Source organism: Vibrio cincinnatiensis DSM 19608 (assembly GCF_900167345.1).
Classification (GTDB): domain Bacteria; phylum Pseudomonadota; class Gammaproteobacteria; order Enterobacterales; family Vibrionaceae; genus Vibrio; species Vibrio cincinnatiensis.
The window spans coordinates 1-55,799 of the sequence record NZ_FUXB01000019.1 but is presented as its reverse complement, the minus strand read 5'-3'; the positions used below and the strand labels follow the sequence as shown (position 1 = coordinate 55,799).

The 55,799-nt window shown below is 42.5% G+C and carries 47 protein-coding genes; 33 read left to right on the top strand and 14 right to left on the bottom strand.

Annotated features, from left to right (window positions below; translation table 11 throughout):
- On the bottom strand, positions 1–1,369 hold a 1,369-nt coding region (locus B5D54_RS15205; protein ID WP_078927410.1), incomplete at its 3' end, for a methyl-accepting chemotaxis protein.
- Positions 1,370–2,119: 750 nt separating this feature from the next.
- On the opposite strand from B5D54_RS15205, the gene napG reads away from it, so the two are divergent.
- On the top strand, positions 2,120–2,890 hold the full coding sequence (gene napG / locus B5D54_RS15200) for a ferredoxin-type protein NapG (RefSeq protein WP_078927409.1): 771 nt from the start codon (positions 2,120–2,122) through the stop codon (positions 2,888–2,890).
- Position 2,891: 1 nt separating this feature from the next.
- On the top strand, positions 2,892–3,740 hold the full coding sequence (gene napH / locus B5D54_RS15195) for a quinol dehydrogenase ferredoxin subunit NapH (RefSeq protein WP_078927408.1): 849 nt from the start codon (positions 2,892–2,894) through the stop codon (positions 3,738–3,740).
- 292 nt (positions 3,741–4,032) lie between these two features.
- Here napH and B5D54_RS15190 read toward each other — a convergent pair whose 3' ends face one another.
- The 6 genes from B5D54_RS15190 to napF form a co-directional block, all read right to left on the bottom strand.
- Positions 4,033–4,167: a TIGR02808 family protein gene (locus B5D54_RS15190; RefSeq protein ID WP_078927407.1), complete on the bottom strand. Its 135-nt coding sequence runs from the start codon at positions 4,165–4,167 to the stop codon at positions 4,033–4,035.
- Positions 4,168–4,182: 15 nt separating this feature from the next.
- A complete protein-coding gene (locus B5D54_RS15185; protein WP_078927406.1) occupies positions 4,183–4,761 on the bottom strand; it encodes a NapC/NirT family cytochrome c in 579 nt (192 codons plus the stop codon).
- Between the two features lie 32 nt (positions 4,762–4,793).
- Positions 4,794–5,249, bottom strand: a complete 456-nt coding sequence (locus B5D54_RS15180; protein ID WP_078927405.1) for a nitrate reductase cytochrome c-type subunit — start codon at positions 5,247–5,249, stop codon at positions 4,794–4,796.
- 76 nt (positions 5,250–5,325) lie between these two features.
- Entirely contained in the window at positions 5,326–7,815 is a 2,490-nt protein-coding gene (gene napA / locus B5D54_RS15175; protein WP_078927404.1) for a periplasmic nitrate reductase subunit alpha, read from the bottom strand.
- On the bottom strand, positions 7,812–8,117 hold the full coding sequence (locus B5D54_RS15170) for a chaperone NapD (RefSeq protein WP_078927403.1): 306 nt from the start codon (positions 8,115–8,117) through the stop codon (positions 7,812–7,814). Before B5D54_RS15170 ends, napA begins: the two co-directional genes overlap by 4 nt.
- A gap of 15 nt (positions 8,118–8,132) precedes the next feature.
- Entirely contained in the window at positions 8,133–8,615 is a 483-nt protein-coding gene (gene napF / locus B5D54_RS15165; RefSeq protein WP_078927402.1) for a ferredoxin-type protein NapF, read from the bottom strand.
- A gap of 296 nt (positions 8,616–8,911) precedes the next feature.
- Between napF and narQ the strand changes: the two genes are divergently transcribed.
- Both narQ and B5D54_RS15155 read left to right on the top strand, forming a co-directional pair.
- The gene (narQ, locus tag B5D54_RS15160; RefSeq protein ID WP_078927401.1) at positions 8,912–10,621 is read left to right on the top strand and encodes a nitrate/nitrite two-component system sensor histidine kinase NarQ; all 1,710 of its coding nucleotides are present in this window, start codon (positions 8,912–8,914) and stop codon (positions 10,619–10,621) included.
- Positions 10,622–11,257 (top strand): response regulator, encoded by a 636-nt coding sequence (locus tag B5D54_RS15155; protein WP_078927400.1) that lies wholly within the window; start codon positions 10,622–10,624, stop codon positions 11,255–11,257.
- A 103-nt stretch (positions 11,258–11,360) separates the two neighbouring features.
- Here B5D54_RS15155 and dcuC read toward each other — a convergent pair whose 3' ends face one another.
- Complete coding sequence (gene dcuC / locus B5D54_RS15150) at positions 11,361–12,728, bottom strand: anaerobic C4-dicarboxylate transporter DcuC (protein WP_078927399.1); 1,368 nt, start codon at positions 12,726–12,728, stop codon at positions 11,361–11,363.
- A 273-nt stretch (positions 12,729–13,001) separates the two neighbouring features.
- Positions 13,002–14,123 carry an acyl-CoA desaturase gene (locus B5D54_RS15145; protein WP_078927398.1) on the bottom strand — a complete coding sequence of 374 codons (1,122 nt, stop codon included), beginning with the start codon at positions 14,121–14,123 and terminating at the stop codon, positions 13,002–13,004.
- A gap of 162 nt (positions 14,124–14,285) precedes the next feature.
- On the opposite strand from B5D54_RS15145, the gene B5D54_RS15140 reads away from it, so the two are divergent.
- Together B5D54_RS15140 and B5D54_RS15135 are read left to right on the top strand one after the other, a co-directional pair.
- Positions 14,286–14,816 (top strand): GNAT family N-acetyltransferase, encoded by a 531-nt coding sequence (locus B5D54_RS15140; protein ID WP_078927397.1) that lies wholly within the window; start codon positions 14,286–14,288, stop codon positions 14,814–14,816.
- 80 nt (positions 14,817–14,896) lie between these two features.
- On the top strand, positions 14,897–15,493 hold the full coding sequence (locus tag B5D54_RS15135; protein WP_078927396.1) for a beta-phosphoglucomutase family hydrolase: 597 nt from the start codon (positions 14,897–14,899) through the stop codon (positions 15,491–15,493).
- A gap of 97 nt (positions 15,494–15,590) precedes the next feature.
- Here B5D54_RS15135 and bamJ read toward each other — a convergent pair whose 3' ends face one another.
- Positions 15,591–16,064 (bottom strand): BamJ family beta-barrel-assembly machinery protein, encoded by a 474-nt coding sequence (gene bamJ, locus B5D54_RS15130; protein WP_078927395.1) that lies wholly within the window; start codon positions 16,062–16,064, stop codon positions 15,591–15,593.
- 15 nt (positions 16,065–16,079) lie between these two features.
- Positions 16,080–16,712 (bottom strand): thiol:disulfide interchange protein DsbA/DsbL, encoded by a 633-nt coding sequence (locus tag B5D54_RS15125; RefSeq protein ID WP_078927394.1) that lies wholly within the window; start codon positions 16,710–16,712, stop codon positions 16,080–16,082.
- A 138-nt stretch (positions 16,713–16,850) separates the two neighbouring features.
- On the opposite strand from B5D54_RS15125, the gene B5D54_RS15120 reads away from it, so the two are divergent.
- The 5 genes from B5D54_RS15120 to B5D54_RS15100 all read left to right on the top strand — a co-directional run bounded on the left by B5D54_RS15120 (position 16,851) and on the right by B5D54_RS15100 (position 21,006).
- Positions 16,851–17,516 (top strand): OmpA family protein, encoded by a 666-nt coding sequence (locus B5D54_RS15120; RefSeq protein ID WP_238117123.1) that lies wholly within the window; start codon positions 16,851–16,853, stop codon positions 17,514–17,516.
- Positions 17,517–17,698: 182 nt separating this feature from the next.
- Entirely contained in the window at positions 17,699–19,261 is a 1,563-nt protein-coding gene (locus tag B5D54_RS15115) for a methyl-accepting chemotaxis protein (RefSeq protein ID WP_078927392.1), read from the top strand.
- A 146-nt stretch (positions 19,262–19,407) separates the two neighbouring features.
- On the top strand, positions 19,408–20,061 hold the full coding sequence (nfsB, locus tag B5D54_RS15110; RefSeq protein WP_078927391.1) for an oxygen-insensitive NAD(P)H nitroreductase: 654 nt from the start codon (positions 19,408–19,410) through the stop codon (positions 20,059–20,061).
- A 2-nt stretch (positions 20,062–20,063) separates the two neighbouring features.
- On the top strand, positions 20,064–20,360 hold the full coding sequence (locus tag B5D54_RS15105; protein WP_078927411.1) for a putative quinol monooxygenase: 297 nt from the start codon (positions 20,064–20,066) through the stop codon (positions 20,358–20,360).
- A 109-nt stretch (positions 20,361–20,469) separates the two neighbouring features.
- Positions 20,470–21,006, top strand: coding sequence for a LysR family transcriptional regulator (locus tag B5D54_RS15100; protein ID WP_078927390.1), 537 nt, complete (start codon positions 20,470–20,472; stop codon positions 21,004–21,006).
- Positions 21,007–21,091: 85 nt separating this feature from the next.
- Here the strand turns inward: B5D54_RS15100 and tkt are convergent, their stop codons facing one another.
- Positions 21,092–23,086: a transketolase gene (gene tkt, locus B5D54_RS15095; RefSeq protein ID WP_078927389.1), complete on the bottom strand. Its 1,995-nt coding sequence runs from the start codon at positions 23,084–23,086 to the stop codon at positions 21,092–21,094.
- Positions 23,087–23,335: 249 nt separating this feature from the next.
- Complete coding sequence (gene tal / locus B5D54_RS15090; protein ID WP_078927388.1) at positions 23,336–24,286, bottom strand: transaldolase; 951 nt, start codon at positions 24,284–24,286, stop codon at positions 23,336–23,338.
- Positions 24,287–24,737: 451 nt separating this feature from the next.
- Here tal and B5D54_RS15085 point away from each other — a divergent pair, with 451 nt between their 5' ends.
- Entirely contained in the window at positions 24,738–25,727 is a 990-nt protein-coding gene (locus tag B5D54_RS15085; protein WP_078927387.1) for a sugar-binding transcriptional regulator, read from the top strand.
- 60 nt (positions 25,728–25,787) lie between these two features.
- Here the strand turns inward: B5D54_RS15085 and B5D54_RS15080 are convergent, their stop codons facing one another.
- The gene (locus tag B5D54_RS15080) at positions 25,788–27,968 is read right to left on the bottom strand and encodes a serine/threonine-protein kinase (RefSeq protein ID WP_078927386.1); all 2,181 of its coding nucleotides are present in this window, start codon (positions 27,966–27,968) and stop codon (positions 25,788–25,790) included.
- Between the two features lie 327 nt (positions 27,969–28,295).
- Here B5D54_RS15080 and tagH point away from each other — a divergent pair, with 327 nt between their 5' ends.
- The 21 genes from tagH to B5D54_RS14975 form a co-directional block, all read left to right on the top strand.
- Positions 28,296–29,552 (top strand): type VI secretion system-associated FHA domain protein TagH, encoded by a 1,257-nt coding sequence (tagH, locus tag B5D54_RS15075; RefSeq protein ID WP_078927385.1) that lies wholly within the window; start codon positions 28,296–28,298, stop codon positions 29,550–29,552.
- Positions 29,553–29,555: 3 nt separating this feature from the next.
- Complete coding sequence (gene tssJ / locus B5D54_RS15070; protein ID WP_078927384.1) at positions 29,556–30,011, top strand: type VI secretion system lipoprotein TssJ; 456 nt, start codon at positions 29,556–29,558, stop codon at positions 30,009–30,011.
- 28 nt (positions 30,012–30,039) lie between these two features.
- The gene (gene tssK, locus B5D54_RS15065) at positions 30,040–31,365 is read left to right on the top strand and encodes a type VI secretion system baseplate subunit TssK (protein ID WP_078927383.1); all 1,326 of its coding nucleotides are present in this window, start codon (positions 30,040–30,042) and stop codon (positions 31,363–31,365) included.
- Positions 31,366–31,375: 10 nt separating this feature from the next.
- Positions 31,376–32,692: a type VI secretion system protein TssL, long form gene (tssL, locus tag B5D54_RS15060; RefSeq protein WP_078927382.1), complete on the top strand. Its 1,317-nt coding sequence runs from the start codon at positions 31,376–31,378 to the stop codon at positions 32,690–32,692.
- Positions 32,693–36,208 (top strand): type VI secretion system membrane subunit TssM, encoded by a 3,516-nt coding sequence (gene tssM / locus B5D54_RS15055; RefSeq protein WP_078927381.1) that lies wholly within the window; start codon positions 32,693–32,695, stop codon positions 36,206–36,208.
- Positions 36,190–36,885 (top strand): type VI secretion system-associated protein TagF, encoded by a 696-nt coding sequence (gene tagF, locus B5D54_RS15050; protein WP_078927380.1) that lies wholly within the window; start codon positions 36,190–36,192, stop codon positions 36,883–36,885. Before tssM ends, tagF begins: the two co-directional genes overlap by 19 nt.
- A 13-nt stretch (positions 36,886–36,898) precedes the next feature.
- Positions 36,899–37,696, top strand: coding sequence for a PP2C family protein-serine/threonine phosphatase (locus B5D54_RS15045; protein ID WP_078927379.1), 798 nt, complete (start codon positions 36,899–36,901; stop codon positions 37,694–37,696).
- The gene (tssA, locus tag B5D54_RS15040; protein WP_078927378.1) at positions 37,686–38,816 is read left to right on the top strand and encodes a type VI secretion system protein TssA; all 1,131 of its coding nucleotides are present in this window, start codon (positions 37,686–37,688) and stop codon (positions 38,814–38,816) included. Before B5D54_RS15045 ends, tssA begins: the two co-directional genes overlap by 11 nt.
- Before the next feature lie 16 nt (positions 38,817–38,832).
- Positions 38,833–39,348, top strand: a complete 516-nt coding sequence (gene tssB, locus B5D54_RS15035; protein WP_078927377.1) for a type VI secretion system contractile sheath small subunit — start codon at positions 38,833–38,835, stop codon at positions 39,346–39,348.
- 10 nt (positions 39,349–39,358) lie between these two features.
- Entirely contained in the window at positions 39,359–40,852 is a 1,494-nt protein-coding gene (gene tssC, locus B5D54_RS15030; protein WP_078927376.1) for a type VI secretion system contractile sheath large subunit, read from the top strand.
- Between the two features lie 45 nt (positions 40,853–40,897).
- On the top strand, positions 40,898–42,391 hold the full coding sequence (gene tssC / locus B5D54_RS15025; protein WP_078927375.1) for a type VI secretion system contractile sheath large subunit: 1,494 nt from the start codon (positions 40,898–40,900) through the stop codon (positions 42,389–42,391).
- Between the two features lie 9 nt (positions 42,392–42,400).
- Complete coding sequence (locus B5D54_RS15020) at positions 42,401–43,204, top strand: type VI secretion system accessory protein TagJ (RefSeq protein WP_078927374.1); 804 nt, start codon at positions 42,401–42,403, stop codon at positions 43,202–43,204.
- Positions 43,201–43,674, top strand: coding sequence for a type VI secretion system baseplate subunit TssE (tssE, locus tag B5D54_RS15015; RefSeq protein WP_078927373.1), 474 nt, complete (start codon positions 43,201–43,203; stop codon positions 43,672–43,674). The genes B5D54_RS15020 and tssE overlap by 4 nt, the downstream gene beginning before the upstream one ends.
- The gene (gene tssF / locus B5D54_RS15010) at positions 43,671–45,494 is read left to right on the top strand and encodes a type VI secretion system baseplate subunit TssF (RefSeq protein WP_078927372.1); all 1,824 of its coding nucleotides are present in this window, start codon (positions 43,671–43,673) and stop codon (positions 45,492–45,494) included. The genes tssE and tssF overlap by 4 nt, the downstream gene beginning before the upstream one ends.
- Complete coding sequence (gene tssG, locus B5D54_RS15005) at positions 45,491–46,453, top strand: type VI secretion system baseplate subunit TssG (protein ID WP_078927371.1); 963 nt, start codon at positions 45,491–45,493, stop codon at positions 46,451–46,453. The genes tssF and tssG overlap by 4 nt, the downstream gene beginning before the upstream one ends.
- 11 nt (positions 46,454–46,464) lie before the next feature.
- Positions 46,465–49,032 (top strand): type VI secretion system ATPase TssH, encoded by a 2,568-nt coding sequence (gene tssH / locus B5D54_RS15000; protein ID WP_078927370.1) that lies wholly within the window; start codon positions 46,465–46,467, stop codon positions 49,030–49,032.
- A gap of 207 nt (positions 49,033–49,239) precedes the next feature.
- The gene (locus B5D54_RS14995) at positions 49,240–49,719 is read left to right on the top strand and encodes an Hcp family type VI secretion system effector (RefSeq protein WP_078927369.1); all 480 of its coding nucleotides are present in this window, start codon (positions 49,240–49,242) and stop codon (positions 49,717–49,719) included.
- A gap of 54 nt (positions 49,720–49,773) precedes the next feature.
- Positions 49,774–51,609 (top strand): type VI secretion system tip protein TssI/VgrG, encoded by a 1,836-nt coding sequence (gene tssI, locus B5D54_RS14990; RefSeq protein ID WP_078927368.1) that lies wholly within the window; start codon positions 49,774–49,776, stop codon positions 51,607–51,609.
- Positions 51,610–51,619: 10 nt separating this feature from the next.
- Positions 51,620–51,910, top strand: coding sequence for a PAAR domain-containing protein (locus B5D54_RS14985; protein ID WP_078927367.1), 291 nt, complete (start codon positions 51,620–51,622; stop codon positions 51,908–51,910).
- Positions 51,911–52,807 carry a hypothetical protein gene (locus tag B5D54_RS14980; RefSeq protein WP_078927366.1) on the top strand — a complete coding sequence of 299 codons (897 nt, stop codon included), beginning with the start codon at positions 51,911–51,913 and terminating at the stop codon, positions 52,805–52,807. It abuts the gene before it with no gap.
- 17 nt (positions 52,808–52,824) lie between these two features.
- The coding region (locus B5D54_RS14975) for a DUF6531 domain-containing protein (RefSeq protein ID WP_078927365.1) at positions 52,825–55,799 on the top strand (2,975 nt) is incomplete at its 3' end.

Genomic DNA, 55,799 nt, shown 5'->3' with positions numbered 1-55,799 from the left:
ATTGGCCCATCAATTCACTGCTTTGTGCGGTGGCTTCACGAGCTTTAACCGCACAGGTTTGGAGATTTTGAATAATAGTGACAATGTCTCCGGTAGATTGCTGAGTTTTTCCGGCTAAAGCACGGACTTCATCCGCGACGACGGCAAAGCCGCGCCCTTGTTCACCCGCACGGGCCGCTTCAATGGCTGCATTGAGTGCCAGCAGATTGGTTTGGTCGGCAATATTGCTGATCACATCCACCACCATATTGATCTGCTGCGCTTGTTGTTCCAGCTCTAAGACGCGTTGTTCTGCTTTTTCAATTTCTTGCGTGACTTGAATAATGGAATTAGCGACAGCCGCCATTTGTTCTGAGCCTGAGGTGGCTTGTTCATTACTGTCACGAGCTGAGTCAGACGCGACTTCTGTGTTACGAGCGACTTCAGCAACGGTCGACTTCATTTCAGCCATCGCGGTGGCGATTTGCATCACTTCTTCTTGCTGCTCTTGCATGCCTTGTGACGTTTGCTCAGAGACTGCGCTGACTTCATCCACCGCATGAGCCAGTTGAGTGGCTCCAGCAACAATTTCTTCCACCGTGGTCGCTAGGTTACCTTGCATGGTACTACATGCATCGGCAAGGTTGCCGAGTTCATCTTCGCCAATCTCTTGTCGGTTTAGGTTATAGGTGAGATTACCTTTGGCAATCGCTTTAGCTTGTGCCACAACCAACTGCAACGGACGGCAAATTAGGCTAGAGAGTAACCAAGTCATTACTGCCATAAAAATCAGGATAGTAATGATACAAGTTAGGGTAAATTGGGCAATACTATGGATTAATTCAGTAAGGGTCGTACGGTTCTCATCAGCATAGGAGACATTCAATTGAAGTAATTCATCCACTGCGGCTTCGCTTTTCTCGTAAGTCGCCAAGGTTTTTTGCATTTCACTGATGGCTTTATCAAAGTTGTCATTTAACACATCGCTATTAAATGACTCAAGGTCACGTAAATAGGTTTGCCAGTTGTTCTTTATGGCAAAAAATTTTGCCCGATCGGTCTCGTCCCAAAGTGTGCGTTCATAGCTGGCTAACTGTTCTTGTATCTCTTGTTCGATCTCATTCATCCACTGTATATCAGCTTTAATCGCTGCATCATCGGTTTCTGAAATAATACCGAATTGAGCTCGTCGAATGGAGGCCATATTATATTTAATATCATTAACCATCATTAGCGAAGGCAAAGTACTGTCCGTTAATTCTAAAACTTCATCTTCAATGATATTAAGAGAACGATATACATAAATGCCAAAAGCAATATTGACTAAAGCAATAATACTAAAGGCAAGCGCAATTTTATTGCGGATTGCTAAATTTTTTAAAAACGACATAAAGTGAGTGACCTTGTGGTAACAACTAATTGGTCACATCCATATGATGAAAAACTATCCTGATAAACAGCCGTGCGTAAGAATATTCCGACTGCAATATGAAGCGAAGTCTAGCATGAAGCTTGATTTTAAGCGAAGAAAATATGACATGGTTCACAATTAATTGTCCGTTTTTTCTTACGTTTTAAGTGGGGTCCGGACAAGAGCCTGTTAATCGTTCAAGTGTATCAGGTTTTATTTATCGAGTTTTTCTTCGGTGAGGGAGTCGTCTGGCCTAAATATCATTGTTATTGTGGAATTTTGGTGATTGTCTTGTATTTGGAATAATAAAAATAATAGTAACTTATTAATTTCTGTTATGGTTTTTGCTTTTAACATTATCGTTCTAATGTCTTTGATAATACTTCTGAATAAATTCGATTTATATTCATAAACGCTGTCGATATAGAATCGATAAAAAAGATGTTATGGCTAAGAAGTGGGATAGTGACGCTTTAATCTTGATCTAACACAATAACCCTTTGGATTACCTCTTTAGAGGGATAGGAATCACCCCGTATATTTATACAGTTGTCCTATTCTTTCTATATCCATTGAAAATGTATTGTCTTTCTATTCCGGCAAGCGTGACAACGTGGTGTGTATTCCTGTTATAGCCGTTGATGCCGCTAAAGGCTATCGAGTGATATGTGAGGCCTTATAGAGTAGGAAGCTTCAATCTGTGTTGTATCGGCATATAAGGTCAGTGTCATGAGTATTCATCCTTCAAAGAAACTATCAGAGAGCCGCCGTCGGTTTTTACGAGACTCACTTCGAACAGCCGTTGGCGTTGGTGCATTTGCGACGGTACTGGGTGTTCAGTCGTTACAAAGTCAAGCAAGAGAAGGCAGCGGTGTACCGCTTAGACCACCCGGCGCTCTCCCTAAGGGGGATTTTGAAAAAGCGTGTACTCGTTGTGGCCTTTGCGTCAAGGCTTGTCCTTATGACACGCTCAAACTGGCGACGCTACTTTCTCCGCTAGAATCCGGAACACCTTACTTTCACGCTCGTGATATTCCCTGTGAGATGTGTGAAGACATTCCCTGTGTCGTCGCATGCCCAAGTGGTGCATTAGACCCTAATCTGACGAATATTGATGATGCAAAAATGGGGATAGCCGTACTTATCGATCAGCAAACCTGCTTAAATTGGCAGGGACTTCGCTGTGATGTTTGTTATCGGGTTTGCCCGTTAATCGATGAAGCGATCACGCTTGAATATGTTCGAAACGAGCGTACGGGGGTACACGCCAAGCTGATTCCTACCGTTAACCCAGATCAATGTACGGGGTGTGGAAAATGTGAGGAAGCGTGTGTGACGGAGGTGGCTGCGATAAAAGTGGTCCCCAGAGATTTAGCCAAAGGAAAAATGGGCGATCACTATCAATTAGGGTGGGAAGAGATTACCAAACCACTTCAGAACCGTGTTCCTGATACCAGTGATATTCCTGCGGGCGCGTTAGAAAGCTTAGGAGGAAATTAAGATGGCGAAAAATTTGGCAAAACATGCGGGTAAAGAGGCCGTTGAAAAATTGGGTTGGTGGCCTGCGCATCGTTTTCTTATTCTCCGGAGGCTCTGTCAGATCAGTATTATCGTGCTGTTTTTACTCGCTCCGACTATTAACATATTGCAGGGTAACTTATCATCCAGTGTGTTGCTTGATACGGTTCCTTTAACTGATCCGCTGATCTTCCTACAGATACTTTTTAGCGGGCATATTCCTGAGTTAAGTGCCATTTTCGGGGTGCTCATTGTGGTGGCTTTTTATGCACTGGTTAGCCCTCGCGCTTTTTGTGCTTGGGTTTGTCCAATGAATATGGTGACGGATATTGCGGCTTGGTTGAAACGGAAATTTGAAATCAAAGCCAGTTATCGTTGGAATAATCAATTACGATACTGGTTAGTCGCCGCCTTATTATTAGGCAGTGCGTTATCAGGCAGTTTAGTGTGGCCATGGATTGATCCTGTTGCAACCTTACACCGGGGCTTAATTTTCGGTATAGGAATGGGGTGGATCCTTGTACTACTGGTTTTCCTGATGGATCTATTACTGGTCGATCATGCTTGGTGTGGCCACCTTTGCCCACTTGGTGCAACCTATGGAGTCATTGGACAAAAAAGCATACTGCGAATTAAGGTGGTGAACCGAGAGGCCTGCACTAAATGTATGGATTGCTACCATGTGTGTCCTGAGCCGGATGTGTTAAGACAGCCTTTAAAAGAAGGGGAGCTCAAAGTGATGGATAAGAACTGTATTAGCTGTGGGCGCTGTATTGATGTTTGTCCAGAAAACGTCCTTGCCTTTACCAATCGACTGACAGATAAACCTTAATCATTATCTCATTCCCTCATATTCCATTCCTGGTCGTGTTGATCGAACATTATCGGGAATGGTGTTATCGACTCTCTCCGTTGCATGGAGATTTAGACACTGAAGATGATCTTAGTGCACTAAGCTGTTCGATATGAGTTCTGCATGAGCCATTAGGCGTTTTGGTGGTTGATTGCTAATGGCGATGAGGTGTGGCGTGCCATAGTGTTCAATAAGGGAAGAGGAAGTGTATCATGGCTATGGATGTACTTTGAGCCCCTAGTAAGAGCACTTATTAGGGGCTCTGTTTCGTTTACAAATTTTTATCCTTGGTGATGGACAGTAACCAAAGAGAAACGATGGCGACACCGATAAATCCACTCAAAATGATCACTGGCATGGCACTGTAACCAAGAAAATACCAAATAAATGACTCTAAACGACTCATTGCTTAACTCCTCTGTTATTGCCAGCCTTCGACACCATGCATGTCAGGTAAATTATGCGCAATGCCTCGATGGCAATCGATACAGGTTTTTTCACCAGAAGCCAAGGCAGTAGAGTGCTGCCTAGCACTGATGGTACTTTGTACCGAGAAATCCATATATTCAAACTGGTGACAGTTACGGCATTCCAAGGAATCATTATTCTTCATTCGAACCCATTCACGTTCAGCTAAGTGAGCACGTCGTGCTTGAAATTTTTCTGGTGTATCAATGGTCTTTAAGACCACATGCGCAAAAAGTTCTTTGGATGCTTGTACTTTTCGAACAATCTTATCCGTCCACTCGTGAGGAACATGGCAATCAGAGCAGATGGCTCGAACCCCTGAACGGTTGGAGTAATGGATGGTTTCTTGTATTTCAGCCACGATAGGAGCGTGGCATCCAGAACAAAACTCTTCGGTATTGGTGACTTCCATTCCGGTGTTAAATGCACCCCAAAACAGTAAGCCACCGATAAATCCCATAAACAGAACCACGCCCACCGCTGCTTTACTTGGAGCGGTAAGTCGTCGCCAAAATGCTTTCAGTAATTTCATACATTGCCTCTTTGTCTAATCTGCCGCTTGGGTTAATTGAGTGCATCAACGCTTTTAAAGCGGTTTTCAACTAATGGTTTTGCATCGGTTTGTGGAACATGACACTGTAGGCAGAAATAGCGGCGCGGTGATACGTCCGCCAATACGGCATCTTCCCGATCGACAAAGTGAGTGACACTGATTTTGGTCGCGCCCATTACTTTCGCATTTTTCCAACTATGGCAGCTAAGGCATTTATTGGCGTTCAATGAGACTTCATAGTTACGTATATCATGAGGAATCAAAGGGGGTTGATAGACAAAATCGGTATTTAACATTTGTTCACGAGGTTGCCGTTTCATCTCTTCCGCCGGAAGGGTTTCTGCAATGCCTGTCATACCACGTAATGATTCAAGGTTGCTTAGCTCGAGTGGTGTGTCTAGCTCAGCTTTGGCAAGACCAGTTAGGATGGCCCCAAGAACCAGTAAGCCAACGAGTATTTTTTTCATATTTATTTCTCCGCCTTATGGCTAAATTCTGTATAAAGGCTGCTCAAAGAGCAGCCAAGTCAGTCAAGCTAATTGGCTAGGCCACTTTGGTGATTTTTACCGGACATTTTTTATAGTCGGTTTGTTTCGAAAGTGGGTCTGTTGCATCCAAAATCAGTTTGTTAATCAGAATTCGCGCATCAAAGAAGGGAACAAAAACTAATCCACGAGGGGGTTTGTTTCGACCTCGAGTCTCGACACGAACACGGACTTCTCCTCGTTTATTGGAAATCAAAACTTCATCTCCTCGACGCAACCCGCGGGCCACCGCATCTTCATGGTGCATGAAACAAACGGCATCCGGAACGGCTTTATACAATTCAGGAACGCGACGAGTCATGGTGCCAGTATGCCAATGTTCGAGCACTCGGCCGGTGCAAAGCCATAAGTCATATTCTTCATCGGGCACCTCAGGTGGTGCTTCATAAGGTGCAGAGATGATCCAAGCTTTACTGTCTGGTTTGCCATAGAAATCCCAACCACTACCTGCTTTAGCGTAAGGATCCGACCCTTCTTTAAAGCGCCATAAGGTTTCTTTTCCATCCACTACTGGCCAGCGTAGGCCGCGGACTTGGTGGTAAACATCATAAGGGGCGAGATCGTGTCCATGACCACGACCAAAGGTGGCATATTCTTCAAACAATCCTTTTTGCACATAGAAACCAAAGTGTTGAGCATCATCATTCAGCTCTTTTGCTTGCTCAACGGGGAATTGGTCGACTTGTCCGTTACGGTACAACACATCAAACAGTGTTTTCCCGCGGTATTGTGGTGTTTTTGCTAGCAGTTCTTCTGGCCACACGTCTTCCACTTTAAAGCGTTTAGAGAACTCCATCACCTGCCATAAGTCAGATTTAGCTTCGCCAACGGTTTTTACTTGTTGATACCAAGCTTGAGTTCGACGCTCCGCATTACCATAGGCCCCTTCTTTTTCTACCCACATGGCGGTGGGTAAAATGAGGTCAGCAGCTTGAGCCGTGACAGTTGGGTAAGGGTCTGACACAACAATAAAGTTTTCTGGGTTACGATATCCCGGAAGACGTTCATTATTAATGTTTGGTCCCGCCTGCATATTGTTATTGCACTGTACCCAGTAGCAATTTAGGATCCCATCATTGAGCATGCGATCTTGTTGTACAGCATGGAACCCTGGTTTATCAGGGATTGTGCCTTCAGGCAGTTTCCACACTTTTTCGGCTAATGCACGATGTTTGGGATCGGTGACCACCATATCGGCGGGTAAACGGTGGGCAAAGGTTCCAACTTCTCTCGCTGTACCACAGGCAGAAGGTTGGCCTGTCAATGAGAATGGACTGTTGCCCGGTGTGGCAATTTTACCTGTCAGTAAGTGGAGGTTGTAGATTAAACTCTGCATCCACACGCCACGGGTGTGTTGGTTGACCCCCATCGTCCATAAGGACATGACTTTAGTGTTGGGGTCAGCATACTGCTTCGCTAATGTAATGAGCTTATCGACAGAAACGCCTGACATTTCAGATGCTTTTTCTGCCGTGTATGGGGCCACCGATTGTTTATACTGTTCAAAATTGATATTGCTGATATCACCAGAATTAGCATGCTTGGCTTTTTTCTGTAATGGGTGTTCATCACGAAGGCCATAACCAATATCTGTGATGGCTTGTTTGAAATGGGTATGCTTATTCACAAAGTCCCAGTTCACTGCATTATTCTGAATGATGTAGTTCGCAATAAAGTTAGCGATGGCCAAATCGGATTGGGGGTGGAATATGTATCCATGATCTGCCAGTTCGAGTGATCGATGGTAGTAAGTTGATAGAACGTTTACTCTGACATGGGGGTGGCTGAGACGTCGATCAGTTAGGCGAGTCCAAAGCACCGGATGCATCTCAGCCATATTTGAGCCCCATAGAACAAAAGCATCCGCATGTTCGAGATCATCATAACAGCCCATAGGTTCATCAATACCAAAGGTGCGCATAAAGCCAACCACCGCTGATGCCATACAGTGGCGTGCGTTCGGATCGATATTATTGGAACGAAAGCCCGCTTTCATCATTTTTACAGCCGCATAGCCTTCCATGATGGTCCATTGCCCAGAGCCAAACATCCCAATGCTAGAAGGCCCTTTGGTTTTCAGTGCGGTTTTCCATTTCTCGGCCATAACGTCGAACGCCATATCCCAAGAGACAGGGGTAAAATCCCCATCTTTACTGTATTTCCCATCTTTCATGCGCAGCAAAGGATGAGTTAAACGGTCACGGCCATACATGATTTTAGAGAGGAAGTAGCCTTTAATACAATTGAGGCCTTTGTTTACTGGGCCATCAGGATCGCCTTGAGTGGCGACGATTCGGCCATTTTGTGTCCCCACTAAGACTGAACAGCCCGTTCCACAAAAACGACAAGGTGCTTTGTCCCATGTTATTTTATTTTGATCTGAACTGGCGATCAGGTTAGCCGCAGAAGCCGGTAAGGTGATTCCGGCCACGGCGGCGGCTGATGCGGCTGCGTTTGCTTTCACAAACGCTCGTCTTGTCATTTTCATACATCACCCTCAAGTTGTGAATGCGGATTTCCAGTGTTGATATTGGTTTCTGGTAAAAGGGTATCAATTTGGTGATACACCAAAACCACACTCAATACGTGTGGTAAGTTGTTGATGGCATCGATCGTTTCTGTCACAAAACCTTGGCTTTCGGTTTCGAGTACGACGATTATTTTTCCTTCCGGACTGTCGCCATAAATTTCTGCTTGCTCAAAATCATTGATTTGCGCTTTAACCGTATCCAAATGCTCAGGTAGGGTGTGAACGATTAAGCTTGAAATATGTACTTCATTGAGTGACATGATGTCCTCTTATCGTTATGGATGAAGATTCACGCTGATGGCTGATGTTGGACAAAGAGAAACGCAAGCGCCACATCCGGTGCAGTCATCAAGGTGGAGTATAGGTTGGGCAACGTTACCCAACTGGAGTTGAAACTGTATGGCCATCGATTCACACACCTCTCCACAGCTTCGACACTCCACATTTTGTTTTGCAAGGCAGTGCTCACTGATTGCGACTTTGGCCTGCCATGTTGGCTCTGACTGTGGAAGAAAAATAGGCTCTGGACAAACGGTGGCACATTGATAACAAAATGTGCATTCACCTTGCTGGAAATCAATTTGGGGATAGCCACCATCACCATGGATGATAATTTTTTGTTCACATGCTTTTTGGCATAAACCACAACGAGTACATAAATCAGTAAACGCCTCGGGTTTGGCAACCCAAGGGAGGCGAAGCGTTGAAAGCGTCGCTGATTTACGTGAGAATAAACGTCGTTTTGAAAGGTCTATCACAAAAGCTCACTGCCCTGTTATGTGGTGTTATTACTCACTGGTATCAGTGAGACTTAATCCATTCTTATCCATACATAAATTGTAGTTTTTGCCTCCACTGTATAAATACCTCCAAGGGGGTAATTGCTGGTCAATATTGTTTTTGATCAATAAATTCCAGCGAGAGTGATCACATATTGTTAGTATTGATAAATAAGGCTCTATTTAATTGTCGTGATTCGTTTGCAAAAGAGCACACGAGAAGATGGCGACAGAGTAAACGTTGCCATTAGCTTAAGGTTGCTGGAGAGGTTGTATTGGGTAAGCGGGTAAAAAAATCAGTCACACGTATTATTGCTCAATCGATGTTGTTGATTTTGCTGTTATCCATTGTGACGACAGGATTTGCGATTTTGACATTAGCTTCATCGTTAAACGATGCTGAAGCGGTAAACGTCGCCGGTTCTATGCGAATGCAGAGTTATCGTTTGGCTCATGATATTCACAGCCATTCTGTTGATTACCGCACCCATATTGATGATTTTGAGCATTCATTGTATTCCGATTCCATGAGAGCACTACAGAATTGGTCGGTTCCTCCTGAAATTTCTCAAGATTATTCTCACTTAGTTTCTCGTTGGGAGACGTTAAAAGCGATTTTAAAAAGTGAAAATAACCGGATGTATCTAGAGGAAGTAGAAACGTTTGTTGGGGAAATTGATCAATTTGTCTTTAAGCTACAGAAATTTTCTGAGCAAAAACTGATTAAATTAGCGTGGGTTGGCGGTATCGGTTTAGGGGGTGTTCTGCTTATTTCTTTATTTGTTATTCAGTATATTCAAAAAGAGGTGGTACGCCCTCTGAAAGCGCTGGTTCGAGCGAGTGAACAAGTCCAGCATCGCTCATTTGATATTCAGTTAGAAGCATCTAGCCCTAATGAAATGGGAATACTGATGCGTACCTTTAATGATATGGCGGGGGAGTTAGGAAAACTCTATCGTGGGTTAGAACAAGCGGTGAATGAAAAAACCCATAAGTTACAACACGCCAATCAGTCATTGCAGGTGCTTTATCATTCATTGCAAGAGCTAACGGCGTCACGTATCTCCTTAGATAATTTTCAGGCGATTTTACAAAATATGATCAGCATTGAAGGTGTTAATGCTGTGCAATTGGTGATAGAGGAAGAGGCAGGGAAAGGCGTTGTTTTATGTGAAGGCGTTTTTGTTGGGGAAAATACCCATCAACATCCTTTGATTCTAGATGGCCAGCATCTTGGCGATCTGTATTGGCAAGGCGGTTATCCTTTACCCGATTCGACCTTAATGGATAATTTTGTGCATATTTTATCGCGGGCGGTATATTACAATTGGGCACAAAAACAAGCCGAGCAATTATTGCTGATGGAAGAACGCACGACTATCGCTCGAGAGTTACACGATTCTTTAGCACAATCTCTCTCTTATTTAAAAATACAGGTTTCTCTACTGAAACGAGTGATTAACCCGTTAGATCTTGGAACGAAAACACAGCAAGCTACCACGATCATAAATGATATCGATCAAGGATTATCAGGGGCCTATACTCAATTGCGTGAGCTATTAACGACGTTTCGGTTAACGATAAAAGAAGGGACTTTTGGTCAAGCATTACAGGAAATGATTCGTCAATTAGATGATCAAACGGAAACACAGATTGTACTAAATAACCAACTTTCTTCTCTTGAGATAGATGCTCACCAGCAAGTGCACCTGATGCAACTGATTAGAGAAGCGGTAATCAACGCCATCAAACATGCTAAAGCGAGTGAAATCTATGTGAATTGTGATGAAGACGAAGAACATGTTGTGGTTACCGTCGAAGACAATGGCTGTGGATTTGATGTGCCAAAAATGAAACAAAACCATTATGGTATGAGTATTATGCAAGAACGGGCAGCACGTTTAAATGGGCAGCTTTTTATTGAAGCCGTTCTTGGTTCGGGTTGCAAGATTACTCTGAAATACCCTAGTGCAAAGGATAGATAAGTGACTAAATGTAGAATTTTGCTGGTAGATGATCATCCTCTGATGCGTCGGGGAATCCATCAACTGCTCAGTTTAGAAGACGAATTTGATGTACTCGCAGAAGCCAGTAATGGCTCAGATGCGATTGCTCTCGCTCATGAGATCGAGCCCGATATGATTTTGTTGGATCTCAATATGAAAGGGATGTCTGGGTTAGACACATTAAAAGCGCTACGGGCCGATGGGTGTAGTGCTTTTGTCGTGATCTTGACGGTGTCTGATCATGCTGGAGACATTGAAGCTTTGATTAAAGCGGGAGCCGATGGTTACCTTCTGAAAGATACTGAGCCGGATGAACTTATCCAATTGTTGAAAAAAGCGATGCAAGGGGATAAAGCTTACAGTTCTGTGGTTGCTGAGCATTTACGACAACGTATCAATAAACCCGATGCATTTGCCCTGCTAACGGATAGAGAAACGCAGATCTTAGCGGAAGTAGCGAAAGGTTTTCGGAATAAGCAGATTGCTGATCGGTTGTTCATTTCTGAGTCAACGGTCAAAGTTCATATGAAAAGTTTATTAAAAAAGTTACAGGTGCCTTCACGAACAGCCGCGACCGTACTTTATTTAGAGCGTTATGGTGAAGTTAAATCTTAACTTGGTGATATTAACGGGTTGAGATATATAAATTCGTTAGTTAGGCATATAAAGAGGGCGCTAATTCTGCGCCCTCTTTATTATGCTGAGTGGTAACGTCAGCTTAACTTGCCATTGGAACCAGGATCATGGTGCCGATGATGACGGTAATTAATCCAGAAATCACAGGGACGGAGGTTCGCTTTACAACTTCAAACGGGCTGATATGAGCCATACCTGCGGTTGCCACCACAACGCCAGAGACAGGGGAAACGGTACGCCCTAAATTAGAGGCTTGTAGCATGGGAATAATCAAGAATGCGGGGTTGACTCCCATTTTGGCTGCAAGTGAAGGGGCCAATTCGACAAAAGCATAAAATGGCGCGTTCCCTGATCCTGTTGCAATGGCAGCTGCCATCGTTAGGATTGTCAGAATCATCATCAGAGCTAAGCCTCCCGCTCCCGCCGTTTCTGCTAACCCTAGTAAATTATCAATTGCACCAATAGACATCAAACCTTGAGCAAAGACTCCAGCGGCAACTAAAAGCATTACTACGCCTTTAAATGCTTCTGCCATACCATCGTAACAAGACTCCAAATCTTCCAAGGTTTTTTTACCATCAAAACGTTTGGTGATGAAATCGACGAGTGCACCTGCAAAAATAGAGACCACGACGATGGTATAAATATCAAGGGATAAGCCCGGGATGGTTTCTCCGTTAAACAGAAACACCCCGATAATTGGAAGAAAGGGCAATATGGCGTAATACGCGGGCGCATTGACTTCAATGGCTGAAACATCGATACGTTCCATTGGGGTATTGTCGCGTTTGTCGAGGTATTTATTCCAGAAAAAAGTGGCAGCAGCCATCACAATAATCGCACAAATAGAAACGGGTAATACGGTTTCAACGGCAAAGACGTGCAAAGCAAGGCCAGATTTCTCTGCGGCAATCACCACATCGCCAGAGGTTGGCGATAAAATAATAGCCGCGGGGGAAGCACACACGGCAACAGCAGCTGGGCGAGAAATTCCCATGGCTGTCATCATCGGGAACAAGGTTGCCATCAAGAGAACACCAAGCCCTGTTGCAGAACTTACCGCCAACGACATTAGGCAGGCAACAATGTACGCTGCAACTAACAGAACATAAGGGGAACGGATGACAGAAAGGGGTTTAGAAAACTGTTTGACCACGACATTATTAGCACCAATGTGTGTCATATAAGCCGCAAAACCACACAGCAGCATGATCTGCATGCCTAAGCCACCGCCGCGGTTTTGCAACGTAAATTTCACATATTCCATGGAGTCTGTGACAAGGTTACCGGTTGCGGTAATCGATGAAGGAAGCACGTCATAACCCAGTATTCCTGTCATTAACAATAGCGCAATCCCTGCCGTTAAGAGCACCCCGGCGGGTTTGTATCCCTTGACGATAAAATAACCGACAGCAATGGTGACAATTGCGCCGATAAAAAGCTCTAGCATAGTATTCTCCAGTCAAATATGTTGAATTGTTACACTCTAATACAATTTATAACTGAGAATTTACTCAAAACAAGATAGAGAGACGAGGCAAAGTTGCGATTTGCATGATCTAAAACAAACAAAAAAATAGGAAGTTAAGAATATGGATATTTAAGTAACTCGTGGTGGTAAATATTGTGTTAAATGTATTTTCTGGGTTTATCGATTGGTTGCTGGGCAGTAATTATATAAAAATAAAAGTGACACTGTGGTCACTTTTATTTATAAGAGGAGTTAAGCATACTGCTTTGTGATCAGCGTCCAACGATGTTTTGTTTCTTGAAAACGTCGTTTGACTTGTAGATAACGAATTTTCAATAAGGAACGTTCATAGCTTTTAATGGCCGAGTTAGCCTTACTTTCTAATAACTGTTTTTTGATGTCATAGTACTCATGCAACTCTTCGATAAAAGCATCAAACTCATGCTGAACGTGGGCGAACATGTTTTGTAGCTGGGGCTTTTGGCTCAGGTGAGCTTGAGCCAGTTGTAAGCGCATTTCTGCCCGAGCTTTTTCAATTTTAAGCGGTGGGGCAATACGTAATTTTTTGGCCAATCCCAACCAAGCGCAGAGTTTGATGATCCATTTTGATGGGTCATATTGCCACCAGTAAATCCCATTTCGATAGTCATTTTCAAAGATATGATGATAATTGTGGTAACCTTCACCAAACGTGAAAAAGGCCAAAATACCGTTATCACGCGCCGTATTCTTATTGGTATAAGGTTGTTTACCCCATATGTGAGCCAATGAATTGATAAAAAATGTGGTGTGGTGATTAAGTACTAAGCGGACGGCTCCAACAATAAGCAACATCCCCAGTATATCTTGATACCACCAGCCTAAAAATAGCGGCACTCCGATATTCATCACGATGGCGAGTGGGACATAATAATGGTGTTGCCACATCACAATCTTATCTTTTTGTAAATCTCGGCAGTTGCTGTAATCGGAATAACGGTCCTGATTATAGTTTCTCAGCATCCAACCCATGTGAGAGTACCAAAAACCTCGTTTGGCACTGTAGGGATCTTTCTCATTCTGATCGACAAATTTATGGTGGACTCGATGATCTGAGGCCCAATGTAATGCGCTGTTTTGCAGAGCGAAGGCCCCACCTAAGGCGCAAAGCAATCGTAGTAACCAGTGTGCTTCAAAGGTTTTATGCGACCAAAGCCGATGGTAACCAATGGTGATGGATAGATTACAAAATGAAAAACAGACAACTAACCAAAAGAGGTGTTCCCAACCATAACCCAATTGCCAGCCATACCAAGGTGCGACAAAAGCCGCCAGTATAAAGCTTAGCGAGAAAATCATTACATTCAGCCAGATCAACGGCGGTTTCTTGACCATAAAATTATCCTTTAGCTTACAGTTGTGCGCTAGAATATCAGCGTACACATGTAAGTCAAATAGGTTTAATTAAAATGTGATCAGTCTGTTTTGCTTTTACTGTATAAATGAATAGTATGAAGTGGAGCTGGAATAACAACTGGAAGTGATAAGGGCTATAAAATGGAAATAAAAGTAGCGGAATATAGTGATTTTGAACGTATTGCACATTTGCATGCGCAAAGTTGGCAGCAGCATTATCAAGGTATTCTTGAACAAGATTATCTGGATCATGATGTCTTACAAGACCGTTTACTGATCTGGCAGGTTCGACTCACTAACCCTCCTTATAATCAACATATTTTGCTGTTGGAGGATCAAGGCGTCTTGCTTGGGTTCATTTGTGCGTTTGGAAATCATGACGTAGAAAAAGGAACCATGATCGATGCCTTACATATTAACCCCGATTTTCAAGGCCAAGGGTTGGGAAAAAAGCTGATTAAAGCCATGATCGAGTGGATGGAACATTACTTTCCAAATCATGGGGTTTATTTAGAAGTCGCTGAGAAAAATCAATCGGCTCTGGATTTTTCTGATCATATGGGAGGAAAAAAAGCCTGTGAAAAAATATGGCAATCCCCAGAAGGCAATCGACTACCGGAAAAAGTGTTTACTTGGTCATCGCCGAAAGCGATGTTGCATGCTATAAGCTGATGGAGCAGTGGTGTGTCTAGACGCTTGATGATAAGAAAGGGGATACTCCCATCAACGCTTCTCACAGATTGGAGAAATGAATGTCACTCAATTTAAGCCGCTATAAAGGGCTCATTTTCGATATGGATGGTACCTTAATTGATACTATGCCTGCGCACATTAAAGCGTGGCAAGCCGCAGCGGAAACTTTTCGCTTTCCTTTTGATGCTCAGTGGTTACATAGCTTAGGGGGAATGCCAAGCTATAAGATTGTTAAAGAAATTAATGAACGTTTTCACTTATCATTAGATCCTCAAGAAGTGGCTGACTACAAAATGCAGGCTTTTGCTAATTTTGGTTCGAATAGTGCTTTGATTTCTGAAACTTATGCCATTTTTAACTCAAGCATCGGTGAGAAGAAAATCGCGGTGGGAACAGGAAGCCAGCGGAAAAGTGCGACTAAGTTACTGGCGAAGGTGGGAGTGCTGGATAAATTAGATGCCCTAGTCACCGCAACGGATGTGGCTAACCACAAGCCCCACCCAGAAACCTTCTTGAGAGCGTGTGAACTGCTTAACTTATCACCTCAAGAATGTATTGTTTTTGAAGATACAGCGTTGGGAATGCAAGCAGCACATGCTGGCGGTATGGACTGTGTGATGGTGACCAAACAGGGATTAGAGTTTCATGCGGCTTAGTGAATTTTGGGCTCAAAACTGATTCATCATCACGCAGTGAATCACGCGATGTAATGAGCCGTGGAATCGGCTCATTACATGTAACTAGGGTGGTTGACTATTGAATTTCTAGTAATTCAACATCAAAAATTAATGTTGCAGCGGGCGGTATCGGGCCTGTCCCATTTTTACCATAGGCTAAGTGGCTGGGGATAAAAAAGCGCATTTTTTCACCTTCCACCATAAGTTGGACACCTTCCTGCCAACCTTTAATCACTTGATTTAGGCTAAAAGTGATCGGTTGATCACGCTCAATAGAACTGTCAAAAATGGATCCGTCAAGGAGCTTACCCTCATAGTGTACAGTAACGTGACTGTTTGCCGTTGGGTGCTTTTCCCCTGTCCCCACTTGTAACACTTGATATTGCAAACCGCTTTCTGTGGTTGTCACCTCATTTTTCTGACCATTTTTCAGTAAGAAAGCTTGACCGAGAGTGAGGTTTTGCTCGGCTATTTTGCCATTATTCCACGATCGATAGAGGAAAAAGCCAGCCAATAATAGAGCAACAAGAAGGAAGATAACTTTATTCATAGTCAATTGCCTTGATTAAGATTGTTTGAGCAAGTAAGCAATAGTATCAGCAATACTATTCGCATCTTTATGCCCGCCAGTTAGAACCTGATATTTCCCTTTCACGATAAAAGTGGGAACGGCATTGATTTGTGATTTTTGTGAAATCTCGCTGGCAAGGGTGATCATTTCCATCAATTGTGCTTGTTGGAGTTCGTCAAAGTCATAGGGGCTTACTAATTGGCGTTGATGAAATATTTTGTCTATGGCGGTTTTTCTTGCTTCAGGAGTCATTCCTTCAGGGGCTTGTATGGTAGCAAACAGGGCTTCCATCATCGCTGAATCTGGTACGGCTTCTAACTGCATGACTGCGCTGTAGTAAAGCATAGCGCTGATTTGAGCCCCTTGATTAAACGTGACATGAAGTTTGCCAAAGTGCTCACCTGTTATTTTTTCCAGCTCAGGAATCAGTGGCTCCATCGTTCGGCAATGCCCACAGGTGAGAGAAAAAACCTCGGTAACGGGAGCGAGTCGGTAAGTCGTGAGATTAACCGGTAGTGCTTTGTAATGAACGCCCTCTGTAGGTTGAGTATTGGTATTATCACTGCAACCAACGGTAATAATGAGACCTAATATAAGGCTAAATAAACGAAAAGCTGATATTTTCATAATACATCCATAGCATTGAAAAAGATGAGGCCAGTCTAACCAGTAATCTCTATCAGGCAAACAGGATAGAAGCAATTTGTTAGCAAGACAGCATAAAGTTTTAGTACATCGGCCGATAACAAAAGAGAGATGAGAAGAGTGAGTACCGAGTTGATGAAAGCTTTCGCACTATTATTATGCCTATTAGTATCGGGATGTGGCTCTTTAGCTGCCGATAGAATGTTTAGCAATAATTTGTTGGATACGGCGCCAAGAAATGATTCTGAAGTGCTTTATCCCGATTGGCGAACGCCAAGCCAACCAACCCGATCAGAGGTAGTACCCAATGCGGTGGCGGAAACGAGAAAGCCATCAAGACCATCGAATCAGGTGCAGGAACCCGCATCATTACTGGCTTTTTTGGCTGATCATCGAATTGATTATGAATTACAGCCGGGTGAGCATTCGATTGTAAAACTAAAACGGAGCCTTCAATTCCAAACCGGAGCGGCTCAGTTGTCATCTGAGTCTATTCGTTGGGTTGGGGAGTTAGGGCGTTTTCTTGCCCAAAAGCCCACCATTGACGTCATTGTTGAAGGGCATACCGATAATACGGGATCTGAACGGTTGAATGATGGCTTATCTCTGCGCCGAGCTGAAGCCGTTAAACAGGTATTGATAGGACAGAAAGTCCCTAATCAGGCTATCTATACGCGAGGTTATGGTTCGCATTTGTCAAAGTGTCAGAACAATACCGCTCAAGGAAGAGCCTGTAATCGACGGGCTGAGTTGCTATTAATTATTCCTGAGTACTTGACGCAATGAGTTGAAGATTTATAGATTTAACATATGTAAATTTAAACAAAATAGCATAGCTATATGATTAAATTGTGAATATTGATGGTTCTCACGCTTACGTAGGCTAAATCGTACATTGTTTTGAAACATTTTCATATTTTGTGTATACAGTCTCCTACAAAACTTATAACAAGTAACGAGAATGTGTCATGTCTGCCCAACCTGTTTCTTCAGCGAAAGAAGTCCCACTTACTGAACAAGATCAACTGGTCTCGACCACAGACTTAAAAGGTGTTATCACTTATTGTAATGATACCTTTTGTCGTATTGCTGGTTTTAAAGAACATGAATTATTAGGGCAAAACCACAACATAGTGCGGCATCAAGATATGCCGAAAGCCGCTTTTGCTGACATGTGGAAACATCTTAAGCAAGGTCATGCATGGCGAGGTATTGTTAAAAATAAAACAAAAGATAATGGTTATTATTGGGTTGATGCTTATGTTACCCCTATCTATGAACATGGGAGAATCGCGGGTTATCAGTCGGTTCGTGTGAAACCTGAGAAGGCATGGATTGACATAGCTTCACAAGCTTATCGCGCTTTGCGAAAGGCTGAAACTTCAAGAAAGCCATTGTCATTTCATGTCGCAACGCCAGTTCGTTATCTTGCGTTATTGGGAGCGTTAGCCGCTCCGGTATTGTCCTATGGAATGGCGTTGGAAGGTTATAGCCAACTGATTGCAACGCTGCTACCTGCTGGTGTATTAGCCTTACTCTTTAGGCAAGAACTTCTACATACCCCCAAGCAACTTAATCAATTGACTACCCAGTATGACAGTATCAGCCGCTTGATTTACTCGGGTAATAGCCAGTTCTCTATTGCTGATTATCATTTAAAAATGGCTTCTGCCCGAATACGTACGGTATTGGGACGAATGATGGATTCAGCTAAGCCGTTACAAGCTATCTCCGAAACGCTTAACTTGACCAGTGTCGAAGTGGTACAAGCACTCAAGCAACAAGACAGTGATATTCACCATGTTATGCAGGTGACAGAAAGCGTTGAAACTGCTGCTGATGCCGTATCTAGTAATGCCGAACGTTCTTATTCACTTATTGATCAAGCTCAATCTCACTGTTTGCAAAGTAAAGAAAGCATTGAGCAGACCAATCACAGCTTATTGTTATTAAGTGAGCAGGCTGAGCGAGCCACAAAAACGACTTATACGCTCAGCGAACAGGCGCAGCGTATTAGTCAACTGATGGAAGAGATTGGCGGTATTGCTGACCAGACGAATTTGCTCGCCTTGAATGCGGCCATTGAAGCGGCGAGAGCTGGTGAGCAAGGGCGTGGATTTGCGGTTGTGGCGGATGAAGTAAGGGCACTTTCAGCAAGAACACAGAAAGCAACGGAGCACATCCGCTCAAGCACCGACACTATGCTACAGACCATTCAGTCATGGCAAAATGAAATTATTCAAAGTCAGCAGCAAACGGATAAATGTGGTGAAGTCGCTGAGAAGAGTGCTCAGTGTCTGCGATCAGTTGAAGCATTATTAGAAGAAATGCATGAAACCGTGAAAGATATGGCAAATTCAGCGCAAAGCCAAAGGGATATGACTCATGAGTTACATGAACATATCCACTCTATTGCCTCCGCAGCGACTCAAAATCTGGTAGCGACCCATAAAGTGGAAGAACACAGCCTTGAGATGAATGCTCGGGTGGAAGATTTACGCCAATTAGCCATCCGTTTTGAAGAAAAATAGTGTTTGGTTATATCAGGCACTGATCGCGTTAAATAAGGACTTTCAAATTTTTTTTGAAAGTCCTTATAGTTTTTCCCTATTTTTTCTGTTGCATCAAGCCGTTATTGTTTCCCGTAATTAAATATACATGAGTAGGATAAAGAGTGATGAACATTGCCCATTTTGCACAGCAACGCTATTCCACCAAGGCTTTCGATTCCAATCGCCGCATCAGTGCAGAAAACGTTCAGCAAATTAAAGATTTGATTCGTTTGAGCCCTTCTAGCGTCAATTCTCAGCCTTGGCACTTTATCTTAGCCAGTACGGATGAAGGAAAACAACGAATAGCCAAAGCGACTCAAGGTCGTTTCTCATTTAATGAGCGCAAAGTGTTGGATGCTTCGCATGTTTTGGTGCTTTGTACTAAAACCAGCATTGATGACGACTATTTACTCAATCTATTAGCGAAGGAAGACAAAGATGGTCGCTTTGCAACAGAAGATGATAAACAAGGGATGCATAACGGCCGCTCTTATTTCGTGAATATACACCGTGCTGATCTTAACGATGCTCAAGAGTGGATGGCAAAGCAAGTTTATCTCAATGCGGGTACGGTGTTATTAGGTACTGCGGCAATGGGAATTGATGCCGTGCCTATCGAGGGGTTTGATGCAACGGTGATGGATGCAGAATTTGGCTTAAATGACCAAGGGTTAACGAGTGTATTGATCATTCCTATGGGCTACCACAGCGAGGAAGACTTCAATGCAAAATTGCCGAAATCTCGTTGGGATGAAGCAGACGTTATTACGGAGTGTTGATGATGGCAACCGTTCACCTTTTGGCTGAAATTAAAGCACTTGAAGGAAAAGAAGCACAGGTTGAGCAAGCTTTACGCGCTTTACTTGAGCCTTCTCGTCATGATGAAGGGTGCTGTCAGTATGAATTGTATAAAGATGAGTCTGTGGCGGGGCTGTTTATTATGCAAGAAATCTGGTGCTCTGCTGCGGCACTTGAAAAACATACGCAAAGTGAGCACTTTCAGCATTTTGTGGCACAAAGTGAGAAAAATGGCTGGCTTGAATACTTGAATCCTCGCCAAGTCACCTTTTTGGGGTAGCGGGCTCGTTTAATTTAGTGCGGCTTTCATCGTTGATGGAGGCCGCGCTTTTCAATGTTGACTAAATATGATGTGATACAGAGGATTTTTACCATCCGTGTCTTCGCCTATGAAAGCATTAAACGATCTCAATATCTTTGTCGAAACGGCTCATCAAAGTAGCTTTTCGCAAGCGGCTCACAGCTTAGATGTGACGCCTGCTGCTGTGAGTGCGGCGATTAAACGTTTGGAAGCTCAGCTAGTAAAACCTAGCGACTTACTTAGCCATTCCTGTTTGTGTTTTATGCTGTCAGATACTTACCATAATCGTTGGACTTTTTGGAAAGCTGGAGAGTCGGAAACCGTGGTCGTAAAAAGTCAGCGCAGTGCTAATGATGGAGACGTTGTCCGGCGCTGGGCCATTAGTGGGTATGGTATTGCTTATAAATCATTATTAGATATTAGCGCTGATATTATTGATGAGCGTTTAGTGCCCTTGTTACCGGAATGGCAGTCGGAGCCGTGTCCAGTTTATTTAGTGTGTGCAGATAAACGACTGTTAAATCACCCAACGCGAGCATTGCACCAATTTCTAAAACAAAAATGTGAGCAACGAATGTTGCAGCTGTGCGATATTATGTCGCAACGCTATAGCCAAACAGTGTAAGAAAACAGCATGGCTCTAGAATAAGAAAATGCCAGTCCTATTATGACTGGCATTTTTATGGTTAGGGTTTCATTATTTAGTGTAACTACGCCAGTAGTTCTTGGGCAGTTTTAACTACGTTATCGGTGGTAAACCCAAATAATTTAAACAGCTCATCCGCAGGTGCTGACTCACCAAAGCTTGTCATACCGATGATTTTGCCGCCAAAACCGACGTATTTGTACCAGAAATCGGCAATACCTGCTTCAATCGCAATACGTTTGGTCACATCAGCAGGTAATACGGTTTCACGGTAAGCGGCTTCTTGTTTATCAAACGTGTCAGTCGATGGCATCGAAACGACTCGTACTTGTTTACCTTCCGCCGCCAGTTTTTCTGCCGCGTCTACCGCAAGGCTAACTTCAGAGCCCGTTGCAATCAAGATAAGTTCGGGTTTCCCTGCGCAATCTTTTAAGACATAACCACCTTTCGCAATGTCTGCAACTTGCTCGGCCGTACGAGGCTGCTGAGCTAAATTCTGACGAGAGAAGATCAAAGCCGATGGGGCGTCTTTACGCTCAATCGCCAGTTTCCAAGCCATCGCTGATTCAACTTGGTCACAAGGGCGCCATGTGCTCATATTCGGTGTTAAGCGCAGTGATGCAACTTGTTCAACAGGTTGGTGAGTGGGGCCGTCTTCACCTAAACCAATGGAATCATGGGTGTAAACTTGGATATTTTGAATTTTCATCAATGCGGCCATGCGCATGGCATTACGAGCGTATTCCATAAACATCAGGAAGGTTGCACCGTAAGGAATAAAGCCACCGTGTAGGGCGATGCCGTTCATGATCGCCGTCATTCCAAACTCACGGACCCCATAATGAATATAGTTACCAGAGAAGTCGTCAGCCGTCAGTGATTGAGAACCGGACCACATGGTGAGGTTAGATGGAGCCAAGTCTGCTGAGCCGCCCATAAACTCAGGGAGTAGCTGACCAAAGGCTTCTAACGCGTTTTGTGATGCCTTACGTGACGCAATATTGGCAGGGTTAGCTTGTAGATCCGCAATGATTTGACTCGCTTTCTCTTCCCACTGCGCGGGTAATTCACCGTTTATGCGGCGTTTAAATTCAGCCGCCAGCTCGGGGTACGCTGCTTCATAAGCTGCAAATTTCTGATTCCACGCTGTTTCCTTAGTTGCGCCAGCTTCCTTCGCTGACCATTCTGAGTAGATCTCTTGCGGAATTTCGAACGCACCGTATTTCCAACCTAAAAATTCTTTTGCTGCTTTAATTTCATCATGGCCAAGAGGTGCGCCATGACAGTCATGTGAACCAGATTTATTGGGAGAACCAAAACCAATAATGGTTTTAGTACAAATGAGTGTTGGGCGAGCCGTTTCCGCTTTTGCTTCAATAATCGCCGCATTAATCGCTTCAGCATCATGGCCATCAACCGCTGGAATGACATGCCAACCGTAAGCTTCAAAACGTTTAGGCGTGTCGTCAGAGAACCAGCCTTCTACATGACCATCAATAGAGATACCGTTGTCATCCCAGAAGGCAATGACTTTACCCAGCCCTAATGTACCAGCCAGTGAACAGGCTTCATGAGAAATGCCTTCCATCAAACAGCCATCACCCATAAAGACATAAGTGAAGTGATCAACGATGTCATGATCGGGTTGATTAAACTGAGCGGCGAGAGCTTTTTCCGCGATAGCCATACCGACGGCATTGGTAATCCCTTGGCCTAATGGACCTGTGGTGGTTTCAATACCTGGAGCATAACCATATTCAGGGTGTCCGGGTGTTTTAGAATGCAGTTGACGAAAGTTTTTCAGATCATCAATAGAAAGATCATAACCACTTAGATGAAGTAAAGAGTAAAGCAACATGGAGCCGTGACCATTAGAAAGCACGAAGCGATCTCGGTCAGCCCACTTAGGATTGTGTGGATTATGGTTTAAGTGGCTGCGCCAAAGCACTTCTGCGATATCAGCCATTCCCATGGGGGCACCTGGGTGTCCCGAATTCGCTTGCTGTACACCATCCATGCTCAAAGCACGAATTGCATTAGCCAGTTGTTTACGATCCATAGTCTTTTCCGGAGTTATTTGAAAACAGAGTTATTTAAATAGAGTGATACCCTTACCACTTAACGAGAAAATTATGAGTAACGTTCGTTCATCACTACTGTGATGGGCAAGTCATTGGCCTGCTACCGCAAATAGTCTGGGTATCGATGGTGCATAAAGCACCATCAGAGAATAGGGCTTAAGAACCTAGGCCTAGCTAGGAAAAAACGCTTAGCGCTCCTTTCTAGCTAGCCGTTGGGTGCCTTTGAATTACAGCTTCGCCGCAATCATGGCTTCTAGTTTGCCTTGGTCAATGGCAAAGTTACGGATACCTTCTGCTAACTTCTCAACGGCCATGGCATCTTGATTATGTTCCCAAAGGAATTCTGCGTGCGTCATAGGGGCTGGACGAACTTTGCTGCCTTTGGAATCCACTAATTTCTCTATTACCTCTCCTTCCGCCGCTTCCAGCTCAGCCAGCAGTGCTGGTGCAATCGTCAAACGGTCACAACCAGCAAGCTCTAGAATTTCACCGATGTTACGGAAGCTGGCTCCCATAACCACTGTGTTATAGCCGTGCTCTTTGTAGTAGTTGTAGATGGTGGTAACAGAAATAACCCCCGGATCTTCTTGCGGAGCGAAATCACGGCCTTCTTTGGCTTTGTACCAGTCCATAATTCGGCCAACGAAAGGTGAAATAAGGAAGACGCCTGCTTCTGCACAGGCACGTGCTTGTGCGAAAGAGAAAAGGAGGGTGAGGTTACAGTTAATGCCTTCTTTTTCTAGAATTTCAGCAGCACGAATGCCTTCCCAAGTTGAGGCGAGCTTGATTAGGATACGGTCGTTGCTGATCCCAGCATCGTTGTACATTTTGATAAGCTGACGCGCCTTCGCCACACTGCCTTCGGTATCATAAGAGAGTCGAGCATCGACCTCGGTTGAAATTCGGCCCGGAATCGTTTTCAGAATTTCTTTACCAATGTTAACGGCAAGCATGTCACAAGTGTCTTGCACTTGTTGCGCTTTATCGGAACTTTGTGCTTTGGCGTATTCGATAGCCGCCTCAATCAATGGGGCATATTCAGCAATTTGTGCCGCTTTAAGAATCAGAGATGGGTTCGTGGTGGCATCTTCAGGTTGATATTTTTTTATCGCATCAATTTCGCCGGTATCGGCGACAACAGTAGTGAGTTTACGAAGTTGCTCTAATTTGTTGCTCATTTCGATCATCCTATTTCTTGTGGCTAAACCAGCATTGAAGCTGGATACTGGCAAGCGGATTAGCAAAGCCTTCGCTAGATAACGAGTTTACTCTTGCTAATACGAACGTTAATTTTCAGCGACCAAACAATTGCGTTGAACATTTGCTCGCTCGTTGAGTAAATGATGTATTCATATTTATCTTATCTGTACAGAAAGTCAATCATCATAACGATGGAATGACACATTCAACCCACTAATTTTCATTGGTGAAGATCTAGGTAAGAAAAGAAACGTTTGCGTAAGTTGCCTTTGGGTAAATGCCTCTTTGAATGTTCAAAAAACGGAAATGAGAAAATGTCATTTGGCTGAGCAAATGTTGATTGTCGTCTGCGTTTTACATATGCTAGGTCAATGAGCATATGTTCACATTAATTTATGCTAGTCACTTAATCGAAAATGAGAGTAGTGTATGAGCAGTTCAAGCACAGATTTTTCAATGGAAAATACCGACCTACTGACTGAAATATCAGTGGCTTATTATCAAGATGGTGCAACTCAAGAGGAAATTTCCAAAAAATTTGCGCTTTCTCGCGCTAAGGTTGGACGCTTGCTTAAACAGGCAAGAGATGAAGGAATCGTTGAGATCACTGTTAAGTATCACCCTGTTTTTAGTGCCAAAATTGAGCAACGTTTGATTGACCGGTTCGGTATCAAACGGGCGTTGGTTGCTTTAGATCAACCCAATGAAGAGCAACAAAGGCAGCAAGTGGCTGGATTGGTGTCGAATTACCTATCTAGTACCTTAAAAAACGGTATGGTGGTGAGTATTGGTCAGGGGCGAAATGTCTCAGCAGTTGCTCACCATACTGGGGTTATCACACCAAGAGATTGTAAATTTGTTTGTAGTATTGGTGGTATTCACCCCCGAGGCGGAATGTTCAATGCCGACCATATTTGTCGACAAATGGCGAAAAAATATGGAGGGACCTCTGAAACGCTCTATGCACCAGCCTATGCAGAGAATCGAGGCCAGAAGCTGGCTTTTATGCAAAATGCGACCGTCAAACAGACGTTGGACTTAGCACGTAAAGCGGATATTGCTTTGGTTGGGATTGGGGATATGAGCGAGAATAGCTATATGGTGGATCTTGGCTGGTTTACGCCTGATGAAGTAGTACAGTCCCGGCTTCAGCAAGGGGTCGTGGGGGATTTTGCAGGTTATGATTTTTTCAATATCCATGGTCAAATCGCCAATACAGTCATGAGCGATCGCGTCATTGGATTAGGTATTGATGAGTTTCGCCCGATTTCTGAAGTAATTGCGATTGCAGCGGAAAATAGTAAGCCACTTGCCCTGCTTGGTGCACTTCGCACTGGCGCAATTGATGTAATTGCAACCAGTGTGAGTAATGCATTAACGGTATTAAACTTAGATGAGCAGATGCGTAATATACAGTAAAAGGACAAAGTCATCAGGTAGTGCCGTTCACGTTAAGCGAACGGCATTAGAGACGCTCATTTAACTCCTATCAATTTGACGAAGTAATGCATTCGCTTTTTGGATTGCTCTTCGTGCATTAACGGCTTCACGATTTTTAAGCAAAATATCTGAAAGTTTTAGATATTTATCCGATGCTTGAAAACGTAAATCTGAAATATCGCTGAAATCCGAGGGTAATTCCGTGGCCAGTTTATCGATATCAATGACGAGCTTGTCTAGTGCATTTAGGGTCGATGCATTTCTAATTCGGCGGTACAAACTTTCAAGTTCGTTTTTGTATAACACTCGGGCCGCCGCATATGGATAGTCTAATACGTTGCCATTTTCTTGCTCCGTAAGATAGGCACTCATTTCTTCTATAGCATCCCTCATTTGATTACTAATCGATAAGTCCTCTTTATGCTTCTCGGATGAAGTAAAGAAAGTATTGCCAATATTAATTAAGGTATTCAAAGAGAGTGCATCTCGCTGGGCAAGGGCTTGTTTAAGATTTTTTCCAAAGACTTCACTGGCTAAAGAGGATGGCTCGAAAGGGTAGTCAGTATGAATCGCGCTCAGATTTTCGTATAGCTCAGTCACCGATTTTTCACCTTCAAGAGAGGTGTAATGTGCTTTTTCTAATGCAGAATTGATCTGCCTTTCTATCGTTAACAATGTTGAGCGCTTACTGGACCGAATATCGATGTTTAATATCTCAAGCCGATGAGAGTCTGGGTAATAGGTTGCCGCATTTTTGAGAACAGACTCAACTTTATTGTAGTCTGGATATTCCATTTCATTAGCATTGAGTATTTCATCTATTTGGGTTTCAAAATAGCTCAAGAGTGCAACTTGGTGATAACGCAGTAGCCCATCTCGGACGATAGGCTGAAGGTTTTCGGTATGAGTGAGAGTCAGGACATGTTCAGGTGATGATTCAAGCAGAGCTTGCTGATCATTGAGCTGAGTTGCTAGTTGCTCTGTGGTGTGATTGGCGGTGGAGAGTTTGTGATCGTAATGATTCACGAGTAACACTACCGTGGTTAACCACAATGCTGCTGAGATAGCCACAGCAAATTTAGGGGTGATTGTGTGATTTAAACGTTGCTTTAGTTCCTTGGCGGATAATGGTGTTGAGCTTTTTGAACAAGAGAGAATTCTTTTTAATGGCTGCCATGCCAAAAAGGGTAATGATGCCGGTTTCGTCAGATTGAGAGCTTTCTTCAGCGCGATGTCAGCTGTTGTCCGATTATATGGATGTTTACAGCTAACCAATTCATAAGCAATACAAGCAAAAGCAAAGAGGTCATCTTCTCGTGTTGGCTTATTACCCGCTAAAATATTGAGTGAAGCGTAATTCGGAGTATACCCCATAACGGAATTATCATCAGATTTTCGTTTTGCCGCGTACTGATCTTGTTTGAGCTTCTCCATCTTTGACACGCCAAAATCAAGGATTTTTACATTCCCATTGGATTCGATCATGATGTTGGCTGGTTTTAAATCAGCATGTACGATGTCAAGAGAATGTGCGTAGATGAGTGCGTCCAGAATTTGATTAAAAATAATTTTCGCTTTATGAAATGGCAGGCCTGAGGGGCGAGAGCGTTGGATTAGCTGCTCGACAGTTTCGCCATCTAGGTATTCCATTACGATAAAATACGTCTTGTTATCGACACCGAAATCAAATACCCGAATGATGTTTGGATGGCTTAAGGTTTGTGTATGTTGTGCTTCTCGTATCAGCATCCGAGCCGTCTCAGGTTGATCGATGTACTCACTCTGCAAGATTTTTAATGCCACATAAGGGTTATGAGCCCCTGATGACTCTAATACTTTATCCTTCGCTCGATAGACATCGCAAAGTCCTCCATGGCCAATAAGCGCATCGATGATGTATCGACCTTTAACGACATGACCAGGAGTTAAAGTGGAATGCTCGACCAGATCGTTCGAGTTTGTTTCTGTCGTTTGATTTTTGAAATCATTTTTGTCATTAGCCTCAATATCGAACGCCTTAGTCTCAGGGGTGGGACTTTTTTTAATGTCACTGTCTGAACTTTGAGAAATGTTCTTCTTTTTATCCATTCCCAGTTTTTTTTCTTCTTGATTTTTAGGATTAATATCCTCTTGGTTCAATGTTTGATTTCTTATGATCTGTGTTTTATCACCATTAATCATGATCGGTCGGTCTTTATTTTCATTTTTATCAATAGACATGTGTTAGGCTCCTAGCTAAAAGTAAAACTGACTATAATCCCTAATATTTATGTAATAGAGGTTGTATTAGATAAAATTCGATTTAACTAACAGAGGTTAAGCGAAACATGAAATACAAAGTTATAAAAATTTGATCTTGGTTCTAGATTTTGTTTTATTAGACAACTTTGCGTTGAATTGAATTTTAAATGATTCATTATTTGCCCGCTATAAGTAATGGCTCTATTATTATTGATTGTTTTGTTATTTAGACTGATGGGTTCAGTCTATTGTTCGTTCAGTCAGAAATTATAAAAAATACAAGATACATACCGGCTAGAGGTTGACATGGATTTAATTCTTTCCATTACCAGTTTTCACAAGTTCACGCCAGAACTCAAAAGTGTTTATACACTTTCTTCCGAGGAAGATTATTGTTCCATTAAGTTTGGACGTTCTGATTCTTGTGATTGGGTGTTACCTGACCCTGAACGCATTATTTCAGGTGTACATGGTGAGGTGTCGAAGTTTGGGAATAATTATTTATTAAGAGATTTGTCAACAAATGGGATATTTATTAATAAGTCAGTTAGCCCAATTGGAAATGGAATAGAGATCACTCTTAATAATCACGATACGATCAGTTTCGGTGACTACGAGATAGAAGTGACCTTAAGTGATACTGATAAAAAAACGGATGACATATTGCCTAATCACAACCTCATGATCTCTTCATTTAATACCTTGTCACCAAGAGAGCTTTTAAATAAACCTGTCGATATGCCCAAAATGGGTGATATGGATTTCGGCTTTGATGCCAATTTATTTCTTTCTCAAGAGGCAACGCCTAGCGTTTTAGAAGAACCAGATATTGGGGATATCGACGACTTTTTTGATACTAAATCAATTGAAAATATTGAAGATTTTTCTATTGAAAAGAAAGAAAAAACAAAAGAGCTATTGCAACGGCCAATGGTTGAAGAGACATCTGGTTTTCAGCCTGAGTCAGAAACGCTTTTACGTGCGTTCCTTTCTGGAGCAGGAATTGACGAAGGCTTGTTACCGGACAACAAGAAAGAAGTGTGGTTTCAAGAGCTGGGGAAATCCTATGCATTAATGTTAGACGGTTTGATGCAAACATTACACAATCGAACAAAATTCAAACAATCAAACAAACTAAACCATACTGCTTTCCAGAAGAGAGAAAATAACCCGTTGAAATTTTCGGCAGACTTTGATGATGCCATACACAATTTATATAACAGAAAAAGTTCAAGTTTCCTTTCTCCTGAAGTGGCGATTAAATCGGCTTTTCGAGATATTGAATGTCATGAAAAAGCGATGATAAATGGCGTGCATGGTGCGGTTTCTAGCGTAATGAAACTACTTGACCCGAATAATATCTCCGAAAATCTTTCTCAACGTGAGAGAAGCCTCTTTTCTCCTTTCTTCTCTCAAGTCGATAAAAAGAAATGGCAGAAGTATGAAGCACTTTACTATCAGCTAAATAATGATTTCGAAGTTGGTGGATTTGATAGTGATAAATTTTATTTAGAAGATTTTGCAAGAGAATATGATAAGGCAATAAGGAATATAGAGGGATAATAAGTGAGACCTTTAATCAAATTTTTACCGTTACTACTTACATTTTTGTTATTAGGGTGCAGTATCGTCAATATGGCGGTTGACCCCTACTCTAACCTTAACATTAATGCTGGGCATAATATTAATCCTGACATGAATGGGCGTCCATCTCCGGTGGTTGTTCATATATTTGAATTGACTTCTGATACGTTGTTTAAAAGCCAAGGCTTTTTTTCATTATATGAAAATGCTAGTGAAGTCCTCGGACCAGATATGGTGTCAAAAACAGAGATATCACTCTCACCAGGGCAGTCAGAACATTATCGTTCAAGTATGAAACCTGGCGTCGAGTATATTGGCGTTATTGTTGCTTTTCGAGATATAGAAAATGCCAATTGGCGAAAAGTGATTAAAGTTGACCGGACGGGTTATAACACATATACGCTTTTATTGGACGAATTGACGTTAGCAATAAAATAACAAACAGATAGCATTAATAGGTTTATAAATGAGTGTATATTCACCAATGGTTTGGAGTGAAGGGATGTTTTTGCGTCCACAGCATTTCCAACAGCAGGAACGGGCATTAGCCTATGAATATCGAGGGTTGGCAAGATTAACGAGCAGTTATGCTAGAGGAATTGAGCAACTTAGCTTTGAAGCTGCCTCTCTAAAAGAGGGGCAGTTGTCTCTTACTAAGTTAATTGCCATTCTACCTGATATGACATTGGTTATTATTCCCGAGAAAGATTCTGCACCTTCAGCGATCACCGTGGAATCTCATATTGAGAACACTCTGATTCAATTGGCCGTTCCTATTGAAAAAAACCAAGGTAAGAATGTTTCTTCAGCAGAAGATTCGCAAGTCACACGCTATAAGTTTATTGAGTCTAGCCTTACGGATAATGTTTTGGGAATAGATGAGGAGATTGTTCAATTGGCTGGGCTAAAATGTGAAATTAAAGTCTCAAATGAGAACCTTCCAGGTTATGTTTCACTTCCTTTAGCTCGAATTCGTCAGGTGACGGCCGAAGGTGAAATCATCCTCGATGAGGATTATGTTCCGCCTTTCCTGAATGTGCATCATAGCCCAGTATTAACCAAGTATTTGAAGAATATTTTAGCCATGCTAAAAATTCGAGCGGATGCCATTGCTCAGCGTTTAGCTCAGGGAAAATCAGCGGCTTCTTCTGCTGTCGATTTTATCATGTTACAAATGCTAAATCGCTACGAGGCAAGCCTACGACATTGGTCCCAAGGTGTTGAGTTACACCCTTATACCCTAGTAACACATCTGTTTAGCTTAGTGGGTGAATTGGCGACATTTTCAAATAAGAATAAACGAATACCTAAATTACCTGAGTATGTTCATCACAATATGGGGGAGGTATTTGCTGAAATTAACCAAATTTTGAGCCAGTACTTGAGTGTTGTTCTTGAACAAACCGCGACCAAAATGCCACTTGATATTCGGCAATTTGGTATTCATGTTACCCCTCTGCCTGATAAAAAATTGCTCTCAGTCTGCCAGTTTGTTCTCGCTATCAAAGCCGATGTTTCTCCGGAAGAGATTCGTCGGAAGTTACCTGGGCAGATTAAAGTTGGGCCTGCGGAAAACATTCGTGAGCTGATCAATAACCAAATTAATGGTATCTCCATTGCTCCTTTAAACGTTGTGCCTCGGCAGATGCCTTATTCCTCAGGATTTGTGTATTTTGAATTGATCAAAAAAGGGACTTATTGGTCTCGTTTAATGGAAAGCGGTGGTATGGCTTTTCACGTATCTGGGAACTATCCAGGTTTAGAAATGGAACTTTGGAGCATCAATCAGTAGCGGTTAAGTTATGGATGAGACAATTGTAAAACCGACACCAGGAAGAAAGAAAAGTCCCTCTTTGTCAGCGGTAACCGCTGTTGAAAGTGATAATACTGTTCTTTTAACCCAGATGATAAAAGAAGAGAAAGAATCCAGTGTGATTGCTTATGGTAGTAATGTCTTACTCGCAGAGGCGAACATCATTTTTTCTCTACTCGGACAGATCCGTTCTACTGCGCTTCATAGTGATGTAAAGCAGTTACGTGAAGCTTTTGTTCAGAAAATGCGTGACTACGAGAATCGTCTGCGCTTACGAAGTGCGGACCCAAGAGAGATTGATATTGCTAGATACTGTCTCTGCTGTGCTATTGACGAGGCAGTATTGAATACTGTGTGGGGTAGCCAATCTGTATGGGTTGATAATTCTCTGCTCTCTACGTTTTATTCAAATACGCAAGGAGGAGAAGAGTTTTTTACACATTTAGAGGAATGCCTTAAACATCCCCAATCGTCTCTTGACCTTCTAGAAGTCATGTATCTATGTATGAGTTTAGGCTTTAAAGGGCATTTTCGTGTCAAAGAAAATGGTAGCGAGCAGCACCGGGCGTTGAAAATTCAAGTTATGGATGTACTAAAACATTACGAAAGAGTGCCCGATTCGGCATTATGTGAAAGTACAGTAAAAAATATCCTTGTCGGTCAGCAGGTGACAGAGAAAGCGCCACTGTGGGTGTTGCTCTCTATTACAGCTGCCCTGTTAGCGTGTATTTATATGTATTTGAACTTTAATCTTAATGAAAAATCAGATGTGACCTTTACCAACTTGATTAATCTATTACCTGATAGAGCCGTTTCCAACCATCAAGATAACTATGCTTCTTCACTTGCCATTAGTGAGCAGATACAACGTTTTTTAGCAACAGAAATCGAGATGGGGATCTTACGTGTAGAACCTTTGGCTGATCGAGTTCGTATTTCTTTTCAATCACAGGATTTATTTCAGTCTGGCAGCGCAGAGATGGTTGCCCATATGCGACCCGTTATTTCGAAGGTGGCTAGGGCGTTAGAAGCCACCACGGGAAAACTTTTAGTTATTGGTCATACGGATAATAACCCTATTTTTACCAGCAAGTTTCCTTCTAACTGGCACTTGTCTTTAGCGAGAGCCACATCTTTGACGGATCATTTAATGTCGAGTGGAACGCTTAAAGGACGAGTCATTCCTGAAGGATGGGGTGATGCGAGACCTTTGGCATCTAATGAGACCCCAGAAGGGCGAAGAATGAATAGACGAGTTGAAATTGATCTGCTGATCTCTGGTCAGTTAATGGATGGGAATAACTAGATGGCTGCCATACAAAACTTTTTTCGTCAGCGCTGGGTTATTAGCTTAGTTGGTTTATTAGCCATATCTATCTTTATCTGGTTTGTCGGGCCATTGATTGCGATTGCTGGATCTGAACCATTTAAATCAGAATTCAATCGATTGCTGATTATTGCTGTTTTGATTTTTGGCTGGGGGGCGATGAATCTATTCCGCCAGCAAAAAGAGCGTAAAGAGCAAGACGAGAGTATTCAACACTTATTGGAAGTGGACTCTTTAAATGACAATGAAGCAGCATCAGAAATTGATGTCATGCGTGAACGAATTGACCGCGCTGTTCAAATCATTACTAAAGATGGGAAAGGAAAGAAGAATCTGTATAACCTACCTTGGTATGTATTGATTGGTCCTCCTGGTACAGGTAAAACTTCGGCACTAAAGCATTCTGGTCTTGAGTTCCCTTTAAGTGATGCATTAGGAAGTGATTCTGTTAGTGGTATAGGTGGAACTCGTCATTGCGATTGGTGGTTTACCAATAAAGCCGTTCTGATTGATACCGCTGGGCGGTATACGACGCAAGATAGCCAAGTTCAAGTTGACTCTAAGGCTTGGTATGGTTTTTTAGGGTTATTGAAAAAATACCGTAAGCAGCGTCCAATAAATGGTGCCATTGTGACTCTTAGCCTTGCTAGTATGATGACCCAAACTCGAACAGAACGAGGTTTGCACGCCCGAGCAATTAAAAATCGTTTGCAAGAACTCAAGAATCAATTGGGTATGCAGTTCCCGATTTATGTTTTATTGACTAAAGCGGATTTGATCGCTGGATTCAATGAATTCTTTTCTGATCTTAGCAAAGAAAAGCGGGAAGAGTTTTTGGGTTTTGTTTTTCCTCGTGAAGTAGAGGATGAACGAGGAGTGATTTCTCTGTTTAACAAAGAGTTCCATGATCTTCTTGAATCATTAGATAAGCGCATGATGCAACGATTAGAAATGGAAGAAGATCTAGATAAACGCTCTTTAATGTTTGAGTTTCCTAAGCAACTTCGTTGTTTACAGGCGAATTTAGATGAGTTTCTAACGGAGATTTTTGCTCAAAATAAGTTTGAAGAGCCATCCATGATTCGTGGTGTATTCATCGTGAGTTCTCTTCAAGAAGGTATGCCGATAGACAGGATTATGCTTGAGACTTCGCAAGGTCTCGGACTCGGTAGACCGCCATTACGCCTGAGCTCTAAAGACTCTTGTACGTATTTTGTGAAAAAGCTTTTTGAAGATGTCATTTTTAAGGAGCAGTTGCTGGGGACGGTCAATCGACACCATCAAAAACAAAGTAGCTGGCTACGAAGAAGTGCCTATGTGATTTGTGCAGGAGTGTCTGCATTAGCCGTCACGTTATGGATGATGAGCTATCAATGGAATAACCATTTGATCAGTCGAACGGATACTCAAATAAAAGAAGTACAGCATCTTATTCATACTCAAGATATTGATTTGAGAGATAACTTAATTCCATCAGTGGATGTGTTAAATCAAATCATGATGCTCCCAATGGTTAATACTGAGCAACAAGAAGAGAAAGGTAAAGTCAGATCTCTAGGATTGTATCAAGGTGAGAAAATTGAGCAATCTGCGAAAGCCGCTTATCACAATGCATTAGTCAACTATTTTTCCCCTTTTATTGAAGACATCTTGTTAAGTGAGCTGAGATCGAATGAGCATCACCGAGAGTATTTATACGAAACACTGAAAACATACTTAATGTTGTTTAATGACGATAAATTAGATCCTGAACATGTATTGGGCTGGTTCTCTTATTACTATGAGCAAGCATATTCAGGTGTGTTAAATGAAGGATTACGTTCAGACTTAGAGCAGCATACAAAGAACTATATTAACCAAACAGAAAAAGGTCTCTATTTAAGTAATGATGCAGTTTCAGATGCTCGACAAGTGCTTACGCAAATGTCTTTATCTGAAAGGGCTTACCAGAGAATGAAATTACAATTCATTAAAAGCCATGTTCCTTCTTTCCGATTAACGGATGTGTTGGGGGCTCGTAGTCTTGAGCAATTTGAAAGACGTAGTGGTAAACCATTATCCATGGGGATCTCTGGCTTTTATACCTACAATGGTTTTCACAGTATATTCCAACTGCAGATAGGCCGAACGGTTAAAGCATTAATGGAAGAGAACTGGGTTTATGGCGATGAAATTGATGCTCGTAATATTGATCACGACCTTGCTATTGCTGGCGTTCGTGAACGTTATTTTCGAGATTACATTCATGAATGGAGATCATTACTTGAAGATCTTCAATTAAAACCGACTTCTGATCTGAAAAGTAGTTTGGATCAAACAGATACATTAGTGAGCTCTGAAAGGCCGATGGAATCATTACTAAAAGCAGTGCGAAGAGAAGTGGCTCTCACTCAAATCGCTTTGTCACAAAATGAAAAAGCCGCGGCCGAGGTAGCGAGTAACGTGGCTAAAGTGAAATTGTCAGGTACTGCGGACACATTACGCCGATATCGTCCTTCCGATGATAAAAACTTTAATCTTTCTTTGCCAGGTAAAGAAGTTGAAGATGCATTTGAGGATATTATTCAGATAACGGATCAAGACTTTGAGGACATTCATCAAGCATTATCCAGTCTTAAAAAATACCTCGCAGATTTATCAAGCTCAGGTAATAACCAGAGAGTAGCTTATAAGAGTATGTTAAACGGGACATTAAGTGGTGAGGTTGCTGCATCGATCAATCATGCAAGACAATTATTGCCGAAGCCTTTTGATTCTTGGTTAGGTGAACTGTCCAGCGGTTCTGCTAAGTTAGCGGAGAAGGGGTCACGTGTACACCTCAATACACTATGGACGAACAAGGTTTATAAACCGTATCAAAGAAGTATACAGGGACGTTATCCTTTCAATCCCTCAGCACAAAGAGAAGTCACTTTAAAAGACTTTAGTCGCTTCTTTGGTTATGGAGGAACGTTGGATTCATTCTTTAATGAGTACTTAGCTCCATTTGTGGATACGTCGAAGTCAGTATGGCGTTTTGAACAAGAAATTGGGGTGAGTCAAAATACCTTAGCGATATTTCAGCGAGCAGACCGAATCAGACAGGCATTTTTTGAACCAGATAATACGTTAAGGGTCGATTTTGGTATGAAGCCGATTTATTTAGATCAGCATATTACCAGTTTTTCTCTTGAGTTAGGTGGGCAAAATTTAGTTTATAGACATGGTCCTGCAAGAATACAAACGTTGAGTTGGCCCTCCAAGCATCCCGTGGCTCGGATTATATTCACGCCACCCGATTCTCGTCGTGAAATATCGCATACCTTTGAGGGAGAGTGGGGGATGTTTAAGCTTCTCGATCAATCCCTTAAGGCGAGACCTGAATCTCGTAGAGATAACATTGTTATGATTGATTTGAGGGGAAATAAAGTTCAGTTGGAATTAATACCCAGAAGTACCATGAATCCATTTTGGTCTAATGATATGGAGAGATTCCGATGCCCTCAGACGTTGTAACTCCGGGGTGGGGATATATAGGAAAGATCCCCGCAAAAGGCGATTTTATCAAACATGGTTTGCCTAAATATTGTGCAAATGTGTTACATGACTGGCAACAAGCTGTAATTGCTGTCAGTCGAGAGCAGCTTCAAGATCGTTGGCAGGCGCTGTATCTGAATGCACCAATATGGAATTTTTCATTCGATGCTTCGATAACGGGTGAGTCAACATTAATTGGGAGCATGATTCCAAGTGTGGATGCTGCTGGGCGATATTTCTTTTTTACGGTTGCCCGATTGGTCGAAGAGCATGCTTTAGCCTATTGGCAGCATAGAGTTTGGGCGGAAGATTCACAAGCATTAGCGCTGGCTGTATTAGAAGATGGTTTTTCTTTTGATCATTGGCTCAATCGTTTGTCCTCCGCGAACGATAATTTGGCTTTGAATCGTAAGTTTAGTGGTCAGGTATCGTTGAAAAATGCTGAGTGTGAGTCATTGATATTCAAGGAGTATGCTGAAATTGGGGCGGATGATCTTCTCAAGTTTCTCATTAACGAAAAATACAACAAACCCTGTTATTGGTGGACTGATGGGAACGATACAGTGGAGCCTCTTATGTTTATCTCTGAGGGTCTACCTCCAATAGGCAAATATGCCGCTATGTTGGATGGGCAGTGGGCAAAGTGGAATTGGTAATGTGGGTAAGTGAATGAATTGGAATTTTTTTACATTTTCAAAATCGCATCCAGGAAAAGTTCGCCCATATAACGAAGATTCACTATTGGATATGACGAGTCGTCAGGTTTGGGTGGTCGCCGATGGTATGGGAGGACATGCTGCTGGAGATGTCGCCAGCCAAATGTTAGTGGATAAAATCGAACGGTTTATTATCGATACTCCACATTTCAGTGTTGATGACTTACGCCATCAAATAGAACTGGCGAATATGGATATCTATGATTATGCACAGCAGCATTTAGCTGGGAAAACGATGGGCACGACCATGGTGTTGTTGATGATCCAAGATGGTTATTTTCACTGTCTTTGGGTAGGAGATAGCCGGATTTACTTACTGCGTGATGATATTTTTTCACAGAAAACGCGTGATCATAGCCAAGTGATGGAAATGATAGAGCAAGGGATTTTATCTGTGGATGAAGCTGAAGATCACCCCTTAGCCAATGTTATTACTCGAGCCATCGGTGTGGAGTATGGCGTTCGAATTGATCAGGTGTCGGGTCAGTTACAACACGGGGATCAATTTTTGTTATGCAGCGATGGGTTAACGAAAGAGCTACATGATAACGAAATAAAAAATAGCCTTTATGCAGATTCGGTGAATCAATCTGGGTTGGCTTTGCTTCATTCTGCTTTAGTTCGTGGTGCGAGTGACAATATTACATGTGCCCTCATCAAAGTCAGTTTGCCGTTTGCTAGTGAAGGCGTAACCGTTTCCTCTGATGCCACGGTTCCGGTATACCCAAGGAGAAGAACGAATGGGCTTTGAGGACATCGATTATGGTTGGTTGAATGCAGCAAAAGCTGCGATAGCGGGAGAATCGCCTACGGGGATTGACCCGAGAGGAGATATCACTCCCCAGTCACTCTATTATCGACTGAAAGACCAACGTATGCAGGCTCGAAATATTGAGCGCAATGCCATTGTTGAAGAAGAGCCATTGCTCAGTCATTCCAGTTTATGGCGTGTTTTTCTCGAAGAATTACCACTAGCGTTAGCAACGCAAACCAAAGACTTGGAGTTCGTTGCTTGGCTGATAGAGGCTTTGACCCGTTTACAGGGTTTCAGAGGCATGGCAATTGGCTATGAGCTAGCGAGTTATTATATAGAGCATTACTGGCCACACTTACATCCGATGCCAGATGAAGAAGGTATTGAGACACGTATCTCTCCTATTATTGGGCTTAATGGTATCGATAATGAGGGAACATTAGTTTTTCCGCTTGCATGTATCCCTATTACTGAGCAGGGAAGTGAGCAAGCTTATGCCTATTGGGAGTACCAACAGGCGTTGGAAATTGAGCGACTCGATGAAGATAAAAAGCGCGCTAAACACAATCAAGGTGTTGCCGCGCTTGACGATATTGTACAAACCGCTAAAGCCTCTAGTAGCACTTTTTATCAGGAATTAGAACAAGATTTACAGAGTGCGATTGATAACTTTCGCCATTTTTCTGAAGTGCTCGATAAGGTTTGTGGAGAGGTAACCCCAAGTTCATATATTGCCCATAAGCTAGACACCATCTATGCCGCGGTAAAGCATCTCGCTGGCGATAAACTAATAAAAAGCGTTGGCGTAAGTACGCCAGAAGTATTGGATGGGCAAGAAGAAGTTGGGTTAAACGCTGAGAACAATACTCGTGCGGGCCTTCACCGTGAACTATGGAATGCAAATGTAGAATCTCGGCAAGAGGCAATAGAGCAATTACGAAAAGTGGCTGATTTCTTTCGAGAGACAGAACCACATTCACCAGTTTCATACACTATCGAACAAGTTATTCGCTGGTGTGGAATGGCTTTGCCTGATTTATTGGCAGAGCTGATATCTGATGGGGAAGCCAAAAAGGGCTACTTCCGTTTAGTTGGCATAGCAAATAAAGATGAGTAATTAAAGGGAGAACAATATGGCTAGTATTCACTCGAAACTATCACGAGTCAGGAAACCACGTGTTCATATTACCTACGATGTAGAAACTGAAGGCGCATCATTAAAGAAAGAGCTTCCGTTCGTGGTGGGGGTTATGGGGGATTTTGCTGGTCAAAATACCGAGGCTCTTAAACCATTGAAAGATCGACGGTTCATTCAAATTGATCGTGATAATTTTGATGATGTTCTGAAAAAAATGAGTCCATCAGTCATATTTAAAGTGAAAAATACACTCGCGGGTGATGATTCTGAATTTCAAGTCAATTTGAAGTTTCAGTCAATGAAGGATTTTGAACCTGCCTCCATTGTTAGGCAAGTCGATCCTCTTCGCCAATTAATGGATACCCGAAATAAGTTACGAGACTTAATGACCAAAGTCGATCGTTCTGAAGAGTTGGAAAATGTTCTAGAAGCGGTCCTCAATAATACTGAAAACTTATCCAAATTGGCGGATGAACTGAAGATTGGTCAGGGCGACGCGCAGGCAGAATAAGGAAAATATGATGTCAACACAGTTAGAAAATCAATTGGACCCGACCGTTGAGAGTCAGTCACTTTCATTTCTTGAACAGGCGATTGGTGCAACGAAACAAACAGAAGCTGCTCGCGCGCAAGAATTGATCAAAACTTTAGCCGAAGAAGCTTTAAAAGGTACCGTGACCTGGAATAAAAACTTAACCGTTACTTTCCGCGAAGCAATCACGGCTCTGGATAAAAAAATATCAGAGCAGCTTTCGGAAGTGATGCACCACCCCGATCTGCAAAAGTTGGAAGGAACTTGGCGAGGTTTGAATTACTTAGTCATGAACTCGGAAACCAGCTCTACGCTTAAAATTCGTATGGTCAGCATGACGAAGAAAGAGTTGCATAAAGATTTAAGTAAAGCGGTTGAATTTGATCAAAGTCAAATCTTTAAAAAAGTGTATGAAGCCGAATTTGGTAGTGCAGGGGGGGAACCTTATGGCGCATTGATTGGTGATTATGAATTTACCAATCATCCAGAAGATATTGAGAGCTTACGTTTAATGTCTAATGTTGCTGCCGCCGGTTTTGCACCTTTCCTTTCTGCGGCTTCTCCAGCGTTGTTTGGGTTCGATGAATGGACAGAGTTGTCTAAACCTCGTGACTTAGAAAAAGTATTTGAATCACTAGAGTACACTCAGTGGCGTGCTTTTCGTGAAAGTGCAGACTCTCGATTTGTGAGCTTAACAATGCCTAAAGTCTTAGCTCGTTTGCCTTATGGTCAAGCAACGTCACCAGTCGAAGAGTTCGGGTTTGAAGAGTTTGATGTTGATGAACTTTCTGGTATTGCCACCAATGCACAGCATAATGACTATTGTTGGATGAATTCCTCTTATGTGCTAGGTGCTAAATTAACGGATGCATTTTCTAAATATGGCTTCTGTACCGCGATTCGTGGCGCTGAAGGTGGCGGCCGAGTTGATAATTTACCGACACACTTTTTTATGAGTGATGATGGCGATCCAGATATGAAGTGTCCAACTGAGATTGGAATCACGGATCGACGTGAAGCGGAATTAGGCAAACTGGGATTCCTTCCTTTATGCCATTATAAAAATACGAACTATGCGGTATTTTTTGGTGCGCAAACCTGCCAAAAACCCGCTAAGTATGACTCTCCTGATGCCACTGCAAACGCGGCAATTTCCGCTCGCTTACCCTATATGATGGCAACTTCTCGATTTGCTCACTACCTCAAAGTAATGGCACGAGACAAAATCGGAAGTTTTATGGAAGCTGAAGATGTGGAGTCTTGGTTGAATCGTTGGATATTAGGGTATGTCAATGCTTCGGAAGGGGGAGGTCAAGAGATCCGTGCTAAATATCCATTGGCTGATGCGCGTGTTCAGGTTAAAGAAATTCCTGGTACAGCGGGAGCTTATAATGCGGTTGCTTGGCTAAAACCTTGGCTGCAAATGGAAGAATTGACAACGTCATTACGTTTAGTTGCAAAAATACCACAATCAGGTGGTTAATAAGAAGGCAGGGGTGGTGTATTACACCAGCCCCTGATAAGTAGCATGAATTTCGTCTCAGTAGAACAACTCACACATCAGCGAGCGACCCCAGAGCAGCCATTACTGGCAAATCATTGGATCGAGCGTTTTTTGGATACTCAGGACTTAAGTCAAGCAATACAGTATTGGGTTGAGTTCGCTGGTATTAAGAGTAAAGAGGAATTCTTTCATAGCATTCTGAGTACGATTGAACAGATAGATGCCCAGTTAAACCAGCAATTAGACGATATTTTACATCATAGTGTCATCCAACGTCTTGAATCAACTTGGCGGGGGCTGCGTTATTTAGTTGAGCAAAAAGACTCTAATGCTGAAGAATTAGTAAAAATTAAAATCTTAACATGTACTTGGGATGAGTTAGTCAAAGATGCAACGCGAGCGATAGAGTTTGATCAATCAGCCTTGTTTAAATTGATCTATCAAAATGAATATTCAATGCCGGGTGGAGAACCCTTCGGGTTGTTAGTTGGAGATTATTATTTAGGGCAGTCACCGGGAAGAAATGCGGTGGATAGAGATATTCGAACTTTAGGAAAAATGGCTCAATCGGCTGCTGCGGCTTTTAGTCCTTTTATTATGTCGGTAAACCCTAGCGTTTTTGGTACGGATCATTTTTCTGATATTGCCTCTATCGGAAATATCTATACCCAGTTTGAGCAAAGTGAGTATTTGAATTGGCGTAAATTAAGAGAGTCTGATGATGTGCGCTTTATTGGACTAACAATGCCGAATGTTCTTTACCGTCAGCCATATTGTAGTGATGGTTCAAGAAGTGACCAATTTGTTTATAACGAGCGGATCCGTGATTCCAACCGTGACTTGCTTTGGGGAAATGCTTCTTTTTGTTTTGCGGCAGTCATCATGCGTGCATTTCAGGAAAACGGTTGGTTTACTCATATTCGTGGGCATAAAACGGGAGACTATTCACAAGGAATTATCCAACCACCATCATCGTGTCGTGTTCATTTACCAGGAAAAGGTCAGCGCTATAAAGCGCCCCTAAATCTTAAAGTTACAGAACGACGTGAGCAGGAGTTATCGGATTGTGGTTTTATTCCCTTATCCCCAGTAGCAGAAACACAGTTTATTAGTTTTACATCGAATATTTCATTGCATCAATCCCGTCTATTTTCGGAGAAAGGGGCTAATGTCAATGCTCGTTTATCATCGATGTTGCAATACACACTCTGTGTATCAAGAATTGCTCATTATATCAAAGTGATGGGACGAGATAGAGTTGGCAGTTACCAAGATGCACAAAGTATAGAACGGGATTTTCAGGCGTGGTTACACAAATATACGACCGCATCCGATGAAGCTTCGGATGAACTAAGAGCAAAATATCCGCTTAATGAAGCACGGATACGAGTGACGGAAAAATTGGGTAGCCCAGGAAATTACTACTCAGTAATCCATTTAAGGCCACATTTCCAACTGGATCAGATGGTCTCCTCTATAAAACTGATTACAGAGCTATCACCAGAACACATATTGTAAGGAATCAAAATGTTAGATTGGCAACAATACATTGGACAAGGCGAATTACAACAAGCAAAAGAAGCCTTAATTAACGCTATAAAGCAAGATCCTAAAAATGCCACATTACGTAGTGCATTTATCGAAGTTCTTTGTCTACAAGGCGATTTTATTCGTGCCGATGAGCAATTGATGCAGGCCATTAAGTTGTTTCCCGAATATCTACCGGGTGCTAGCCAGATCCGCCATTTAGTGAAAGCGGCACAAGCGAGAGTTGATTTTTCGCAAGGTGCCGCAACGGCACAATTTGTTTGTGAAGCGGAAAAACAAAATAACATGCTGGTTAATTTTAGTTTGGCTTTAGGAAATCAGTGTGCGGATGAATTGGCTGCTGTGTGTGATGAGGTTGAAGCGGTTCGTCCTAAGCTTGCTTTTACGGTAAATGGTACGACTTATGAAGATGTTAGGGATCTAGATGATCGTTTAGCGGGTTTTATTGAGCTCTTTTCATCGATGGGAAATTACTATTTGGTTCCACTTAGCCAGGTGAATTCACTGCAACTGAAACCCGCAACCAATTTACTGGAAACCATTTGGCGTCCATGTGAATTTGATATTGATGGATTAGGAGAAGGAGAGGCTCATTTCCCAATGACGTATGTGGACTCCGAAACGGATAATCAAAAGCTAGGCCGAGAAACCGATTGGAAAAGAATTTTGGAGACTGAGCACAGCCTAGGTATGGGGCAAAAAATGTGGTTGGCCGGAGAGGGGGTGATCGCCTTATCTCAATTAGGTGAGATTAAAAAAGTCGCGTTGGTTCCGGTTGAATGAACGAATTAAGTGTGATGCCTTCTTTGCTGGATAAATTGGTCGATTATGATCCAGAGAGCCATTATGACAAGTATTATCCACTAACTCGTCATGCGTTAATGGATTCTATTCGTTTGGATCTTGAGGCTTTGTTAAACAGTCGAATCAATTGGCAGTCATTACCAGAAGAGCTTAGAGAATTATCCCACTCTATTCTTCGCTATGGTTTGCCAGATTTTTCATCCATGCCATTTAGTAGTGCAGATGGGCAGCAATTTTTATGCAACTTGGTACAAAAAACGATCACACAGTTTGAACCACGTTTGAGTTATGTAACGGTGAGTATTGCAGAAGATAAGAATCCATTAGACAGGATATTAAAACTACGCATCCGTGCGACCTGCATCATTGACGGCACTGAACAAGAACTTGTCATGGATTCAGAAGTGGAACCCGTTAGCTTAGGAATTAAACTGAGTAAAGCGAAATGAGTGAAGAGTTTCTAAAGTATTATAATCGTGAGCTGGTGTATTTAAGACATAAAGGTCATGAGTTTGGAGAACACTACCCTAAAATAGCGGCTCGTTTACGTTTAAGTGAGGAGGTCGTAGAAGATCCTCATGTATCTCGTTTATTGGAAGGTTGTGCTTTTCTTACTGCCCGTATTCGACAAAGTTTAGATAACGCTTTTCCACAATTGACAGAAGCGCTTATTGGTCAACTTTTCCCTGATTTTCATGCCCCGATTCCTTCGATGTCAATCGTGAAAGTCTGTGGTTCGAGTTCTGCTACATCAAGTGTGACTGTTCCCGTTGGAGAAAGAGTTACGATCACCGCTCCAGGCTTTAAAGAGTGTGATTTTATTACTTGTTATGAAACACAGGTTCTACCTTTTGACGTTACCGAAGCAAAGTTTGAGAATGCTCCCTTTACTGGGACAGAGGCTCGTATACAAGCGGAAGCCAAGTCAGTCCTGAAGCTGCGATTACAAAGTCATAGTGATGAGATCAATATTGCCGATAACAAAGATAAACGGTTGAGATTCTATCTCAATGGTCAATCGCAGATTTCGCTACAGCTTTATCAACACTTGTTCAGTTCCTGCTTGGGGTTGGTTTTAGTGCAAGGGGGGCGATGTGTTAAAGAGTTTACTCAACGACATATTAATGCGGTCGGATTTAGTGATCTCGATAAAGTCGTTCCTTACAGTAAGCGTAGTTTCTCTGGAACTCGTATGCTGATTGAATATTTGCATTTCCCAGAAAAATTCTTGTTCTTCGATTTAGTGGATCTTGATTTAACTATTTTAGGAGAGGGGACACAGGCAGAGTTCTGGTTCTATTTTAAAGAATCCAATGATTGGCTGGAAAAACAGATAACCTTCGAGAACATCCAATTAGGTTGTACTCCGGTGGTTAATCTGTATAAAGCAAAGATGAAGCCGGTTCGTATTCAGCCATCAGATTATGAATATCAGCTTCATACTGAATATATGGATCCTGAATCCAGCGAAGTCGTGAGCTTAGATAAGGTAACCCTGAGAAACTGGAATAAAGTCTACGATAATTTACCCTCATATTATGCGGGTAATCACCCTCACTACTTTTCTAAAGATGAAATATATTGGGTACTACGCCGAGAAGATAAAAATTGGGCGGGGGGATTTGACGAACCGGGTCGAGAAGTTTTTGTTTCAATTGTGGATAAGCAATATCAGCTTTTTTCTCCTGAGTCTCGTGAAAACTGGCTGATGTCGGTGGAAGCTTGGTGTTGCAACCGTAATCTTGCCGCTAAAATTCCATTTGGAGGCGGTTTGCCCCAAGTTTCCATGCCTGACTGTAAAGATAATTTTAGCAAGATTAAGTGCCTCGTAACTCCGACAGAAACTATTCGGCCGGAAATGGATGAAAGTTCTCGCTGGCAGTTTGCGAAGTTATTAACGCTAAATCACTTTAGCGATGAGAATGGCGTTGAAGCATTGAAACAAGTGCTGAACCTACTGGCTTTCAGAGGAACACCTGAAACCAAAGCATTGATTGAAGCCATTAAAGGCATGAAAACCTCGATAACGACGGGACGCGCCTTACAGAATGGACGAGTCGGTTTTTGCAATGGCACTGGAATTGTCCTTCATATCTCTGATCAGATTTTGTCACGTGAACAAATCTTCTTGTTGGGGAATGTCTTGTCCGCCTATTTTGCACAATTTGCTGAAATCAATACCTTTACTCAGTTATCCATTCATTTGACTTCTACGGGTGAAAGACTCTTTCGCTGGCCTGCTTTGGCGGGGGAAAAGGAACTTCTATGACGGAAAAAGAATTCTTTGATGCATTAGAAGCTTTGCCTTTGTTTGAAGCGATTCATCTGCTTGAGCATCACTATTTAAAAGGAGAAAGTTATCTTGGGAGTGATGCTTTACCTGAGAATGAACGCATCTCCCTTTCTGTTTTACAAAAACTCGGCTATGAAGCTAATCAGTTGGTGAGCATAAGCAAAAAATCGACAACCAAACTACACCTAAAAACGAACTTAATGGGTTTGACTGGGGAGCAAGGCATTCTGCCTAATCACTATAGTGAGCGTATTATTCAACGTATTCGTGAAAATGATGAGGCAATGTCGGATTTTTTTGACATTTTTAACCATCGACTTCTCTCTCTTTACTACCGTTGCTGGCTCTCTTCTCAACTAACCGCTCAGTTATGTCAAGTTGCGCATGGCCAAAGTGCACCCATTCACACCATCTTAAGTGCATTAACTGGAGATCAAGGAGACAGCGCCATTTTTTTGGGGGGCGCTTTTCATCGTCGATCTCGTAGCAAGGCGATGGTGAAAACACTGCTTGAAATGCAATCAGGTTGTTCGGTTGTTCTGCATGAATTCCAAGGCCGTTGGTTTGATATTGAAGTGCACGAACAGACGAGAATTTGCAGTCCGAGTATGCCCGAAGGACAGTTTGCTCAATTAGGTAGTGGTGCTTTGATCGGGAAACGAAGTTGGAATATGAATGCCGGTATTGAGATTGAGCTTGTGGCAACGGATGCACAAACGGCAAGAGCGTTATTGCAGTGCCAACGATTAGAACAAACCAAAGTACTCGCCAAACAATTGTTGGGAGAGAGTAAACAGATTAAATGGAAATTAACGGCTGAACGCCAGTTATTCCCTAAAGCAAATCTTAGCAAGGGGGTTGGAACCCTTGGTAAAGGAAGTGTATTGGCAGCAAAAAATGCAGCCGTAAATAAACAAATAACGATAACGATCTGAAAGGATTAATAATGACGTCTTTATCACTATCAGCGTTGGTTGACAAATTGACTCCCGAAGCTAAAGGGAGTTTAGAGCAAGCGGCGGCTTTAGCGAGTTCAAGAACTCACCACAGTATAGAAATTGCTCATTGGTTACTGACAATGATTCAGGACCCCAGTGAGGCTGAACGAGAGATGTATCAGTTTTTTTCTGTGGATCTTGCCCAATTACACAGTGATCTACAGCTACAATTGGAAAAATTTAAGACAGGTTGTCAAACGGTACCAGGGCTTTCTTCTCATACGGTAACCATTTTACAAAATGCATGGATGACGGCCACGATTGCTTTTGAAGAGCCAGAGATTGCATCCGTCCACATCTTGCATGCCTTTTTATCAGACGACACACTGTTTGCTTTTTCATCCCATTTTAGCTCAGAACTGACAAAAATTAATGCCGATGCGCTGATTCAATATAGGAAAGAGCAGGCTAAAGCACCGAAAAAAGCGATGGCGAGTCACAAGTCATCAACTCAGGCCCTAGACCAATTTACCGTTGATCTCACTGAACAGGCGAAGGCCGGTCAGATTGACCCTGTTATTGGTCGAGACAATGAAATCCGTTTAATGACAGATATTTTGCTACGTCGTCGGCAGAATAATCCAATTTTAACGGGAGAAGCTGGCGTTGGAAAAACCGCTGTTGTTGAAGGGCTAGCGTTGAAAATTGCCGCAGGAGATGTACCTCCTGCCTTAAAAAACGTACAAATTAAATCGTTAGATCTTGCATTATTACAAGCCGGTGCAGGGATGAAGGGTGAATTTGAGAATCGCCTGAAAAATGTAGTAAAAGAAGTGAACGAATCTGCCGTTCCTATTATTTTGTTTATTGATGAAGCTCATGGGCTCATTGGTGGGGGGGCTCAAGCGGGGCAAGGGGATGCAGCGAATATCCTGAAACCCGCATTAGCACGAGGTGAACTGCGTACCATTGCAGCCACAACGTGGGCTGAATATAAGAAGTTTTTTGAAAAAGATGCGGCACTGACCCGGCGTTTTCAGGTTGTGAAAATCGAAGAGCCAGCACCGCAATTAGCGATAGAAATGCTGCGAGGTTTAGTACCCGTCATGGAAAAACATCATGGCGTTTATATTACGGCTGAAGCATTGAAAGCGGCGGTATGTCTATCGGATCGCTATATCAGTGGGCGTCAGCTTCCTGATAAAGCGGTGGCAGTTTTAGATACCGCATGTTCACGAGTGGCCCTGAGCCAAAATACAGTACCCGGTTCACTTGATCAGAAACATAAACAGCAGCAAATGTTAGAAAATCAGCTAAATCAATTGCTAAAAGAAGAGACGTTTGGGCACTCACATCAGCAAGTAATTAGCGAATTGGAGTTGAAATTAACCTCTTTACACCACGAAATCGAACAACTGGAGGAGATTTGGCGGCAAGAGAGTGATGCAGTAGCGAAGGCGAAAGCGCTTCGTTCTGAAATATTACAGTCTCCTTCTTCTGATAAGGCGGTAGCGTTGGTTTCAATCGAACAGGAACTCTCTGTTAATCCTATGCCGTTAGTGTTTTCTCATGTCAATGAACTCTTAGTCGCAGAAATTATTGCTGATTGGACAGGGATTCCATTAGGTAAGCTGAAAAATGATGAAGTCAAAGCAATACTGGAACTGCAAAAGTATTTGAGTGAGCGGGTCGTAGGCCAAGATCATGCCTTAGTCAAAATGGCAGAGGTCATAAAAACCGCTCGAGCTCAGTTAAATGAAGAGTCAAAACCTAACGGTATTTTCTTTCTTGTTGGCCCAAGTGGTGTGGGAAAAACAGAATCAGCACTTGCTATTGCTGAGCAAGTTTATGGTCATGAGGATAATATTACTATTATCAATATGTCTGAGTTTAAGGAAGAGCATAAAGTTTCCCTATTGCTCGGTTCTCCACCTGGATATGTCGGCTATGGTGAGGGGGGAATATTAACAGAAGCCGTACGCAGAAAACCTTATAGTGTCATTCTTCTTGATGAAATGGAAAAAGCTCATCCAGGTGTTCAGGATATTTTCTATCAAGTTTTTGATAAAGGGATGATCAAAGATGGAGAAGGGCGTGATATCGACTTTAAAAATACGATTATCATTATGACCTCTAATTCAGGAACTGATACGACTATGGAGCTTTTCCAAGACCCTGAGCTGGCTCCAGATGCCGAATCATTAAAAGAAGCCTTGCGAGAGGATTTGTTGAAAGATTTTAAACCCGCATTTTTAGGTCGAGTCAATGTGATTCCCTACTTTCCATTAAGTAGGGATGTCCTAATTAAGATCACTGAATTAAAAATTTCAAAAATAAGAAAGAGAATCAAAAATAATTACAAGGCTGAAACAGAGATTTCCGAGAAATTAATTGACAGTATTGTTGATAGCTGCAATGAGTCGGGAAGTGGCGCAAGAGCATTGCAAACGGTGATTGAAAATAGAGTTTTACCTAAAATATCCGATGCTATATTGAATTCAGTTTTAAATGATTATTCTATTAATAGTGTTGTGGTTGAAGGTGATGTGGATAATATTTCTGTTTCAGTGGAATAATAAATAATTATCGTAAAATATTTTGGATCAAGATCAAACTATAATGCCTAGATTGATATTTTGATCTATTAAGCGTTATTGGTTTCTGCTATAAAGACGCGTATTTAAATTATTTTATTTGATACATTTATAATTAAGTTCATTCTTGCATCAAACAACAAACTTGCTCGAATCGAGTTTTATTAATCAATGCTATAGGAGACTAGCATGCAGGCAAATACCTACCTGAAATATGCTGATATTAAAGGTGAAGCGACAGCAGAACAGTATAAAGATATGATTACTCTTCTTTCAGTTGATTGGAGTGTGGGTCGTGAGATTTCATCTTATACTGGTACGGCTATGGACCGTGAAGCGAGTTCGACTCGTCTTTATGATATGACTATCACTAAGCTTCAAGATCGTTCATCACCAGATCTTTTCAAAGAAGCGACAATTGGTAAAGGAAAACCAGCGGTATTTCATATCACCAAGCAAGGCGAAAAAATTGAAGAAATCATGAAAATCGAACTAACCGATGCCATGATTTCTAACTATTCAGTTTCAATCCAAGATGATCGCCCAGTTGAAACTATCACTATTTCCTATACAGAAATGATGATGACAGTGACACCAACTGACGATAAAAACAACGTTTCTGCACCATTGGTATATGGTTACAGTGGCGTTAAAGGTCAGCAAATGTAATGTTTTTGCGGAGGATTTTCTCCTCCGCTTATTTTTTTAAAAAAGAAGTCTGTAATGAAAAAAGCCACACAAGATAACAATTTCATTAGCATATCTACTCCATATGGCAAAGATGCCATCATTCTTAATTCCTTTGAATACCGGGAAGAAATGTCGGAGCTTTTTTCATTGCAGGTACTTGCTTACTTTAATGGGCAAAAGGGAGAGCTCAATCAGATCCTAGGTAAACCCGTCGTTATTACTATGAAAAATCATGAGAAAATTTCATCAGAACCGAGATATTTCCATGGAATAGTATCAAAAGCTAGGTTAATGGGTTCCCGAATAACAAAAGTAAGCCAAGGGGATTGTTATAAAAATATTGAAATCATCATAGAACCAAAAGTAAAATTCTCAGCATTTCGTATTAATAGCCGAATATTTCAAAATAAAGACATAAAAGAAATACTGACTTTGATTTTAGGTGAACATGGTGTGGATTTTTCTTTTAAATTAGTGAAATCTTATCCTAAATATACTTATAAAGTTCAGTATGAAGAATCTGATCTTCTTTTTGTCAGACGACTGATGGCTGAGGAAGGGTTATCATTCTGTTTTTCTCATACGAGTTCCTCTCACTGTTTAGAAATATTTGATGATGTAAGCTATTATAAGCCCGGTATCGAGTTTATGGTGAATTTCGATTCTGGAAGCTCTGAAATTGGCCATATATCATCATGGAATGAAATTCAGACTTTAGTGACTAAACGTAGCCATAAAGCGGGTTTTAATATGGAAAAACCCTCCTCTGTGCCGAAAAATACAGCGGTAGGAGACTGCGCCTTATTCACTGTCCCTGAAAGTGAATATTTTGAGTATCTTGGCGAAACAGAAACGAGTGACCAATATAAAGTTCGTAATACCCATTCGATAGAGTCGATTCAACAGAATGCTTATATATGTTCGGGAGAGGCAAGCTGTCGTACTTTTTCGATAGGGAAAAGTTTTAAATTTGCTAAACATGATGATAAAGATCGTATTGGTAAAGAATATGTGCTCTCTTCTATCACTGTAAGCGCCGCTGTATTTAATCAGACGGGTGAAGGTGGTACCTCCGGGCAGGGAGTCAAAGTTTTCTTCTCTTGTATTGAATCAGGAACAATGCATAGACCATCGGTGAACTATCCAAAACCTAATATTAGAGGCATTCAAACCGCTATTGTAACGGGTAATAAAGACGATGAAATTTATGTTGATAAGTTTGGTCGGATAAAGGTTCAATTCCATTGGGATAGAGAAGGGAAATTTGATGTTAATAGCTCTTGCTGGATTCGTGTCGCGCAGCAAATAGCGGGTAATGGATGGGGCAGTTCATTTTTGCCACGCGTTGGGCAAGAAGTGATTGTTGAGTTTATTAATGGTGACCCTGATCAGCCTTTGGTCATTGGCTCTCTTTACAATGGCACACAAAATCCTCCATTCGCACTCCCTGATAAAAAAACACAAAGTGGCTATCGAAGTCGTTCCGTTGAGCAAGGTTCGGAAAATTTCAATGAGTTGAGATTTGAAGACAAACCCGGTGAAGAGCATATCTATCTACACGCAGAGAAGGACTTCCAGATGAAAGTGGAAGATTCTGTCGATGTGCTGGTTGAGAACAATAAAACTGAAAAAATTATCAATAACCTCATTTCTGAGATAGGAAAAAATACCACATCTAAAGTTGGTAAAAACTACAGTATTGATATTGGTGAGGTTTTGTCATTGACGGCGGGTAAGAGTATTGAAATTAAAGTGGGTGGGGCTTCAATTCAGATGTCAAGTTCAGGTGAAATTAATATTAAAGGTAAGAAGATTGCACTTAATGGTTCGATGATCGCCTTAAAAGCGGGTCAAATTTCTTTGAACTGAGGAAGTGGATATGGGTAAAGCTGCATCTGTCATTGGTTGTTTTCATGTGTGTCCTAAAAAAACGGGGAAAATCCCCCATGTGGGTGGCCCTGTTGTTGGTGGATCTCCCAATGTTAAGATTGGAGGAATTCCTGCCGCAAGGGTTGGCGATAAATTGGTCTGTGTTGGTCCTCCAGACAGCATTTCTACAGGGTCTTCCTCTGTGACAATCAACGGAAAGCCGGCGGCTCGTATGGGTGATGGAACCTCACATGGCGGAAAAATATTAGTTGGTGTGCCGACAGTGTTGATTGGGGACTAAATGGCTCTTGTATTTGAATCAACGGTGATAGCTCTTGGAGATCAGGTATTTTATGGTGATTTTTATTCGCAAGAATTGAGTTCACCAGAGTGGTGTGATGATCTTTATTTCACTGGTAATACACGTAGAGCATTATCGCATCAGTCGTCTTCATTATCTCAGCGATTGATTGAATTATTGGCGCATCATCGTTCAGCATTAGCACACATTTCTCCCAATGCTTCAGTGTGTCTTCTGTTACCAGAGATTAACGATAGACAACATATTGCTGATGTATTGAAAGCCGTGCAGAGGGTTTTACCCACTTCAATGGATATCGATCGGCCGCTATTTTGTTTTCCATACGGAAGTGCCTCATTTTTAGTTGCGCTGGAGAGGATTTCTACATTAGCCCACTCGTCATATGGGTGCTGGGTTTTATCATTAGACTCGTCTGAGTCTTTTTGTAGTGGTCATGAATATCAGTTGTTTGATGATATCAAAACTGATTCATTGCTGGTGTCACGTATTGTTGTCGCCGACGAAGGTTTGGAAGCCTCCAAGGTCCAGATAGATTGTTATTCACAGGCATATAGCAGTGGGGTTGATTCCGTTATGCCTTCTTTAGCGACTTTATGTGGGCAAGAGTTAACCGATCTGGCTCTCTCATTACATGACGATGAATCATCAGATTGGCAATCGCATTTGTTTCGCTTCTCCCCATGGATCACCCAAGAGACAACCTATCGATTTAATAACCTAATGATTGGTGAAGTGGGGGCGGGGAGTGGATTATTGAAAACGCTAGGGCTATATGAACAGCAGAAAATGGCATTTAAATCTACTTTTCATGCATTACAACTGGACAGCGATCCTCACGGTATGGCCGCGGGCGTTTTGTATCGTTGGCGCACCTAAAAGAAACGTCAAATAAAATGAGTATTCAACGGATTGTCCGATTGGCCGCGTATGACGGCTCACTACATTACTTTTCTGATCAGCCAATCGCTGAGGGTAAAGCGTGTGATTTTCCTACCATCGCCCTAGCTACCCAATTTCTGGAGCGTTTTAAATTATCTGATCTCGCGGATATCGAAGAATTGGCTCGTTGGATTGGTGCTGAGCCAATAGTCAATGTTCATCGTGAGAAAAACACTTTCGCTGATTATCTTGCGCCTTTAAGCCAAGCTTTGGTTCATCGGCATTTGCATGTTGTACAAATTGCGAGTGTGAATCCAACCGGAGGTCTTCCTACGGCTCCTACTTCTCCGCCTAAAGCAAAACCCTCTAAACCTACCTCTGATGGTAAATCAGAGGCGATGAGAGGTGAGGATCGTGTTAGTAAAGAGTCACATCCTGAAAGTAGCAAGAACCATGAAACGGCAGGTGACCCCGTCTCTATGGTGACGGGAGAAGAGATACTAACTCTTACCGATATAACGCTGCATCATGGTTTAGTCTTTAGCCGAACTTATCGTTCTTCACGTTGTGATAGTGATACTGGTTTAGGCTATGGTTGGCGTCATAACTTTGACTTTCAATTACTGGATATTGTTTGCGATAAAGGTAGTGTGACTCACTGGCAGTTTATTGATGAAATGGGGGATGCTATCTCATTTCCAGCGGTAAACAAAGGAGCGGTGAGCTATCAAATTTATGTTGGAGCTAGCTGTTTTTACCAAGAGACAGGCTATGCCCTTGTCACGCTAGCGAGTGGAGCGCAATATAAATTTGAACGTATCGAGGGAGCATGGTTACTTAAGCAGATTCGACCCAATATTCTCACCTTAGTTACGCTTGATTACTCCTCTAAGCATCGTTTAATTGGTGTCAGTTTCAACCAGTGTCACTGTTTCGAGCTGCAATATGACCAGCGTGGTCATTTAATTGAAATTCGAGAGCCTCATTCAGGGCGAGTATTTAGCCGATATCGTTATGATCCACAAGATTGTTTAACCTCTGCCACCAACCAACAAGGTCAGACAGAGCATTACGAGTATACCGACGCTCACCTGATTCTTCGCCGCCGCCGTAATACGGGATTTAACCATTATTTTGAGTGGTTAGGTGAGGGGAGTAGCGCTCAATGTGTGCGTAACTACGGTGATGAGCAGGTTTATGATTACCGTTTTCAGTATAGTGAGCATAATTCAAGTTTTACCGATACATTAGGTCATCAGTGGACTTTTCGTCATAGTGATGAGGGTCAGTTACTGGAAAAACAGAGCCCTGAAGGTCGCCTATGGCGTTGGGATTATAACCCGTTAGGCAAACTGGTGACCGAGCATTTCCCTGATGGCAGTTTTATGCGCTATCAATACAATGCTTATGGTCAACGTTGTGCGCAGTATCATTCCTCTGGTGCAACCACCCATTATCAATATAACCCACTTGGTCAGCTCACCATGGTGGAGTATCCTGATGGCGAAAAACAACACCAGCATTACAACTCTCTGGGTCAGCTACTCTGGCGCTCGGAGCCAGAAGGCTCTGTCACCCACTATCAGTACGACAAGTTCGGTCGTCTTATTCAAAGCCAAAGTGAGCATGGTGAGCAGTGCCAATGGTGGTGGAATGAAGCCGAGCAATTAATCGCCCAACAAACTAATCAAACCTTATTGCGTTACAGCTACGACGAAAGCCACCATTTTAATGGTATTGCTTACCCTGATGGAATGCTGCTGGCGTTGGAATACGATGAACGCGGCCAGCGCATTCAAACGCGCTTGTACAGTGAACGTGATGATCATCAACGAGAAGTTCGTTATCACTATGATGATTTTGGGCGTATTACCCAAGTAGTGACCCCCGCGGGTTGTAGCATTATTGAATGGAGCAAACTGGCTCAACCTGAAGCATTACTTCGCCCTGATGGGGCAGGCCTAGCTTTTGATTATGACGGTGAACGAAATCTGACCGCCCTCACTCGCAGTGATGGCGCCAGCTACCATTTCATGCTCTCTGAAGAAGGCCATCTCACCCAAACCCGTCACTTTGATGGTACCGTCACTGACTATCAATATGATGCTGCGGGTCGTTTATCTCATTTAACCTGTGATAAACGTCAGGTTCTGTTTCATTACGACCCACGAGGTAACTTAACTCTGATTCGAGCGGGCGGTGAGAGTGGTATCAGTGAACATCATTTTCAGTTCAGTGCGGGTGATAAGCTCTGCTTAGCCAGCAATACGCATCGCACGGTCTCTTATCATTATCAACCCAATGGTCTGTTGATAGAACAAACCCAAGGGTTGCATGACTTGGCTTATCGTTATCACCCACATGGTCAGTTATCGGACATTCATCTTCCGAGTGGTGAAACCGTCAAGTTTGATTACACCCCCTATGGGCAGTTAAGCGCGGTGTCTTTGAGTGGGCAATCGGCCCCGCTTATCGAGTATGAGTATGATGTGATGGGGCGGCTCTATCGCCTTCGTTACGCAAACCAACAGGAAGAGAAGCAGTTTGATGGCATTGGCCGTTTGTGTCAGCAGCGTTGGTCAGGAAGAGAGCGTAAATACTATTTTGATGGCGCTCAGTATTTAGCCATTATCATGGACAGTGAGGCGGGCACGACCCACTACCACTATGATGCTGTAGGTCAGTTAACTCGAGTGACCACCCGTAAGCGGGAAGAGAAATACCAGTACGACCCTTTTGGTAACCCGAGTGACGCGCAGAGCCAATGCAGCGGTGATAAGCTGTTGGAACATGGTGGCTGGCGTTATCAGTATGACGCTCAAGGTAACCAGAGCCAAGCGGAAGGGGAAGGTCAGGCTCAGCATCGCCGCTTTAACGCATTGAGTCAATTGGTGGCCGTGGAGAACAATGGCGGCTTATCCCACTATGAATATGATGCTTTAGGGCGCCGTAGCCGCAAAATCACTGAAGCGGGGGTGACGGAATTTAT

What these genes read in the sequence shown, in the direction of transcription:
- B5D54_RS14980 (WP_078927366.1), top strand. Translation starts at nt 51,911, where the DNA reads ATGGCTCTTGTATTTGAATCAACGGTGATAGCTCTTGGAGATCAGGTA.
- B5D54_RS15085 (WP_078927387.1), top strand. Translation starts at nt 24,738, where the DNA reads ATGAGCAGTTCAAGCACAGATTTTTCAATGGAAAATACCGACCTACTG.
- tal (WP_078927388.1), bottom strand. Translation starts at nt 24,286, where the DNA reads ATGAGCAACAAATTAGAGCAACTTCGTAAACTCACTACTGTTGTCGCC.
- B5D54_RS15145 (WP_078927398.1), bottom strand. Translation starts at nt 14,123, where the DNA reads ATGGTCAAGAAACCGCCGTTGATCTGGCTGAATGTAATGATTTTCTCG.
- tssI (WP_078927368.1), top strand. Translation starts at nt 49,774, where the DNA reads ATGAAAAAAGCCACACAAGATAACAATTTCATTAGCATATCTACTCCA.
- tssC (WP_078927376.1), top strand. Translation starts at nt 39,359, where the DNA reads ATGTCAACACAGTTAGAAAATCAATTGGACCCGACCGTTGAGAGTCAG.
- B5D54_RS15020 (WP_078927374.1), top strand. Translation starts at nt 42,401, where the DNA reads ATGTTAGATTGGCAACAATACATTGGACAAGGCGAATTACAACAAGCA.
- B5D54_RS15190 (WP_078927407.1), bottom strand. Translation starts at nt 4,167, where the DNA reads ATGAGTCGTTTAGAGTCATTTATTTGGTATTTTCTTGGTTACAGTGCC.
- B5D54_RS14985 (WP_078927367.1), top strand. Translation starts at nt 51,620, where the DNA reads ATGGGTAAAGCTGCATCTGTCATTGGTTGTTTTCATGTGTGTCCTAAA.
- B5D54_RS15080 (WP_078927386.1), bottom strand. Translation starts at nt 27,968, where the DNA reads ATGTCTATTGATAAAAATGAAAATAAAGACCGACCGATCATGATTAAT.
- tagH (WP_078927385.1), top strand. Translation starts at nt 28,296, where the DNA reads ATGGATTTAATTCTTTCCATTACCAGTTTTCACAAGTTCACGCCAGAA.
- B5D54_RS15100 (WP_078927390.1), top strand. Translation starts at nt 20,470, where the DNA reads ATGAAAGCATTAAACGATCTCAATATCTTTGTCGAAACGGCTCATCAA.
- napH (WP_078927408.1), top strand. Translation starts at nt 2,892, where the DNA reads ATGGCGAAAAATTTGGCAAAACATGCGGGTAAAGAGGCCGTTGAAAAA.
- nfsB (WP_078927391.1), top strand. Translation starts at nt 19,408, where the DNA reads ATGAACATTGCCCATTTTGCACAGCAACGCTATTCCACCAAGGCTTTC.
- tssA (WP_078927378.1), top strand. Translation starts at nt 37,686, where the DNA reads ATGGGCTTTGAGGACATCGATTATGGTTGGTTGAATGCAGCAAAAGCT.
- tssG (WP_078927371.1), top strand. Translation starts at nt 45,491, where the DNA reads ATGACGGAAAAAGAATTCTTTGATGCATTAGAAGCTTTGCCTTTGTTT.
- B5D54_RS15170 (WP_078927403.1), bottom strand. Translation starts at nt 8,117, where the DNA reads ATGTCACTCAATGAAGTACATATTTCAAGCTTAATCGTTCACACCCTA.
- tkt (WP_078927389.1), bottom strand. Translation starts at nt 23,086, where the DNA reads ATGGATCGTAAACAACTGGCTAATGCAATTCGTGCTTTGAGCATGGAT.
- bamJ (WP_078927395.1), bottom strand. Translation starts at nt 16,064, where the DNA reads ATGAATAAAGTTATCTTCCTTCTTGTTGCTCTATTATTGGCTGGCTTT.
- B5D54_RS15185 (WP_078927406.1), bottom strand. Translation starts at nt 4,761, where the DNA reads ATGAAATTACTGAAAGCATTTTGGCGACGACTTACCGCTCCAAGTAAA.
- tagF (WP_078927380.1), top strand. Translation starts at nt 36,190, where the DNA reads ATGCCCTCAGACGTTGTAACTCCGGGGTGGGGATATATAGGAAAGATC.
- B5D54_RS15140 (WP_078927397.1), top strand. Translation starts at nt 14,286, where the DNA reads ATGGAAATAAAAGTAGCGGAATATAGTGATTTTGAACGTATTGCACAT.
- B5D54_RS15180 (WP_078927405.1), bottom strand. Translation starts at nt 5,249, where the DNA reads ATGAAAAAAATACTCGTTGGCTTACTGGTTCTTGGGGCCATCCTAACT.
- tssB (WP_078927377.1), top strand. Translation starts at nt 38,833, where the DNA reads ATGGCTAGTATTCACTCGAAACTATCACGAGTCAGGAAACCACGTGTT.
- B5D54_RS15105 (WP_078927411.1), top strand. Translation starts at nt 20,064, where the DNA reads ATGGCAACCGTTCACCTTTTGGCTGAAATTAAAGCACTTGAAGGAAAA.
- B5D54_RS14995 (WP_078927369.1), top strand. Translation starts at nt 49,240, where the DNA reads ATGCAGGCAAATACCTACCTGAAATATGCTGATATTAAAGGTGAAGCG.
- tssM (WP_078927381.1), top strand. Translation starts at nt 32,693, where the DNA reads ATGGCTGCCATACAAAACTTTTTTCGTCAGCGCTGGGTTATTAGCTTA.
- B5D54_RS15115 (WP_078927392.1), top strand. Translation starts at nt 17,699, where the DNA reads ATGTCTGCCCAACCTGTTTCTTCAGCGAAAGAAGTCCCACTTACTGAA.
- dcuC (WP_078927399.1), bottom strand. Translation starts at nt 12,728, where the DNA reads ATGCTAGAGCTTTTTATCGGCGCAATTGTCACCATTGCTGTCGGTTAT.
- tssF (WP_078927372.1), top strand. Translation starts at nt 43,671, where the DNA reads ATGAGTGAAGAGTTTCTAAAGTATTATAATCGTGAGCTGGTGTATTTA.
- tssH (WP_078927370.1), top strand. Translation starts at nt 46,465, where the DNA reads ATGACGTCTTTATCACTATCAGCGTTGGTTGACAAATTGACTCCCGAA.
- tssL (WP_078927382.1), top strand. Translation starts at nt 31,376, where the DNA reads ATGGATGAGACAATTGTAAAACCGACACCAGGAAGAAAGAAAAGTCCC.
- B5D54_RS15135 (WP_078927396.1), top strand. Translation starts at nt 14,897, where the DNA reads ATGTCACTCAATTTAAGCCGCTATAAAGGGCTCATTTTCGATATGGAT.
- tssE (WP_078927373.1), top strand. Translation starts at nt 43,201, where the DNA reads ATGAACGAATTAAGTGTGATGCCTTCTTTGCTGGATAAATTGGTCGAT.
- B5D54_RS15125 (WP_078927394.1), bottom strand. Translation starts at nt 16,712, where the DNA reads ATGAAAATATCAGCTTTTCGTTTATTTAGCCTTATATTAGGTCTCATT.
- tssC (WP_078927375.1), top strand. Translation starts at nt 40,898, where the DNA reads ATGAATTTCGTCTCAGTAGAACAACTCACACATCAGCGAGCGACCCCA.
- tssK (WP_078927383.1), top strand. Translation starts at nt 30,040, where the DNA reads ATGAGTGTATATTCACCAATGGTTTGGAGTGAAGGGATGTTTTTGCGT.
- napA (WP_078927404.1), bottom strand. Translation starts at nt 7,815, where the DNA reads ATGAAAATGACAAGACGAGCGTTTGTGAAAGCAAACGCAGCCGCATCA.
- B5D54_RS15045 (WP_078927379.1), top strand. Translation starts at nt 36,899, where the DNA reads ATGAATTGGAATTTTTTTACATTTTCAAAATCGCATCCAGGAAAAGTT.
- napG (WP_078927409.1), top strand. Translation starts at nt 2,120, where the DNA reads ATGAGTATTCATCCTTCAAAGAAACTATCAGAGAGCCGCCGTCGGTTT.